The sequence below is a fragment of the Streptomyces sp. NPDC001480 genome, assembly GCF_042894725.1.
Taxonomy (GTDB): Bacteria; Actinomycetota; Actinomycetes; order Streptomycetales; family Streptomycetaceae; genus Streptomyces.
The window spans coordinates 317,519-373,207 of record NZ_JBIAVX010000009.1 but is presented as its reverse complement, the minus strand read 5'-3'; the positions used below and the strand labels follow the sequence as shown (position 1 = coordinate 373,207).

The 55,689-nt window shown below is 69.8% G+C and carries 55 protein-coding genes and 2 pseudogenes (1 of these 57 running past the window's edge); 27 read left to right on the top strand and 30 right to left on the bottom strand.

Annotation, left to right across the window (positions count from 1 at the left end; genetic code table 11):
• Positions 1 to 599: the 5' portion of a LysR family transcriptional regulator gene (locus ACFY01_RS24490; RefSeq protein WP_390737850.1), read on the bottom strand. The gene continues 325 nt to the left of window position 1, outside the view; the window shows 599 of its 924 coding nt (coding positions 1–599); it begins with the start codon at positions 597 to 599; its stop codon lies off the left edge, out of view.
• Positions 600 to 716: 117 nt separating this feature from the next.
• On the opposite strand from ACFY01_RS24490, the gene ACFY01_RS24485 reads away from it, so the two are divergent.
• The 5 genes from ACFY01_RS24485 to ACFY01_RS24465 all read left to right on the top strand — a co-directional run bounded on the left by ACFY01_RS24485 (position 717) and on the right by ACFY01_RS24465 (position 4,367).
• Complete coding sequence (locus ACFY01_RS24485; protein WP_390737849.1) at positions 717 to 1,157, top strand: YybH family protein; 441 nt, start codon at positions 717 to 719, stop codon at positions 1,155 to 1,157.
• Between the two features lie 54 nt (positions 1,158 to 1,211).
• Positions 1,212 to 1,775 (top strand): YceI family protein, encoded by a 564-nt coding sequence (locus tag ACFY01_RS24480; protein WP_390737848.1) that lies wholly within the window; start codon positions 1,212 to 1,214, stop codon positions 1,773 to 1,775.
• An 80-nt stretch (positions 1,776 to 1,855) separates the two neighbouring features.
• On the top strand, positions 1,856 to 2,260 hold the full coding sequence (locus ACFY01_RS24475; protein WP_390737847.1) for a hypothetical protein: 405 nt from the start codon (positions 1,856 to 1,858) through the stop codon (positions 2,258 to 2,260).
• Positions 2,244 to 3,881 carry a multicopper oxidase family protein gene (locus ACFY01_RS24470; protein ID WP_390737846.1) on the top strand — a complete coding sequence of 546 codons (1,638 nt, stop codon included), beginning with the start codon at positions 2,244 to 2,246 and terminating at the stop codon, positions 3,879 to 3,881. Before ACFY01_RS24475 ends, ACFY01_RS24470 begins: the two co-directional genes overlap by 17 nt.
• Before the next feature lie 177 nt (positions 3,882 to 4,058).
• The gene (locus ACFY01_RS24465; protein WP_390737845.1) at positions 4,059 to 4,367 is read left to right on the top strand and encodes a hypothetical protein; all 309 of its coding nucleotides are present in this window, start codon (positions 4,059 to 4,061) and stop codon (positions 4,365 to 4,367) included.
• Positions 4,368 to 4,386: 19 nt separating this feature from the next.
• On the opposite strand, the gene ACFY01_RS24460 is transcribed toward ACFY01_RS24465, so the two are convergent.
• A complete protein-coding gene (locus ACFY01_RS24460) occupies positions 4,387 to 4,971 on the bottom strand; it encodes a two-component system response regulator (RefSeq protein ID WP_390737844.1) in 585 nt (194 codons plus the stop codon).
• Positions 4,968 to 9,155 carry a HAMP domain-containing protein gene (locus ACFY01_RS24455; RefSeq protein WP_390737843.1) on the bottom strand — a complete coding sequence of 1,396 codons (4,188 nt, stop codon included), beginning with the start codon at positions 9,153 to 9,155 and terminating at the stop codon, positions 4,968 to 4,970. The genes ACFY01_RS24460 and ACFY01_RS24455 overlap by 4 nt, the downstream gene beginning before the upstream one ends.
• A 282-nt stretch (positions 9,156 to 9,437) precedes the next feature.
• Between ACFY01_RS24455 and ACFY01_RS24450 the strand changes: the two genes are divergently transcribed.
• On the top strand, positions 9,438 to 11,294 hold the full coding sequence (locus ACFY01_RS24450; protein ID WP_390737842.1) for a SpoIIE family protein phosphatase: 1,857 nt from the start codon (positions 9,438 to 9,440) through the stop codon (positions 11,292 to 11,294).
• Between the two features lie 96 nt (positions 11,295 to 11,390).
• Here the strand turns inward: ACFY01_RS24450 and ACFY01_RS24445 are convergent, their stop codons facing one another.
• Together ACFY01_RS24445 and ACFY01_RS24440 are read right to left on the bottom strand one after the other, a co-directional pair.
• Positions 11,391 to 12,302 (bottom strand): NAD-dependent protein deacetylase, encoded by a 912-nt coding sequence (locus ACFY01_RS24445; RefSeq protein ID WP_390737841.1) that lies wholly within the window; start codon positions 12,300 to 12,302, stop codon positions 11,391 to 11,393.
• A gap of 18 nt (positions 12,303 to 12,320) precedes the next feature.
• Complete coding sequence (locus ACFY01_RS24440; RefSeq protein WP_390737840.1) at positions 12,321 to 13,310, bottom strand: magnesium and cobalt transport protein CorA; 990 nt, start codon at positions 13,308 to 13,310, stop codon at positions 12,321 to 12,323.
• Here ACFY01_RS24440 and ACFY01_RS24435 point away from each other — a divergent pair.
• From ACFY01_RS24435 to ACFY01_RS24410, 6 genes and pseudogenes are all read left to right on the top strand, one after another.
• Positions 13,309 to 14,258 (top strand): annotated as a pseudogene (locus ACFY01_RS24435) (NAD(P)/FAD-dependent oxidoreductase). The gene ACFY01_RS24440 and the pseudogene ACFY01_RS24435 overlap by 2 nt on opposite strands.
• A gap of 111 nt (positions 14,259 to 14,369) precedes the next feature.
• Entirely contained in the window at positions 14,370 to 15,002 is a 633-nt protein-coding gene (locus tag ACFY01_RS24430) for a glyoxalase (RefSeq protein WP_390737839.1), read from the top strand.
• A gap of 183 nt (positions 15,003 to 15,185) precedes the next feature.
• A complete protein-coding gene (locus tag ACFY01_RS24425) occupies positions 15,186 to 16,862 on the top strand; it encodes an alkaline phosphatase family protein (protein WP_390737838.1) in 1,677 nt (558 codons plus the stop codon).
• A 72-nt stretch (positions 16,863 to 16,934) separates the two neighbouring features.
• On the top strand, positions 16,935 to 17,315 hold the full coding sequence (locus ACFY01_RS24420; RefSeq protein WP_390737837.1) for a hypothetical protein: 381 nt from the start codon (positions 16,935 to 16,937) through the stop codon (positions 17,313 to 17,315).
• Positions 17,316 to 17,426: 111 nt separating this feature from the next.
• Positions 17,427 to 17,576: a hypothetical protein gene (locus ACFY01_RS24415; RefSeq protein ID WP_390737836.1), complete on the top strand. Its 150-nt coding sequence runs from the start codon at positions 17,427 to 17,429 to the stop codon at positions 17,574 to 17,576.
• Between the two features lie 30 nt (positions 17,577 to 17,606).
• Positions 17,607 to 18,305: an aminoglycoside phosphotransferase family protein gene (locus ACFY01_RS24410; RefSeq protein ID WP_390737835.1), complete on the top strand. Its 699-nt coding sequence runs from the start codon at positions 17,607 to 17,609 to the stop codon at positions 18,303 to 18,305.
• Between the two features lie 17 nt (positions 18,306 to 18,322).
• On the opposite strand, the gene ACFY01_RS24405 is transcribed toward ACFY01_RS24410, so the two are convergent.
• Together ACFY01_RS24405 and ACFY01_RS24400 are read right to left on the bottom strand one after the other, a co-directional pair.
• Complete coding sequence (locus ACFY01_RS24405) at positions 18,323 to 18,730, bottom strand: hypothetical protein (RefSeq protein ID WP_390737834.1); 408 nt, start codon at positions 18,728 to 18,730, stop codon at positions 18,323 to 18,325.
• A 66-nt stretch (positions 18,731 to 18,796) separates the two neighbouring features.
• The gene (locus ACFY01_RS24400) at positions 18,797 to 19,483 is read right to left on the bottom strand and encodes a DUF2848 domain-containing protein (protein ID WP_390737833.1); all 687 of its coding nucleotides are present in this window, start codon (positions 19,481 to 19,483) and stop codon (positions 18,797 to 18,799) included.
• Between the two features lie 148 nt (positions 19,484 to 19,631).
• On the opposite strand from ACFY01_RS24400, the gene ACFY01_RS24395 reads away from it, so the two are divergent.
• From ACFY01_RS24395 to ACFY01_RS24385, 3 genes are read left to right on the top strand one after another with little or no spacing between them, the layout of a single operon-like run.
• The gene (locus ACFY01_RS24395; protein WP_390737832.1) at positions 19,632 to 20,996 is read left to right on the top strand and encodes an MFS transporter; all 1,365 of its coding nucleotides are present in this window, start codon (positions 19,632 to 19,634) and stop codon (positions 20,994 to 20,996) included.
• A gap of 41 nt (positions 20,997 to 21,037) precedes the next feature.
• On the top strand, positions 21,038 to 21,829 hold the full coding sequence (locus ACFY01_RS24390; protein ID WP_390737831.1) for a carbon-nitrogen hydrolase family protein: 792 nt from the start codon (positions 21,038 to 21,040) through the stop codon (positions 21,827 to 21,829).
• On the top strand, positions 21,826 to 22,179 hold the full coding sequence (locus ACFY01_RS24385; RefSeq protein WP_390737830.1) for a cupin domain-containing protein: 354 nt from the start codon (positions 21,826 to 21,828) through the stop codon (positions 22,177 to 22,179). The genes ACFY01_RS24390 and ACFY01_RS24385 overlap by 4 nt, the downstream gene beginning before the upstream one ends.
• Before the next feature lie 90 nt (positions 22,180 to 22,269).
• On the opposite strand, the gene ACFY01_RS24380 is transcribed toward ACFY01_RS24385, so the two are convergent.
• From ACFY01_RS24380 to ACFY01_RS24355, 6 genes are all read right to left on the bottom strand, one after another.
• Complete coding sequence (locus tag ACFY01_RS24380) at positions 22,270 to 22,896, bottom strand: GntR family transcriptional regulator (RefSeq protein ID WP_390737829.1); 627 nt, start codon at positions 22,894 to 22,896, stop codon at positions 22,270 to 22,272.
• Between the two features lie 319 nt (positions 22,897 to 23,215).
• Complete coding sequence (locus tag ACFY01_RS24375; RefSeq protein WP_390737828.1) at positions 23,216 to 24,049, bottom strand: carbohydrate ABC transporter permease; 834 nt, start codon at positions 24,047 to 24,049, stop codon at positions 23,216 to 23,218.
• Positions 24,050 to 24,051: 2 nt separating this feature from the next.
• The gene (locus ACFY01_RS24370) at positions 24,052 to 24,963 is read right to left on the bottom strand and encodes a carbohydrate ABC transporter permease (RefSeq protein WP_390737827.1); all 912 of its coding nucleotides are present in this window, start codon (positions 24,961 to 24,963) and stop codon (positions 24,052 to 24,054) included.
• The gene (locus ACFY01_RS24365; RefSeq protein ID WP_390737826.1) at positions 24,960 to 26,204 is read right to left on the bottom strand and encodes an ABC transporter substrate-binding protein; all 1,245 of its coding nucleotides are present in this window, start codon (positions 26,202 to 26,204) and stop codon (positions 24,960 to 24,962) included. Before ACFY01_RS24365 ends, ACFY01_RS24370 begins: the two co-directional genes overlap by 4 nt.
• A gap of 152 nt (positions 26,205 to 26,356) precedes the next feature.
• The gene (locus tag ACFY01_RS24360; RefSeq protein ID WP_390737825.1) at positions 26,357 to 27,115 is read right to left on the bottom strand and encodes a DUF6250 domain-containing protein; all 759 of its coding nucleotides are present in this window, start codon (positions 27,113 to 27,115) and stop codon (positions 26,357 to 26,359) included.
• Positions 27,116 to 27,273: 158 nt separating this feature from the next.
• The gene (locus tag ACFY01_RS24355) at positions 27,274 to 27,900 is read right to left on the bottom strand and encodes a GyrI-like domain-containing protein (RefSeq protein WP_390737824.1); all 627 of its coding nucleotides are present in this window, start codon (positions 27,898 to 27,900) and stop codon (positions 27,274 to 27,276) included.
• Between the two features lie 50 nt (positions 27,901 to 27,950).
• Here ACFY01_RS24355 and ACFY01_RS24350 point away from each other — a divergent pair, with 50 nt between their 5' ends.
• Positions 27,951 to 28,718 (top strand): class I SAM-dependent methyltransferase, encoded by a 768-nt coding sequence (locus tag ACFY01_RS24350; RefSeq protein WP_390737823.1) that lies wholly within the window; start codon positions 27,951 to 27,953, stop codon positions 28,716 to 28,718.
• 229 nt (positions 28,719 to 28,947) lie between these two features.
• On the opposite strand, the gene ACFY01_RS24345 is transcribed toward ACFY01_RS24350, so the two are convergent.
• From ACFY01_RS24345 to ACFY01_RS24335, 3 genes are all read right to left on the bottom strand, one after another.
• Entirely contained in the window at positions 28,948 to 29,841 is an 894-nt protein-coding gene (locus tag ACFY01_RS24345) for an oxygenase MpaB family protein (RefSeq protein WP_390737822.1), read from the bottom strand.
• A gap of 24 nt (positions 29,842 to 29,865) precedes the next feature.
• Positions 29,866 to 30,372: a hypothetical protein gene (locus ACFY01_RS24340; RefSeq protein ID WP_390737821.1), complete on the bottom strand. Its 507-nt coding sequence runs from the start codon at positions 30,370 to 30,372 to the stop codon at positions 29,866 to 29,868.
• Positions 30,373 to 30,450: 78 nt separating this feature from the next.
• Positions 30,451 to 31,194: an alpha/beta fold hydrolase gene (locus tag ACFY01_RS24335; protein ID WP_390737820.1), complete on the bottom strand. Its 744-nt coding sequence runs from the start codon at positions 31,192 to 31,194 to the stop codon at positions 30,451 to 30,453.
• Between the two features lie 250 nt (positions 31,195 to 31,444).
• On the opposite strand from ACFY01_RS24335, the gene ACFY01_RS24330 reads away from it, so the two are divergent.
• Both ACFY01_RS24330 and ACFY01_RS24325 read left to right on the top strand, forming a co-directional pair.
• Positions 31,445 to 32,191, top strand: a complete 747-nt coding sequence (locus ACFY01_RS24330) for an AraC family transcriptional regulator (protein ID WP_390737819.1) — start codon at positions 31,445 to 31,447, stop codon at positions 32,189 to 32,191.
• Positions 32,192 to 32,240: 49 nt separating this feature from the next.
• Positions 32,241 to 32,915 (top strand): annotated as a pseudogene (locus ACFY01_RS24325) (glycoside hydrolase family 64 protein); the annotation flags it as partial.
• 123 nt (positions 32,916 to 33,038) lie between these two features.
• On the opposite strand, the gene ACFY01_RS24320 reads toward ACFY01_RS24325, so the two are convergent.
• Complete coding sequence (locus tag ACFY01_RS24320) at positions 33,039 to 33,923, bottom strand: winged helix-turn-helix transcriptional regulator (RefSeq protein WP_390737818.1); 885 nt, start codon at positions 33,921 to 33,923, stop codon at positions 33,039 to 33,041.
• A 59-nt stretch (positions 33,924 to 33,982) separates the two neighbouring features.
• Here ACFY01_RS24320 and ACFY01_RS24315 point away from each other — a divergent pair, with 59 nt between their 5' ends.
• Positions 33,983 to 35,242, top strand: a complete 1,260-nt coding sequence (locus ACFY01_RS24315) for an MFS transporter (protein WP_390737817.1) — start codon at positions 33,983 to 33,985, stop codon at positions 35,240 to 35,242.
• Positions 35,243 to 35,661: 419 nt separating this feature from the next.
• Positions 35,662 to 36,243 (top strand): glycoside hydrolase family 25 protein, encoded by a 582-nt coding sequence (locus tag ACFY01_RS24310; protein WP_390737816.1) that lies wholly within the window; start codon positions 35,662 to 35,664, stop codon positions 36,241 to 36,243.
• Positions 36,244 to 36,289: 46 nt separating this feature from the next.
• Here ACFY01_RS24310 and ACFY01_RS24305 read toward each other — a convergent pair whose 3' ends face one another.
• A complete protein-coding gene (locus ACFY01_RS24305) occupies positions 36,290 to 37,219 on the bottom strand; it encodes a GNAT family N-acetyltransferase (protein ID WP_390737815.1) in 930 nt (309 codons plus the stop codon).
• Between the two features lie 124 nt (positions 37,220 to 37,343).
• Positions 37,344 to 37,970, bottom strand: coding sequence for a TetR/AcrR family transcriptional regulator (locus tag ACFY01_RS24300; protein WP_390737814.1), 627 nt, complete (start codon positions 37,968 to 37,970; stop codon positions 37,344 to 37,346).
• 109 nt (positions 37,971 to 38,079) lie between these two features.
• Here ACFY01_RS24300 and ACFY01_RS24295 point away from each other — a divergent pair, with 109 nt between their 5' ends.
• Positions 38,080 to 39,153: an aldo/keto reductase gene (locus ACFY01_RS24295; RefSeq protein WP_390737813.1), complete on the top strand. Its 1,074-nt coding sequence runs from the start codon at positions 38,080 to 38,082 to the stop codon at positions 39,151 to 39,153.
• Here ACFY01_RS24295 and ACFY01_RS24290 read toward each other — a convergent pair.
• Positions 39,116 to 39,469 (bottom strand): hypothetical protein, encoded by a 354-nt coding sequence (locus ACFY01_RS24290; RefSeq protein ID WP_390737812.1) that lies wholly within the window; start codon positions 39,467 to 39,469, stop codon positions 39,116 to 39,118. The genes ACFY01_RS24295 and ACFY01_RS24290 overlap by 38 nt on opposite strands.
• Positions 39,470 to 39,701: 232 nt before the next feature.
• On the opposite strand from ACFY01_RS24290, the gene ACFY01_RS24285 reads away from it, so the two are divergent.
• On the top strand, positions 39,702 to 39,875 hold the full coding sequence (locus ACFY01_RS24285) for a hypothetical protein (RefSeq protein WP_390737948.1): 174 nt from the start codon (positions 39,702 to 39,704) through the stop codon (positions 39,873 to 39,875).
• A complete protein-coding gene (locus ACFY01_RS24280; protein WP_390737811.1) occupies positions 39,872 to 42,277 on the top strand; it encodes a glycoside hydrolase family 65 protein in 2,406 nt (801 codons plus the stop codon). Before ACFY01_RS24285 ends, ACFY01_RS24280 begins: the two co-directional genes overlap by 4 nt.
• A gap of 56 nt (positions 42,278 to 42,333) precedes the next feature.
• Here ACFY01_RS24280 and ACFY01_RS24275 read toward each other — a convergent pair whose 3' ends face one another.
• The 5 genes from ACFY01_RS24275 to ACFY01_RS24255 all read right to left on the bottom strand — a co-directional run bounded on the left by ACFY01_RS24275 (position 42,334) and on the right by ACFY01_RS24255 (position 45,680).
• Entirely contained in the window at positions 42,334 to 43,395 is a 1,062-nt protein-coding gene (locus ACFY01_RS24275) for an LLM class flavin-dependent oxidoreductase (protein ID WP_390737810.1), read from the bottom strand.
• Positions 43,396 to 43,583: 188 nt separating this feature from the next.
• Complete coding sequence (locus ACFY01_RS24270; protein WP_390737809.1) at positions 43,584 to 44,033, bottom strand: DUF3618 domain-containing protein; 450 nt, start codon at positions 44,031 to 44,033, stop codon at positions 43,584 to 43,586.
• Complete coding sequence (locus ACFY01_RS24265; protein ID WP_390737808.1) at positions 44,030 to 44,467, bottom strand: phage holin family protein; 438 nt, start codon at positions 44,465 to 44,467, stop codon at positions 44,030 to 44,032. Before ACFY01_RS24265 ends, ACFY01_RS24270 begins: the two co-directional genes overlap by 4 nt.
• Positions 44,468 to 44,642: 175 nt before the next feature.
• A complete protein-coding gene (locus ACFY01_RS24260) occupies positions 44,643 to 45,200 on the bottom strand; it encodes a phosphatase PAP2 family protein (RefSeq protein ID WP_390737807.1) in 558 nt (185 codons plus the stop codon).
• A 90-nt stretch (positions 45,201 to 45,290) separates the two neighbouring features.
• Positions 45,291 to 45,680, bottom strand: a complete 390-nt coding sequence (locus tag ACFY01_RS24255; protein WP_390737806.1) for an ArsR/SmtB family transcription factor — start codon at positions 45,678 to 45,680, stop codon at positions 45,291 to 45,293.
• 137 nt (positions 45,681 to 45,817) lie between these two features.
• On the opposite strand from ACFY01_RS24255, the gene ACFY01_RS24250 reads away from it, so the two are divergent.
• Positions 45,818 to 47,806, top strand: coding sequence for a heavy metal translocating P-type ATPase (locus tag ACFY01_RS24250; protein ID WP_390737805.1), 1,989 nt, complete (start codon positions 45,818 to 45,820; stop codon positions 47,804 to 47,806).
• A complete protein-coding gene (locus tag ACFY01_RS24245; protein ID WP_390737804.1) occupies positions 47,803 to 48,201 on the top strand; it encodes a (2Fe-2S) ferredoxin domain-containing protein in 399 nt (132 codons plus the stop codon). Before ACFY01_RS24250 ends, ACFY01_RS24245 begins: the two co-directional genes overlap by 4 nt.
• Positions 48,202 to 48,507: 306 nt before the next feature.
• Here the strand turns inward: ACFY01_RS24245 and ACFY01_RS24240 are convergent, their stop codons facing one another.
• Positions 48,508 to 49,254, bottom strand: coding sequence for an endonuclease/exonuclease/phosphatase family protein (locus ACFY01_RS24240; RefSeq protein WP_390737803.1), 747 nt, complete (start codon positions 49,252 to 49,254; stop codon positions 48,508 to 48,510).
• Between the two features lie 491 nt (positions 49,255 to 49,745).
• Positions 49,746 to 50,111 carry a YybH family protein gene (locus ACFY01_RS24235; protein WP_390737802.1) on the bottom strand — a complete coding sequence of 122 codons (366 nt, stop codon included), beginning with the start codon at positions 50,109 to 50,111 and terminating at the stop codon, positions 49,746 to 49,748.
• Positions 50,112 to 50,210: 99 nt separating this feature from the next.
• On the opposite strand from ACFY01_RS24235, the gene ACFY01_RS24230 reads away from it, so the two are divergent.
• The gene (locus ACFY01_RS24230) at positions 50,211 to 51,107 is read left to right on the top strand and encodes a LysR family transcriptional regulator (protein ID WP_390737801.1); all 897 of its coding nucleotides are present in this window, start codon (positions 50,211 to 50,213) and stop codon (positions 51,105 to 51,107) included.
• A 93-nt stretch (positions 51,108 to 51,200) separates the two neighbouring features.
• Here the strand turns inward: ACFY01_RS24230 and ACFY01_RS24225 are convergent, their stop codons facing one another.
• The 3 genes from ACFY01_RS24225 to ACFY01_RS24215 all read right to left on the bottom strand — a co-directional run bounded on the left by ACFY01_RS24225 (position 51,201) and on the right by ACFY01_RS24215 (position 54,073).
• Positions 51,201 to 52,037, bottom strand: coding sequence for a hypothetical protein (locus ACFY01_RS24225; RefSeq protein ID WP_390737800.1), 837 nt, complete (start codon positions 52,035 to 52,037; stop codon positions 51,201 to 51,203).
• A 225-nt stretch (positions 52,038 to 52,262) separates the two neighbouring features.
• Positions 52,263 to 52,532 (bottom strand): hypothetical protein, encoded by a 270-nt coding sequence (locus tag ACFY01_RS24220; RefSeq protein ID WP_390737799.1) that lies wholly within the window; start codon positions 52,530 to 52,532, stop codon positions 52,263 to 52,265.
• 476 nt (positions 52,533 to 53,008) lie between these two features.
• A complete protein-coding gene (locus ACFY01_RS24215) occupies positions 53,009 to 54,073 on the bottom strand; it encodes a sugar ABC transporter substrate-binding protein (protein WP_390737798.1) in 1,065 nt (354 codons plus the stop codon).
• Between the two features lie 507 nt (positions 54,074 to 54,580).
• Here ACFY01_RS24215 and ACFY01_RS24210 point away from each other — a divergent pair.
• Entirely contained in the window at positions 54,581 to 55,501 is a 921-nt protein-coding gene (locus tag ACFY01_RS24210) for an ADP-ribosylglycohydrolase family protein (RefSeq protein ID WP_390737797.1), read from the top strand.
• Positions 55,502 to 55,689 lie beyond the last annotated feature (188 nt).

Sequence of the window (55,689 nt, the reverse complement as noted above, 5' to 3'; positions counted from 1 at the left end):
AGCCGGCGCAGCCAGTGTCCCTGGCGGGCGGTGACGAAGGGCTGGTCGGCGAGTTCGTCGACGGTCACCGACGTACGGCCCGCCAGCGGGTGATCGAGGGGCGTGCCCACCCCCACCGCCTCGTCGAACAGCCGCAACGACTCCAGGCCTTCGGCATGGATCGGCTGCGAGGCGACACAGAAATCGACTTCCTGGGCGCGCAGGCGGCGGGCCATGTCCTCAGGCGGCGACCAGTGGAGCTCGATCTCGACGGCGGGATGCGCGCGTTTGTAGGCCGCCAGCGGCCCGCTGAGGGTGAGGAAGGTCTCCGACGCCAGCCTCACGGCGCCCGGGCCTTCGCGGGCGGCCTCGGCGGCGGCGCGCCGTCCCGCGTCGAGCTCACCCAGGGCACGTTCGACGTGGTCGCGGAAGAGCTTGCCGCTGTCGTTCAGCCGGAGGCGGCCGCCTCGATCGAACAGCGGCACGCCCAGTTCGCTCTCCAGCCGCGCGATGGTCCGGCTCAGCGACGGCTGGGCGATGTGAAGCTCGTCGGCGGCCCGGCTGAGGTGCTCCAGGCGCGCCACCACCAGGAACTGCTTGAGGGCGTTCAGCTCCATCATGCCTCCGGATACATAACGCCATAGCAATATCTATCTTGGACAAGATAACAGCCAAGTCATAGCTTCGAGTTCGTGAGGAGCCAGGACTCCACCGCGAAGGGACGGGCTGGGACAGTGATGACTACGCAGCACGAGGCAGACGAAGCCAAGATCCGCCGGCACATCGACAAGATCGTCGAAGGGCTCCAGAACAAGGATCCCGAGGGCCTGAAGCGGCTTTACGCAACGGACATCGTGTCCTTCGACGTACAGCCGCCGCTGCAACACGTGGGGGTGGAGGCGAAGCTCAAGAACTGGGCGCCCGTGTTCACCTCCTTCGAGAGCGTGACCTATGAGGTTCGCGACCTGACGCTCACCGTGGGCGAAGAAGTGGCCTTCGGGCACGCGTTCGCCCGTCTCAGCGGCACGCTCAAGAACGGGACGGCGGCGAAGGGGATGTGGGTCAGGGTCACGTACTGCCTCCGGAAGATCGACGGCACGTGGCTGATCGTGCACGACCAGGTCTCGGTGCCGCTCGACGTCCTGAGCGGCACAGGAGTGGTCGACCTCGAACCCTGATCCCACCACCCACCCCCGCCGCGTCGCCGCGACACCACGTCCACGGAGGAAGACATGAACCCCGTCCCCGCGACGATCGAGATCCCCGGCTACCTGGCCGGCACTTGGAAGGCAGACCCGGTGCACTCCGAGGTCGCCTTCGCCGTCCGGCACCTCATGATCAGCAAGACGCGTGGCCGGTTCACCACCTACGACGTCACGATCACCACGACCGAGGACCTGCTGGGCTCGTCGGTCGCCGTGACGATCGACCTCGCGTCCATCGACACCGGCAACGAGATGCGCGACAACCACCTTCGCACCGCCGACTACCTCGAGGTCGAGAAGTACCCGACGATGAGCTACCGCTCGACCGGCATCCGCCGGACCGGCGACGGGTGGGCCGTCGACGGTGAGCTCACCTTGCACGGCGTCACACGGCAGGTACCGCTGGCCGTCGAGGTGAACGGGTTCGGCTCGGACCAGTGGGGCGGGCAGCGGGCCGGCTTCTCCGCGACCGCGGAGATCGACCGGCGCGACTTCGGCATCGACCTCAGCACCCCGCTGGACGCCGGTGGCGTCGCGGTCGGCGACAAGGTGTCGATCAGCCTCGAGATCCAGGCCGCTCTCCAGAAGTGACACCACCCGAGAGGCCCCATGAGATGGCGATATCCGCGGACCGATCCGATGCTGCACCTCGGCAGCGGTCCTCTGGGTGGGTGTTGAGGACGGTCGTCAGCGCGCACACCGTCGCGGTCTTCGGTCAGCCCGTGTTCGCCGGCGTCTACCTGAGCGGTGACTACGACGCCCTGCGCCGGCACGCGGTCGGCGCCAACGTCGTCACCTCCATCGGCTACGTGCAGTTGATCGTGGCGATCGTGATCTGGGCCCGGCTGCGCCGGGCTTGGCCGTTCGCCGCCACGCTGGCGTTGGTGGCGGCGGAGACGGTGCAGTACTTCGCCGGTATGGACGGAGCGCTGTGGCTGCACCTTCCCCTGGGCGTGCTGACCATCGTCGCGCTCACCGTGCTGTTCATCGCCGTATGGCGGCAGCCCGACCTGCCGCCGGCCCGGCACACGGCGTCGGCGCCGCGCAAGGAGGACGTCAATGTCCGAAACTCGTGAAATCGGCAGGCGCCGGGTCCTCGGCATCGGCGGAGCGCTCGGGCTGACGGCGGTCACCGCGCTCACGACCGCGGCGCGCCTGGCGCGCCACCCGGCGTCCACCGGTGGCCAGTTGCGCAGCGGTGTGCCGTTGCCGCCCGCGTTCCAGGCGCCGTTGCCGCTGCCGTCCGTCCTGAAGCCGGTCAGCGCCTCGGGCGGCGTCGACCGCTACGAGATCACCCAGCGCGAGGCGCCCCTGGAGATCCTGCCCGGGGTCAAGACGCCGATGTGGACCTACGGCGGAACGTTCCCAGGCCCGACGATCGAGGCGCGCCGCGGCCGCCCGGTCACCGTGACGCATCACAACGAGCTGCCCGTGCCGTCCGTCGTGCACCTGCACGGCGGACGGGCCCCGGCCACCTCCGACGGCTACCCGACCGACCTCGTCCTGCCGAGGAACTGGCAGGACCCCTCCAGCCACATGACGCACGGCGCGCATGACATGGGAGGCATGGGCGGCACGCAGGGGATGCAGGGCGCACTCGGGATGCGCGATCCGAGAGCCGTAGTGACCAGGCTGACGCGGGACTACTCGTTCCCGATGGACCAGCGGCCCACGCTGCTCTGGTACCACGACCACCGGATGGACTTCACCGCCCCCGCGATCTGGCGCGGCCTCGCCGGGCTGCACATCGTCCGCGACGACGCCGAGGACTCGCTCGGGCTTCCCTCCGGGCCGTGTGAACTGCCGCTGATGATCGCCGACCGCGCGTTCGACGACCACGGCAACCTGCACTACCCCTCCCTCGACCCGACCCTGCGCGAACAGCCAGGTGTCGAGGAGGCATACCTCGCCGGAGTCCTCGGCGACGTGATCCTGGTCAACGGTGCCCCGTGGCCCGTGCACGAGGTCACCGCCGTCCGCCACCGCCTGCGCGTGCTGAACGCCTCCAACGCCCGCCACTACGACCTCGAAGCGGTCACCGACGACGGACGCCGCCTCGACCTCGTCCAGGTCGGCGCCGACCAGGGCCTGCTCGCCACGCCGGTCACCCACCGCTCGCTGCCGATCGCCCCGGCCGAACGGTACGACGTGGTCGTCGACTTCGGGGTCGTCCCGGTCGGTGGCCGCGTCAGGATCGTCAACCGGCTGGGTTCCGGGCGCACCCGCGATGTCATGGCCTTCAAGGTCGCACGCAAGGCCACCGACCACAGCCGCGTACCCCGCGACCTCTCCTACGACCTGCCGACCTGGCGCCGGTCCGACGCCACGCGCATACGCGACTTCTCCTTCCGCGCCGGACGCATGCACGGCGGCCACGGATGGCTGATCGGCGGGCTCCCGTTCGACCCCGCCCGTTCCGACGTCACCACCCGGCTCGGCGACGTCGAGGTGTGGCGGCTGATCGCGGACGTCCACCACCCCGTCCACCTTCACCTGGTCGGGTTCCGGGTGCTGTCGCGCAGCGGAAGGAAGCCGCTCCCGCACGACGCGGGCCTCAAGGACACCGTCTCGCTCCGGCCGGGAGAATCGGCGGAGATCATCACCCGCTTCGACGGCTACCGCGGCCGCTATCTCTTCCATTGCCACAACGCCGAACACGAGGACATGGGAATGATGGCCAACCTCGAGATCATCTGACCCTCCCCAGCGCTTGCTCGCCGCGATCGATGTCGTTCCAGAACAGTGAACGACGATCTGTTCAGTGCCTTGAGCAGGGCGGTGAGGTTGGCACGTATCTGAGTGAGGTCGCTCGGTGCGTCGAGGAGACCGTCAGAAGTTGCCGGGCTGTGGCCCGGCCGGCGGAGGGAGATGCCCATGGCCCCGGACGAGGTCGCGAAGAGCGCGTTCGCCCACTGGCTGCTGGACCAGGCCCGCCTGGTCGGCTACGACACCGAGGCCGGTGAGACGCACGCGTCGCTCCTGGTGATCACCGCGGTGGCCTTGTCCAACGGCCTCGGCGCGAAGGTGACGGCGGGTCTCGCCGACATGCTCGGTGTGACGCGGGAGGAGGTCACCGCCGCGTTCGTCGACGAGATGCGGCAGACCGCCCTGGCCGGCCTTCTGGACCATCCCGACCTGGCCGGACTTGACGCGCGGCTCGATGAGATCGCACGCACGGGCTGAGACCGCCGACCTGAGCCGATCAGGTGCTGCTGATGCGTGGCAGGAGGGCCCCCACCGCGCGCTCCACCTCCGAGATGCGGTCGGCGAGGCCGGCCGTGTCGGTCGCGGGCCGGCTGCGCAGCAGCAGCTTGATCTGGGCCAGCCGCTCGGTGATCTCCGTGAGCCGGTCGGCGTCTCCTACTCCGTCGTGCATCGCCAACTGGCGGTTCTTGCGGTGCAGATCGAGAAAGACGTTGACTTTGGTGCGCAGCACCCACGGATCGATGGGCTTGGTGATGAAGTCGGCGGCGCCGATCGCGTATCCCCGGTAGGCGTAGTCCGTGCCGGCGTCGGTTCCGGAGACGAGAATGATGGGCACGTCCTTGGTCTGGTCGAGGCGTTTGATGTTGGCGGCGGTCTCGAAGCCGTCCATGCCGGGCATCCGAACGTCCAGGAGGATGACGGCGAACTCCTGGCGCAGTATCGCCTTCAGCGCTTGTTCCCCTGAACGCGCGCGGACCACGTGTTGGTGCAGCGGGCCGAGTACGGCCTCGAACGCGATGAGGTTCTCCTCCATGTCGTCGACGACGAGGATGCTGCACTGGTCGGACGGATTGGTGTTCATGGCGCGTTCCCCGGCGGATCGTCGGCACTGTTGTGGTCCACGCCCGAGGGGTCATCGGTGGCGTCGTGGCCCTGCGCCGGGGCCGGGGAGTCATTCTGCGGGTCGAGCAGGTCGCAGATGACCGACAGCAGGCGGTCGACGTTCATGGGCTTGGGCACGTACTCGTTGGCGCCGCTGTCGATCGCCTTGTCGCGGTCTCCCGGCATCGCCTTGGCGGTGAGCGCGATGATCGGCAGGTGAGCGAGACGAGAGGCGCCCCGTATGGCGCGGATGGTCTCGTATCCGTCCATCTCGGGCATCATGATGTCCATGAGGATCAGGGACACATCAGGGCACCGCTCCAGGACCTCGAGGCCCTCCCGGCCGTTCTCCGCGTACTTCACCTTGATGCCGACTCGCCCCAGTACATGAGTGAGGGCGAAGACGTTGCGGATGTCGTCGTCGACGATGAGGATGCGGCGGCCTGCCAGGACACGACCGGGGCGTCCGCTGAGCCATTCCTTGAGCCGCGTGGTCTCCGGCCAGGTGTCCTCGCGCCCGTCCGCGCTCCCCGCGGTCGCCCTGTCGCCCGTGTCGTCCGTGAGGCGGGCCGGAACCAGGACGTCCGCGCCGAGGTGCCCGGCATTGTCGAGCGTGTGTCCAGGGGATGCATCCTCGGCGGCCGCCGTCGGTGCCCGGGTCTCGGCGGGCAGCGCGGGCGGGAGGCCGACGGTGCGCACGTCCGCCGGGCACAGCTCCTCCGGGCCCTTCGCAGCGGCGGCTCCGGGGTGGTGCGAGGGAATGTAGAGGGTGAACCGGGATCCGACGCCCGGCTCGCTCTCGGCGACGATCTTCCCGCCCAGCATCCCGGCGAGCTCCCGGCTGATGGACAGGCCGAGACCGGTGCCGCCGTACTTGCGGTTGGTGGTGCCTTCGGACTGCTGGAACGCCTCGAAGATGATCGGGAGCTTCTCGGAGGCTATTCCGATCCCGGTGTCCTTCACGGAGAACGCGATGACGGCTTCCGCGTTCTTGAGCGTCTCCTCGGCGAACTGTTCCCCCGGCGCCCGGTTGACGTGCAACTCCACGCTGCCGGAGTGGGTGAACTTCACCGCGTTGGACAGCAGGTTGCGCAGTACCTGCTGGATTCGCTGCTCGTCGGAGTACAGCTCGCACGGCACGTCCTTGTCGACCGCGATCTCGAAGCCCAGACCGCGGTCGATGGTGAGCGGCCGGAACGTGGCGTGGACGTAGTCGAGCAGCTTGATCAGCGGGAGCGTCTTCGGATGCACGTCCATCCGCCCGGCCTCGATCTTCGACAGGTCGAGGATGTCGCTGATCAACTGCAGCAGATCCGAACCCGAGCGGTAGATGGTGGTCGCGAACTGCACCTCCTGTTCGGCCAGGTGCCCGTCGGGGTTGTCGGCGAGCAACCGGGCGAGGATCAGCAGCGAGTTGAGCGGCGTGCGCAGCTCGTGCGACATGTTCGCGAGGAACTCCGACTTGTACTGCGAGGCGGTCGCGAGCAGGGCTGCCTTGTCCTCCAGCTCGGCGTTGGAACGCTGGAGCTCGTCCGACCGCTCGCGCAACTCGGAGGTGAGCCGCTGGGACTGCGACAGCAGGGACTCCGTGCGCGAGTTGGCGATGATCGTGTTGATCGAGACGCCGATCGTGTTGGCGAACTGGTCGATGAAGGCCAGGTGCACATCGCTGAACCTGCTGAGCGAGGCCAGCTCGATCACTCCGAGCACCTGGTCCTCGAAGAGGATGGGCAGGATGACGATGCTGGCCGGATAGGCCGTGCCGAGCCCGGAGTTGATGGTGATGTAGTTGGGCGGCACATCCATGATGAGGATGCGCTGCTTCTCCTGCGCGGCCTGTGCGATCAGTCCGCGGCCCGGAGTGCCGGTGCCGGGGAGCGGGCTGCCCCCGCCGGCCTGGTCCGCGCCGTACCCGGCGATGAACTGGAGGCCCTCGCCGGGAGGCGCCCCTCCTTCGGCCAGGAAGAACGCACCGAACTGCGCGTTCACCAGTGGAGTCAGTTCGCGCAGGATCAGGTCGGCGACCTCCACCAGGTCACGGTGGCCCTGCATGAGGGCGGCCATGCGGGTGAGGTTGGACTCCAGCCAGTCCTTGGCACGGGTGGTCTCGCGGAGGTTGGAGACCATGAGGTTGATGTTGTTCTTCAGTTCGGCAACCTCACCCTGTGCCTCGACCGTGATGGCGCGGGACATGTCGCCCTGGGTGACCGCGCTGGCCACCTCCGCGATCGCACGGACCTGGGTGGTGAGGTTCAGGGCCAGCTCGTTGACGTTGGTGGTCAGCCGCTTCCACGTCCCGTAGACGCCCTCCACCCGGGCCTGACCACCCAGCTGCCCCTCGCTGCCGACCTCCCGGGCGACACGGGTGACCTCGGACGAGAACGAGGAGAGCGTGTCGACCATCGTGTTGATGGTGGTCTTCAGCTCCAGGATCTCGCCGCGCGCGTCCACGTCGATCTTCTTCGACAGGTCGCCCTGGGCGACGGCCGTGGCGATCTGGGCGATGTTGCGCACCTGCGAGGTGAGGTTGTCCGCCATGAAGTTGACGTTGTCCGTGAGGTCCTTCCACACCCCCGACACTCCGCGGACCCGCGCCCGGCCGCCCAGCCGCCCCTCCGTGCCGACCTCGCGGGACACCCGGGTGACCTCGTCGGCGAACGCGCGCAGCTGCTCGACCATCGTGTTCACGGTCTCCTTCAGCTGAAGGATCTCGCCGCGCGCATCGACCGTGATCTTCTTCGAGAGGTCGCCGTTGGCGACCGACGTGGTCACCTGGGCGATGTTGCGGACCTGTGAGGTCAGGTTCGACGCCATGAAGTTGACGTTGTCCGTCAGCTCCTTCCACACCCCCGAGACGCCGCGGACCTGCGCCTGTCCGCCCAGGTTGCCTTCGGTCCCGACCTCGCGGGCGACCCGGGTGACCTCGTCCGCGAACGCCGACAGCTGGTCGACCATCGTGTTGATCGTGGACTTCAGTTCCAGGATCTCGCCCTTCGCCTCCACCGTGATCGTCTTGCCCAGGTCGCCCTGGGCGACCGCGGTGGCGACCTGCGCGATGTTGCGCACCTGCGAGGTGAGGTTGTCCGCCATGAAGTTGACGTTCTCCGTGAGGTCCTTCCACACCCCGGACACCCCGCGGACCTGCGCCCGGCCGCCCAGCTGCCCTTCCGTGCCGACCTCGCGGGCGACCCGGGTGACCTCGTCCGCGAACGCCGACAACTGGTCGACCATCGTGTTCACGGTGTTCTTGAGCTGGAGGATCTCACCCCGGGCGTCCACCGTGATCTTCTGGCTCAGGTCGCCGGTGGCGACCGCCGTGGTCACCTGGGCGATGTTGCGGACCTGCGAGGTCAGGTTCGACGCCATGAAGTTGACGTTGTCGGTGAGGTCCTTCCACACCCCGGAGACGCCCGGCACCTGTGCCCGGCCGCCCAGCTGCCCTTCCGTGCCGACCTCGCGGGAGACCCGGGTGACCTCGTCGGCGAACGCGCGCAGCTGGTCCACCATGGTGTTCACGGTGAGCTTCAGCTCCAGCAGCTCGCCGGTCGCCTCGACCGTCACCGTGCGGGTGAGATCGCCGCGCGCGACCGCCGTGGTCACCACCGCGATGTCGCGTACCTGCGCGGTCAGCCGGGAGGCCATCGTGTTGACGGCCTCGGTCACGTAGCGCCAGTCGCCGGCCAGGCCCTGCACCGTGGCACGCCCGCCGAGACGACCGTCGGTACCGACCTCCCGGGCGACCCGGGTCAGCTCGCCGGTGAAGAGCGACAGCTGCTCCACCATGCGATTCACCCCGCGCCCCAGTCGCCGTAGATCGCCGCGGAGCTGGCGCTTGCCGTCGTGCAACTCGGCGCGCTGCGTCAGATCACCGTCAGCGACGGCATCCAGCACGCGCGTGGCGTTCACGACCGGGACGGCCAGCGCTTCCAGGAGCGTGTTGGCCGCTTCCACGCTCGTCGCCCATTCCCCCTGGCCGGGACTGGCCGCGAGTCGCTCGTCCAGCCGCCCCTGCCGGACCACCTCCCGGCGCACTCGCTCGAGCTCGGCGGCCAGATGCGCGTTCCGCGTGATGATCTGGTTGAACACCCCCGCGATCTCGGCGGGGAGCCCTTCGGGCAGATTACCTATGCGTACGGTGAAGTCCCCGTCGCAAAGGGAAGTCATGGCCGCGAACAGCGGGCGCAATTCCGCCACCCTCACCCACTCGCCGTCGGGGCCGGGGGATAGCCGGCCTGTTGGTCCAGGCGTGGCGTCAGGGGGCCCCTGCCCGGGGAGCTCGGGCTGAAGAGAGGTGAGTTCAGGCTGGGTGGCAGATCCCATGGCGCCCCATTCCCTGACAGGAAAAAGTGCGATTGCTCCGCTTAGAGTACATTTCGTCCTGTGCGTGTCGACAGCGAGTTTGGCCGGGAGCCACCAGTGGGGCGGTCCCTTGATCCGCGCGCAGCCGTGGCGCGGACGCGTATCCCCGCCGACGCGCTCGCAGCCTCGGCCGCGCGCAGGTTTGTGCGTGCCGTGCTCGCCGAGCGGACCGCCCCGCTCTTCCCCGGGACACCGGTGATCAACGACCGGCTCGTCGACGACGCCGTGCTCCTCGTCAGTGAGCTGGTCACCAGCGCGGCCTCTCACGCAGGATCCGAGGTCGAGGTGGCCTGCCGCCTCGACGCCGGCCATGGCTCCCCGGCGGATCACACGCAGGGTGAGGCCGGGTGCGCGGGTCTCGTGGTCGAGGTGTCGGAGGGCGATCCCACCGGCTCCCGTGGCAGCGGGACAGGTGTGGAGAGCCAAGTGCGCGGTTATGGGCGGCAGTTGATGCGCGCACTCGCCGAGTCCTGGGGCGCGACCTACCGGCGCACCGGGAAGACGGCCTGGTTCCGTCTGGAATGCGCGATGGTGCCCCCGCTCGCCATCAAAGAGCAAGGCGTCGCCGACTCCCTCGCCGAGACCGTCCGCCGCCTGCCGGTCCCCGAGCCCCTCCTGCCACGCGACCGCCGGGGCCGCAGCGTCGAGTGGGCCGAGCGCGAAGGGCAGTCGTTCCTCGCCGAGGCCGGAGAGCTCCTCGCCGGACAGACGGACGACGACATGGTCGCGTCGCTCGCCGGACAGCTCCTTGTCCCCAGGCTCGCCGACTGGTGCGGCGTGTGGCTGACCACGGACGACGCCGAGATGCGGCTCTCCCATGTCTGGCACAAGGACGAGCGGCAGATCCGCACACTCCGCCTGGCACTGGAGAAGGACCGTCCGTCAGTCAGGCTGAGCACGACCGGTGTCCCATGGCCCTGGCCCGAGTGCGAAGGTGCCGAGAACACGGGTGGTTCGGCGCTGGCGTTCACACTCGTCTCGGGAGGCCGGTGCCAGGGCACGCTCCTGATCGGCCAGGCAGGATTGCCCCAACTCACCGACGCCGTCGTACGGCTCGCGGAGAACGTGGCCCGACGCGTGGCCCAGGCGGTGGTCATCGCCCGGCACTACACGCGGCAGGCGAGCATCAGCCGGATGCTCCAGCGCCGGCAACTCCCCCCGTCCCTCGCCATCATTCCCGGCATCGACACGGCGATCGTCTACGAGCCCTGCGGTGAGGACCAGACCGTCGGCGGGGACTTCTACGACCTGTTCCCGATGGGGGACCGCCGGTGGTGCTTCCTGCTCGGCGACGTGTGCGGCCACGATCTGGAGGCGATGTCCGTCACCGGCCTGGCCCGGCACCTCGTACGGCTGCTGGCACGTGAAGGCCACGGGATCGCGTCCCTGCTCAACCGGCTGAATGTCGCCATGGCGGAGGAGGCCGCCGAAGCCGTGGCGTTCCACGGCGAGCGGGAAGGCTCCCGCTTCCTGAGCCTGCTGTACGGGGAGTTGGAGCCCGACCTGGTCACCGGCGGCGCACGTTGCATAATAGCCAGCGCCGGGCACCCGCCGCCGTTGCGACTGTCGACGGACGGGGAGGTGACCCCGGCCGCGGACTCGCAGATACTGCTCGGCATCGATGAGCATGCGCAGTTCCACGCCAACTCCTTCACCCTCGCGCCCGGTGAGACGCTGCTGTGCGTGACCGACGGTGTGACCGAACGCCGCAGAGGCACAAGGCAGTTGGACGACGACGACGGCCTGGCGAAGGTGCTTCGGGGATGCCTGGGACTCGGCGCGAAGGCCGTGGCCGAACGAGTTCGGCAAGCCGCCCACGACTTCAGCACCGAGCCGATCGACGACGACCTCGCCGTACTGGTGCTGGAGGCAGCGCCGGCACAGGCGAGCACGGCGGATGCGGAAACGGCGGCGACCGCGCTCCGGGACGGCCGGACCACCTGACACCGCCGATCCGCCTTGCGGGCCCCCGCGCGCGCGACGACGGGCGCCCGTGCCGTGACGGAGCAAGTCACCTCGAGGTCGGACGTCCCGTCACCGTCACCCGCTTGCCCGGCCAGCCGTCCGGCCGTCGACGGGGACACCCAGCCGGTCGGCCACGGCGGTGAGGGCCGTTCCCAGCGGGAGCGCGGCCCGGGCGAGGGCGTACCGGTCGCCCCGGGTGGCGTCCCGGTTGACGATCAGTACCGGCTTCCCCGCCTCGGCCGCCTGGCGGACGAACCGGAGCCCGGACATCACCGTCAGCGAGGATCCCAGGACCAACAGCGAGGTCGCCTCACGGACCAGCCGGCGGCAGTGCTCGACCCGCTGCGGCGGCACGGCTTCACCGAAGAACACCACGTCCGGTTTGAGGATGCCGCCACAGACCGTGCAGGGCACCACGTGAAAGTCCCCGACCTGCTCGTCGGTGAGATCGGCGTCACCGTCCGGGTTGATGCCGGCGGCCACCGGCTCGAAGCCCGCATTGGCCTCCTCCAGCCGTCGGGCGAGTTCCCGGCGCGGGCTGAGGGCGCCGCAGGAAAGGCACACGACCCGGGCCAGGCTTCCGTGGAGTTCCACGGCCCCCTCGCTGCCGGCGGCCTGGTGCAGGCCGTCGACGTTCTGGGTGATCACACCCGAGAGCAGGCCGTGCCGCCCGAACGCGGCCACGGCCCGGTGCCCGGCATTGGGGCGGGCGCGGCCGAAGGTGCGCCAGCCGAGGTGGCTGCGCGCCCAGTACCGGCGCCGGGCCTGGGCGCCGGCGGTGAAGTCCTGGTAGGTCATCGGAGTGTGCCGGCTCAGGCTCCCGCCCTCACCCCGGTAGTCGGGAATGCCCGACTCCGTGGAGATGCCGGCCCCACTGAGCACCAGCACACCGCCGCCGCTGAGCGCATCGGCGACCGGCCGCAGATCCGTGGTGGCCGGAGGCAGGTCCTCGGTGGGGGTCCAGCTCAAAGTGGGGCGCATGCGCATGCCGCCAGGGTACGGAACTCACAGCCAGCCGTTGCGGCGGAACGCCCGGTACAACAGGCCTGACCCGAGGGCCATCAGGGCGAGCGCGCACGGGTAGCCGTAGCGCCAGTCCAGCTCGGGCATGTGGGCGAAGTTCATGCCGTAGATCCCGGCGACCATGGTGGGGATCGCGAAGATGGCCGCCCAGGCGCTGATGCGGCGCATGTCGTCGTTCTGCCAGGTACCCACTTTGGCGAGATGAGCGTCGAGCACGGAGGCGAGCAGGTCGTCCAGGGCGCGGACCTCGGTGTCGGTGCGGTTGAGGTGGTCGGTGACGTCACGGAAGTACGGCACGAGCTGCTGCGGCCAGTCGTCCCGCGCCGTGGTGAAGGGCTGCATGACCGGGACCAGCGGCTGGATGGCGTCGCGGAACTCCACCACCTCTCGTTTGAGCGAGTAGATCTGCTCGGTCAGGTCATCGCGAGCGGGTGAGAACACGCACCGCTCCAGGTCCGTCAGGTCCGTCCGCACTTCGGCGGCGGCCTCGGCGTAGGCGTCGACGATCACATCGGTCACCGCGTGCAGGACGCTGACCGGCCCCAGGCGTGCGATGTCCGGCTGCCGCGCGAGCCGGCGCGCCGCCTCCACCGTGGGATCGTTCGCCCCGTGCCGCACGGTGAGCGCGAAGGAGGGACCGAGGAAGATCATCACTTCGCCGGTTTCCACATCCGCTGTCTTCTCGACGAACCACAGGGTCTTCACCGCTACCGCGAGCACGTAGCCGTAGCGTTCCTGTTTGGGCCGCTGGTGGGCCTGTACCGCGTCCTCGACGGCAAGAGGATGCAGCTTCAGGTACTCGGCCAGCCGCCGCAACTCCTCCTCACGGGGTTCGTCCATGCGGATCCAGACGAACTCGTCCGGCTTCAGCACCGCGAGGCGGTCCAGGGCCGCCTGACATCCCGCGTCCGCCTGCCGGCAGTCGATCTGTTCCCACTCGTCCGTCTGTTCCCGGTAGATCGCACACTCCATGCCCTTTCGGATGCTTCCGTCACCGCATTCCATGCCTCCGGGAGTGCAAAGCCCGCCGCCCAGTCCGGCATGCACCTGCTGGCACCGTGGGTGCAGCGGCGCATGGGCGGTGTGCGGTGTGCTGTGTGCGGTGCGAAGAAGTCGGTCGGACCAGGAGGAGCAGGTCATGCGAGTGGTGGTCGTCGGCGGCGGCATCGCCGGTGCTTCAGTACCGGCTCGCTGCGCCTTGTCGATGAGGCCGAGGCCACCGAGGCGCTCCGGCGCGTGGCCGAGCGCGCCGCCAAGTCTCCGATGGCCGGCGAGGTGGAGCTGGCCAGCGCTCGCCGGGCCCGCGAACTCTTCCCCCTCCTTGCACACGACGGACCGGCGATCCACATCCCCGGAACGGTGCGCCTGGACGGACGCTCCGTCCGCGACGCGACGCGACGCGACGCGCCGTGCCGCGGTCCGGCGCCGCGCCCGGATCACCGAGGGCACGGCCGCGATCGTCGCCGACGGCGCGGTCCGCGGAGTACGGGTCGACGACGTGTTCGTCGGCGCGAACGCTGTGATCGCGGCGGCCGGTGCCTGGTCGCCGCAACTCCTCGAACCGATCGGCGTCCGGGTCCGCGTCGCGCCGCAGCGCGGCCAGATCATGCACTTGCGGTGATCGGCGCGACCCGCGAGGACGACGTCGGGTTTGACCACCGGGTGACCGTGGGCGGGATGGCGGAGGTGCTCGGCGAAGCGCTGTCCGTGGCCCCCGGGCTGGCCGGCGCGACGCACGTGGAGACCCGCGTCGGGTTCCGCCCGGTGGGACCCGACGCCCGGCCGCTGCTCGGCACGGTTCCGCAGGTCGCCGGGTTGATCGTGGTCAACGGCCTCGGGGCGTCCGGTCTGACGGTCGGCCCTTACGCGGGCGCGGTCGCGGCGCGGTTGGCCCGGCAGGCCGATCCGGGCACAGTGTGAGCATCAAGGCCGCTGCGCAGCCTGACCAACCAAGGCGGCGGTGTCATGCGGCGACGAACCGGTCAGTTTTCGAGAAGCGCCGAGCACCCGGCCGTCACTACCGTCGAAGGCATGAACTCCATCGATGCCGTCACCTTGGAAGTGGCCGACCTCACGGCTGCCACCCGCTTCTACTCCACCGTCCTCGGGCCGGACTCCTCGCACGTGCGGCTGCGCGCATCCGACGAACGCACGGCCGGATTCCGCGGGTTCACGCTGTCGCTGGTGGTGTCCCAGCCGGGCAATGTCGATGCCCTCGTCGAGGCTGCCCTCCAAGCCGGCGCCACCAGCCTCAAGACCGCCGCGAAGTCGCTGTGGGGCTACGGCGGGGTCGTCCAGGCCCCGGACGGCACGATTGTGAAGATCGCGACATCGGCGAAGAAGGACACCGGCCCGGTCACCCGGGACTTCGAGGAGCTCGTGCTCCTGCTGGGCGTCGAGGACGTCAAGGCCAGCAAGCAGTTCTACGCCGATCGGGGCCTGAGGGTGGGCAAGAGCTTCGGCGGCAAGTACGTGGAGTTCGCCACGGACTCCGGCCAGGTCAAGCTCGCTCTGTACAAGCGCCGCGCGCTCGCCAAGGACGCGGGCGTCCCCGCCGAGGGCAGCGGATCCCACCGCCTCGTGCTCACCGGCGCCGCCGCCCCGTGCAGCGACCCGGACGACTTCCTCTGGGAGGCCAATGTCCCGGTGACCGCCACGGCTTGACGTCGACTCCTCGGGTGGCGGCACACCGCCGCCCGCACGCATCTCGGGGTTTTTGCGTGCACCCGTGCGTTTCTTTGGCAGGACGCGGTACGGAAGTCCGCTTCCGTACACGTTCCGACCCTCGGATGTGGGTGAACGGCTCACCGGCTTCTTCAAGCCCCCAGCACAGCCCGAGGAGAACGCATGCCCCCCCGTCCCCTGCCTTCCGCCCGTGCCGTCACGGCAGTGGCCGCCGCGCTCGCAGCCGTGGGTGCTCTCACCGCGACGGCCACCGCGCCCGCATCGGCGCGCGCCCGCACCGACGCCCGGCACGTGCTGCTGCTGTCCGTCGACGGCCTGCACCAGTCCGACCTGGCCTGGTACATCGCCCGACACCCCCAGTCAGCGCTCGCGCGGCTCACCACCGGCGGCGTGGAGTACACCCACGCCAGAACCACCGTCCCCTCCGACTCGTTTCCCGGCATGGTCGGCCAGGTGACGGGGGGAAACCCGGGCACCACGGGCGTCTACTACGACGACACCTACGACTCCGCCCTCCTCCCGGCCGGTACGACCGCCTGCGCCGGCGCCGAGCGGGGCGCCGGCGCCGAGCGGGGCGCCGAGGTCGACCTCACCGAGGACCTCGACAAGAACAAGGACTCCCTCGACGCGGGCCAGAATCTGAGCGGCCTGCCCGGCAGCATCCTCGACATGACCGGCGACGCCCGCAGCCTCATCGACCCGTCGAAGCTGCCGGTCGACCCGAAGACCTGCAAGCCGGTGTTCCCGCACTCGTACCTGAAGGTGAACACGGTCTTCGACGTGGCCCGGAGGGCCGGGCTGCGGACCGCGTGGTCCGACAAGCACGTCGCGTACGAGATCCTGAACGGCCCGTCCGGCACCGGCATCCAGGACCTGTTCGCCCCCGAGATCAACAGCCGGGCGATCGGTTACGCGTCGGGCGCGGACTGGACGAAGGACAACGCCGCGACCGAGCAGTACGACGGCTACAAGGCGCAGGCCGTCCTCAACGAGATCGACGGCTTCGACCACAGCCGCACCCACGGGGTCGGCACCCCGGCGGTCTTCGGTATGAACTTCCAGTCCGTCTCGACCGCCCAGAAGCTGCCCACCTCTGACGGACTGACGGGCGGTTACCAGGCGAAGGGCGTGCCCGGTCCGCTGCTGGCGAAGAACCTCGCCTTCGTCGACAAGGAGGTCGGTGAGTTCCTCGCCGAACTGCGCAAGCGTCACCTGGACGACAGTACGACGGTCGTCCTGTCGGCCAAGCACGGCCAGTCGCCGACCGACCCCAAGGCACTGACCCGCATCGACGACGGCCCTCTGCTGGACGGCCTCGACGCCGCCTGGAAGGCCGCTCACCCGGGCGCCGGTGACCTGGTCGCGCACGCCGTGGACGACGACGCCATGCTCATCTGGCTCACCGACCGTTCCAAGGCCGCCACCGACTTCGCCAAGGCCTACCTGCTCGCCCGGTCCGGCAAGGGCAACGGCATCGACGGCCAGGCCAAGCCTTTCACCGCGAGCGGTCTCGACAAGCTGTACGCCGGTGCCGGCGCCGCCCGCTACTTCCACGTCCGCCCGGGCGACTCACGCGTGCCCGACCTGTTCGGCATCGCCCAGTACGGTGTCGTCTACACCGGCGGCAAGGGCAAGATCGCCGAACACGGCGGCGCCCACGCCGACGACCTGGACGTCCCGCTCGTCGTCTCCGGCGCCGCCACCCCGCACGGCGCACGCGTCGACGACACCGTGGAGACCACGCAGATCGCCCCGACGATCCTGCGGCTGCTCGGCCTCGACCCCGAGGCCCTGGACGCCGTACGCATCGAGCACACCCGGACACTGCCCACTCGCTGACAGCATCGCGAACGAATCTGCTTCCGCCTGCGTCGGCCTACTGTGAAGACTTACATGCTGGATCGTCGCCCTGTGTCAGTGACCGTCGCGGCCCTGGTCGCCCTGACGGGATGTTCGGTGTCGACAGCCTCGGGGGCGAAAACCGTCACGAGGAACGAGGCGATCACCGAAACGGTCACGGTGAGCGGCGACGACCGCACTCTCACCGTCATCGCGCAGTCGGGTGGCTGCGACGGCCCCGCTCACCTGCGGGCATCGGAGACCCTCACACGGGTCCACCTCACACTTCAGGTCACCACACGGACGGGCCCGGACGTCGTCTGCCCGGCTGACGCCCGCAGCGGGCCGGCCCGCGCGACCCTGCACGCGGCCCTCGGATCGAGGACCGTGACCGACGCGACGACCGGCCGCCGGTTGGCGGTGCGGAGCCACACCGCCAGAGGCGGAAACTGACGGAACCGGACCGGCCGGGCTTGTCGTTCGCCGTGCCCGAAGGATCCGGGCCCGTGGAAACCCGCACGAGCCCCAGGGCGGGCGCCGGGCCGCGGCCGTAGAGTTCTCGCTGTGACGGATCACCGAATGCCCGCCGCGGAGGTTTCGGTTTCTGTCGGCATGGTGCGGCGTCTACTCGACGAGCAGCACCGCGACTTGGCGGACCTGCCGATCGAGGTACTGGCCAACGGCTGGGACAACCTCGTGTGCCGGCTTGGCTAGGAGCTCCTCGTCCGGTTGCCGCGGCGCGCCATGGCTGCCGAGCTCCTCGCGCACGAGCAGCGGTGGTTGCCGGAGTTGTCCGGCCGCCTGCCGTTGCCCGTGCCGGCGCCGGTGCGTGTCGGGCGGCCGACGGCTCAGTACCGGTGGCCCTGGAGCGTCGTGCCGTTCTTCCCGGGCCGGATCGCGGCGCGGTCGGATCCCGACGACGCCTGGTCGGCCGCGGCGGCGCTCGGCGGTTTTCTGGACGCCCTGCACGTCCCGGCCCCTTCGGAGGCGCCCGCCAACCCGTTTCGCGGGATTCCGCTGGCCGGACGCGCCGAGGGCGTCCTGACCGGGCTGGCGCACGTCGAGCGGGCCGACCGTGCCACCGCACTGCGGGTCTGGGAATCGGCTGTCGCCACGCCCGCCTGGAGCGGGCCGCCGGTGTGGCTGCACGGGGACCTGCACCCGGCCAACCTCGTGATCGACCGCGGCCGAATCAGCGCAGTGATCGACTTCGGTGACATCACCTCCGGCGATCCCGCCACCGACCTGTCCGTGGCCTGGATGCTCTTCACGGCCGAGCAGCGGGCTGCCCTACGCCAGGCGTATGGCCGTGCGGACGACGCGACCTGGGAGCGGGCCCGTGGATGGGCGCTTGCCCTGTCCTTGGCCTTCCTGTCGCACTCGGCGGACGACCCACTGATGCGCGGCATCGGCGAGCGCGCCTTCCGCGCGGTGCTGGAGTAACGGTCGGCCTCCAGGTCCTACCGGGCGGACGTGCGGTGCAAGGGGACGGCGAACGCAACGACGAACAGGCCGAAGAGCGTGAGGGGCAACAGCCCGAGCAGTTGCGGAGGATCATCCCGCAGCCAGTGCCGGTTGCCCCACCAGTTCGCGCTGACGTCCATCACCATCACCGCACCTGCCAGCCAGAGCCCTTCCCGCCGCACCAACCCCACCAGCACCGCGGCCAGCGGATCGAGGACCACCAAGCTGACGAGGAACACCTGCACAGGGACCTGATGGAACGACGCATAGGCGTGGACGCCGCCACGGACCAGGTCTGCGATGTGGGAGACCGTGCCCTCGGTGAAACCGATCAGGTACACCGCGAGCACCCATCTCGCCCACGACGGCTGCGCACCCCACCGTTCCCGCACCTCGAACCCCACCGCGCCACCCTAGACGAGCGCGGGGCTGGCCGAAGGCACGGGCGGATACGGCTGTCTGCCCTCGTGTCAGCCGATGGGGGCCGGCATGGGCTGGACGTCGTAGTGGAGGCGGATGGCGTCCCCGGTGGCGGGGTCGTTCAGTTCCACGCTCCAGCCGTCGGCGAACTGATCGACGTCGGGGGCCATGGGGATGGTGCCGGAGATCAGGACCGTGCCTGGGGTGAGTGCGCCGCGTGAGCGCAGGACCTCCACCCAGTAGGCGGGGGTGAGGAGTTCGGCGAGGGTGCCGTGCTGAATCTCGGTCCGGGTCTCACCGTGGGTGACCCAGGCACGCAGGGTGAGTTCGTCGATTCGGGACTCCACGTCGGCCAGGCGCCAGGCGCGGCGGGCGAGGACGTCGGGGCCGGCGTTCTTGCTCCAGGCCACGCCGTGCACCTCCAGGTCACGGTCGGTGTGGTCGCAGGCTGCCGTCAGCAGCAGCTCCCCGCCGTCCGCCACCACCAGCGCCCACTCCGCCTCGCCGGAGGTGCGCCCGTGCTGCGCCTGGACCCGGTCGGTCTGCTGTGCGAGATAGGGAGAGACGGGGTAGAGGGCCGGTGTCACGGACGGGCCGGGAACGCCCAGCTCGGCAAGCTCCGCGACGTGCGCGGCGACGTCCTTCTGGCTGCGCCCGGCGTACCCGGCATTGAGGACCTGGACGACGTCGACCTCGCGCGTCGATCCGTCGGGCAGTTCGAAGGTCAGCACGGCCATGAGGGCACTCCCAGTGATCGGGGGACGGACCGCGGGTCGGGATTTCTCCACGGTCTCCACGGTCGAGTTCTCGCGCAGGGCTTGCGCATACGACCTGTATACAAGAAGTATGCCAGAAGGTCGATGTCCCCGAGCAAGGATGGGAACCATGCACGACACCTCGAAGGACGACGCGAAGGCGTCCGACAGGCACTCCGGCGTCGGCCGGGCCTTCGCCGCGAGCCTGACCGGCACGGCCCTGGAGTGGTACGACTTCGCCGTCTACTCCGCCGCGGCCGCCCTGGTCTTCGGCGACCTGTTCTTCCCGTCGGAAAACCCGCTCACCGGCACGCTCCTGGCGTTCTCCACCTACGCGGTCGGCTATGTGTCGCGTCCGCTCGGCGGGATCGTCTTCGGCCGCCTCGGCGATGTGATCGGCCGCAAGAAGGTGCTGATGGCCACGCTGGTCCTCATCGGCGCGGCCACATTTCTGATCGGCGTCCTGCCCGCGTACTCGACGGTCGGCGTGGCCGCTCCGATCGCCCTGGTCGTGCTGCGCTTCGCCCAGGGCGTCGGCGTCGGTGGCGAATGGGGCGGCGCCGTGCTGCTGTCCAGCGAGTTCGGGGACCCGCGCCGCCGCGGCTTCTACGCCTCGGCCGCGCAGGTCGGCCCACCCGCCGGCAACCTGCTGGCCAACGGCGTCCTGGCCGCCCTCGGCGCGCTGCTGACCGATGCGCAGTTCGAGTCGTGGGGCTGGCGCGTCGCCTTCCTGCTCTCCGGGGTGCTCGTCGGGTTCGGGCTGTGGGTCCGGGCGAAGCTGGAGGAGACCCCGGTCTTCAAGGCGATGCAGGCCGGGCACCAACGCCCCGAAGCGCCGATCCGGGAGGTCCTGACCACGCAGCCGCGAGCCCTGCTCGCCGCGGTCCTCTGCCGCGTCGGCCCCGACGTGCTCTACGCCATGTTCACCGTGTTCGTCCTGACGTACGCCACCCAGGAACTCGGCATGTCGCGCGGCTCCGCCCTCGCGGCCGTCCTCATCGGCTCCTCGCTCCAGGTCTTCCTCATGCCGCTGGCCGGCGCCCTCTCCGACCGGGTCGACCGCCGCCTGCTGTCCGGCTGCGCCGCCGTGGCCGCCGGCATATGGCCCTTCGTGTTCTTCCCGCTGGCCGGCGGTGGCACCTGGCTGCCGCTCGCCACCGGTGTCGTCGTGGGCCTCGTGATCCACTGCTGTCTGTACGGACCGCAGGCCGCATTCATCGCCGAACAGTTCTCGCCCCGGCTGCGCTACACCGGGTCCTCACTGGCCTACACACTGGCCGGGATCATCGGCGGCGCCGTCGCACCACTGCTGTTCACCAGTCTGCTGAGCGCCTACGACAGCTGGGTGCCGCTGGCCGCGTACACCGCCCTCGCCTCGGCCGTCTCCCTCGTCGGGGTCTGCCTGGGCCGCGGCCCCGAAGCCGCCGTCGACGAGGACACCCACCTGGCCGCGCCGAAGGCCCGTACCACGGCGGACGCCACCCGGGCCCGCTGACCCTTGCAGACCCCCCGAACCTCCCGAGGAGGAACCGCACCGTGCGGATCGCCCTGAGCCAGCTCACCACCGGCCCCGACCCCGACAAGAACCTCCAGCTCATCAAGGAGTGGACGCGGCGAGCCGCGGACGCCGGAGCCCGCGTCGTCGTCTTCCCGGAGGCGTCGATGGCCTGCTTCGGCACCCCACTGGCACCGCTCGCCGAGCCCTTGGACGGTCCGTGGGCCGACGGGGTGCGGCAGATCGCCCGGGCCACCGGCACGGTCGTCGTGGCCGGCATGTTCACCCCGGCTCCCGAGGGCCGGGTGGCCAACACCCTGCTGGCCACGGGGCCCGGGGTCGAGGCGTCCTACGACAAGATCCACCTCTACGACGCCTTCGGTTACCGCGAGTCCGACACCGTCGCCGCCGGCTCCGCCTCGACGGTGATCGATGTGGACGGGGTGCGGCTGGGCCTGGCCACCTGCTACGACGTCCGCTTCCCGGAGCTGTTCCGGGCCCACGCCGACGCCGGGGCCGTGGCCACACTGCTGGCCGCCTCCTGGGGCGCCGGACCCGGCAAGCTCCAGCAGTGGGATCTGCTGGTCCAGGCCCGCGCTCTGGACGCCACCCTATGGCTCGCCGCCGTCGGCCAGGCCGACCCCGGCACCGAGCCGGGCCCCGCGCCGACGGGCATCGGGCACAGCCGCGTCGTCGGACCCGACGGCACGGTCCGGTACGCCCTGGGCGCCGAGCCCGACCTGCTGCTGGCCGACCTCGACGTCGACGAGGTCGCCACGGTCCGGCAGAAGATCTCCGTACTGGCCAACCGGCGACCGGAGGTGTGGCGATGAGCAAACCGGAGCTGGAGTTCCACCTCCCCGACGGACCGTGGAGCACCCCGGCGGGCGCCGGTCCCGGCGTCGAGGAGCGGGTCCTTGCCGACGACCCCGAGGGCGGATGCCGCACGGCGCTCGTCCGCTGGGCGCCGGGCACCGACACCTCGGCGCAGGGCGTGGCACGCCACGACTTCTGGGAAGAGGTCTATCTCGTCGACGGAGCGCTGCACGACCTGACGCTCGGCCGGACCTTCACCGCCGGCATGTACGCGTGCCGCCCGCCCGGGATGCCGCACGGCCCGTGGACCTCGCAGGACGGTGTCACCATGCTGGTGATCACCTATCCGGGGACGGGCCGGCAGTGACCGACGGGGGCCGGGAGGAGACACCGGCCCCCGGATACTGCGGCAGGGCAGGATCCGGTGCGGAGGTCGAGCAGCCGGACGCGGGCTCGCCTAGCCCGCGAGCAGTACCTTGAGCGTCGACTCCAGGTGGTAGTCGATGGCGGCGCACGCGGCCTGCGCGTCACCGGCGGCGAGGGCGTCCAGGATCGCCTCGTGTTCGTCCAGCACGGCCTCCTGCCGTCCCTGCCGGCTGAACAGGGCCACCACTCCGGTGCGGACCTGGCGGCTTCGCAGGCCGTCGTAGTGCCGGTCCAGGAGGGAGTTGCCCACGGCGGACACCAGTGCCGAGTGGAACCGGTGATCCACGGCGATGAACTCCCGGGCCTGGTCGGCGCCGGTGAGTTCGCGCTGTCGTTCGAGCAGGGACCGCAGCTCCGCCACTGGTGCTCCGCCACCGGCGACGAGCTGCTGGGCGGCGTACCGCTCGACGATGCCCCGCAGCTCCATCAGCTCGCGGATCTCCCGTCCCGTCAGCGGTGCCACCCGGGCTCCCCGCTTGGGCACGAGCTCGACCAGGCCCTCGGCCGCGAGCTGGAGCAGCGCCTCCCGGATCGGTGTGCGCGAGACGCCGATCCGGTCGGCGAGCTCCTGCTCAGACAGGAAGGCCCCCTGCATCTCGGGATCCGTCAGCACCGTGTCCTTGAGATGCGCGTACGCCTTCTCCCGACCGGACGTCACGGCAACCCCCAGACTTCGCATACAGTTTGTATACAAACGCTACCACGCAGCTTCCACGGGGAGCGTCTCATGCGCGGTCTGCGGGAGCGGGCCGCTCCTGGGCGGCACGCCTGCTGTCGGCGCTTTGGGCCGGCGCCCATGGCTTCCTGCGCGGCGATGGCGGACGGCCTGAGCAACGCCCGGAAACCGCACTGCGAGAGCCGGGAACAGGCCGGGCTGCTCGCCATGCGCGCGGGGCTGAGCGGAGAGGCGAGCCGCACGGACGAGGGGTGGCCCCGCGGCCCGGGCCCGGCCGTCGCTCAGGCCTCGTCGGCGGGCCTCAATCGATCCCGGACCGTTCCACCCCTGCCACGATCCACCGCTGGAAGCACAGGAACACGACCAGCAATGGCAGGATCGATACGGCTGCCGCGACGAACAGCTCGTGCAGCCTGACGACCTGCGACGTGGTGAAGGACGACAGCGCCACCTGCACGGTCCATGCGTTCTGGTCCTGCCCGATCACCAGCGGCCACAGGAAGGAGTTCCACGCGCCGATGAACACGATGGTCCCGACGGCGGCGAAGACGGGCCGGGCGTTCGGTACGACGATGAGCCAGTACGTCCGCCAGTAGCCGAGCCCGTCCACCTGTGCCGCGTCCTCCAACTCCGCTGGGAATCCCAGGAAGTACTGCCGGAAGACGAAACAGGCGAAGGCCGAGAACAGCGTCGGGACGATCAGGCCCCGGAAGGTCGAGACCCAGCCCAGCGACGACACGAGTACGAAGCTCGGGACGAAGGTGACGGCGGCCGGAACCATCAGGGTGCCGAGGACCGAGTAGAAGACCTTGTTCGCGTGCCGGTAGGGGATGCGAGCGAGACCGTACCCCGCGAGCGAGGCGAGCAGCAGCGTGCCGAGTGTCGTCGCGACCGCGATCAGCGCGGAGTTGAGCAGGGAGCGGGCGAAGGGGACGGAGGTGTCGTCGAAGAGCTCCCGTACGTTCCCCCACCTCAACTCCGAGGGGAAAAGCGTCCATTCCGGTGAGGTGATGTCCTGCTCGCTCGACAGCGCGTTGCGGACGAGGAGATAGAAAGGGATGAGGAAGAGCAGAGCCAGTGCGACCAGCAGGACGAGCCGCAGGGCCCGCCCGACACGTACCACGGCGTCCTCCACCGTCACTCCTCCTTCTTGCCCAGTCCGAACCAGCGTGCCTGACCCACCGTCACGACCACGATGACCAGCGCGAGGATCACCGCGCCGGCGCTGCCGAGCCCCAGGTTCTGCCCCTGGCCGAGGGCCACGTAGTAGAGGTAGACGAGCGGCGGACGGGCGTACGGCGGGTATCCGCGGGCGTCCGAGAGGAGGTTGTAGAACTCGTCGAAGGCCTGGAAGGCGTTGATGACGAGGAGCAGGACGACCGCGATCGACGTGGCGCCCAGCTGCGGCAGCGTGATGTGCCGCAGTACCTGCCAGCCGGGCCGGGCCCCGTCGACCTCGGCAGCCTCGTACAGCCCGCGATCGATCCGCTGAAGCCCGGCCAGGAAGAGGATCATGTAGAAGCCCGTCTGGAGCCACAATCGCACCGTGACGATCACCAGCCAGTACCAGGGCGGGTCGGTGGTCGAGAGCCAGGCGACCGGGTCGCCGCCGAACCAACCGAGCACGGCATTGGCGAGCCCGAACCGTACGCCGTTGAACACGGACATCTTCCAGATGAGGGCGGCGACGACGTAACTGCACGCTGCCGGAAGGAAGAACACGGACCGGAAGAACGCCTGCGCCCGGCGCACCCGGTTCACCATCAGTGCGAGGGCGAGCGAGAGGACATACGTCGCGGGCACGATGAACGCCGTGAAGACCAGGAAGGTGCGCAGGCTGTCGACGAAGGCGTCGTCCGACAGCATGGCCGTGTAGTTGTCGAAGCCGACGAAGTGAGTGGGCGTGACGGTGTTGCGGGCGTCGAACAGGCTGAGACCGACGCTCCACAGCAGAGGGACGTACGTGAACAGGGCGAGCCCGAGAACGAACGGGCCGACGAAGATCCAGAACCAGAGAGTGCGGTTGCGTACTCTGCGTCCGGCCCTCACGACTTCTTCTTCACCCGGTCGAGTTCGGCCGACACCTTCCGGACGACCGTCCTCAGTTCGCTCTCCGGATCGGCTCCGCTCTTGATGATCCGGCTCAGCGCGTCCTGGTAGGCGGTCTGGCTGGCAGGGGTCCACAACAGTGGCTGGGCGTAGCCGTGTTCGGTGGTGAAGCGGACGGCGTCGGCGGCCGCACCCGTCTTCAGCTTGCCGGCCTTCTTGGCCAGAGAGACCCGCGCGGGGATGTGGAAGCCGTAGGAAAGAGCGAAGTCCGCCTGATAGTCGGTGCGTTCGACCCACAGCCACTTCACGAAGTCCTTGGCGGTCTCCTTGTGCCTGCTGCGGGCGCTGACAGCGGCCCCGAACGCACCGACGGGGACGGAGGGACTGCCCGATCCGTCCTTGGGGAACGGCAGCACTCCGAAGTCGTCGCCGAGTTCCTTCTGCACCTGGGGGAGCGCCCACAGGCCGGACCACTGCATGGCGGTCAGGCCCTGGAGGAGGGCGGACGGGTCCGACCAGTCGGCGGGTGCGCCGAGGAGCAGGGACTTGTCGGCGTACAACTGGTGAACCTTCGCAAGGGCACGTGCGGCGGCCGGGTCGTCGAAACCGACCATGCCGTCGTCCGTGACCAGTTGAAGTCCGGCCGCGTACAGCGGTGTTCCGCCCAGGACACCGGCACCACCGTCGTTGCCGAGGAAGAGCCCCTTGATCTTCTTCGTGGTCAGTTTCCGGGCGGCTTCGACCAGTGCGTCCAGGGTGGCCGGTGGCTCCACACCCGCGTCCTTCAGCAGGCTCTTGCGGTAGTAGAGCAGTTGCATGTCGATGACCTGCGGGATGCCCCAGATCTTCCCGTCGTACGTCTTCGGGGTGAGTACGGCCGGGTTGAAGTCGTCCTTGACGCCTTCGAGCAGGTCGGTGAGATCGACGACCTGGCCCCCCTGGATCTGGTCGAGGGTGGGGCTGCCCTCGAAGACATCCGGACCGGAGTCGGTGAGCAGCGCGGCGGCGGTCTGCTGGTCGTAGTTGCCGGGCCGCCACTGCACGCTGACATCGGCCTTCTTGTAGGCCGCGGCGTACCGCTTCACCGCCTGCTCGGTGCCCGCCTCACCGTACTGGTGGTACCACTGCGACAGCGTCGGCCCCGCACCGCTGCCCCCGCCGCGTCCTGTATTGGACCCGCAGGCGGTGAGCAGCCCGGCGCCCACCCCCGCGGCGAGCAGTGCCCTGCGACTGATGGTCATGGTGCGCGCCCCCTGACGGTTCGTCGATTCACGGCCAGAAGGTAAATCATGCCCCGCGTTTGCGGCAGGAGTGTTGCAACGGTTTGTACGTGTCAAGGGGCGCTGTTGCGCCGAAGGAGTCCCTCACCCGGGCACGGCCTCGGCTCAGTGCGTCACCGACCGGGGGAGGACCCGGGGGTGGCCGGACCGCCTTCGCCCTTGAGCCGCCAGACGCGGAAGTCGGTGATGTGGAAGTGGCTCCAGGTGGTGCGGAACGCGAACCAGCCGCTGGTGTACGGGTCCTCGTCGGTGTAGTCGAAGACCAGCTCACCGTTGTCCCAGTACTGTATGTGTTTGCCGTCGGAGACCAGCCGGATCCGGTTGGGCTCGTTCGCGGTGAGCAGCGGCGAGGTGTAGTCGTAGATCAGCGGCCGGGATCCTGCCACGCCGACGTAACGCCGCAGCCGGGTGGTGGTGTTGTAGTTCGCGCCGAGGCCCGCATAGTACGTGGTGAGGTAGTCGTAGTCGGCCAGGGCGCCGCTGCGGGGCGTGCCGAACAGGTTGTCGGGGGAGCGTGGATCCCTGGCGTTCCAGAAGGAGTTCAGGTCGCTGACCCGATCGTTGGGACCGCCCTGGGAGACCGGCGTCGCGGTGAAGTCGATCTCGTACCGGCCCGAGAAGGGCCGCTTGAACCACACGGACGCCCCGGCGGGCACGTCGACGTCCAGCACGCCGTCGTTCGCCGTGACACTGCCGCCGTTCTCCAGCTCGGTCGACCATTGGCCAATGCCGTGCCGGAAGTTGTCTCTGGCCAGCAACTGGCGGTGGTGGTGCGGGCTTTGGCGGGCCGGGGTGGCAGCGGCACCGGTGGTGAGTGCGGTGGTGGCCGCAACGGCGAGGCTCACCAGAGCGGCGGACCAGGTGATGCGCATCGGAGGATCCCTTCCTGTGGACGGCCAGGAGCGTACGGAAACCAACACATCCGAGCAATGGAAGTCATGGAAGCGAAAAGAATCCTTCATGGGCAGCCGGATTCGCCGCCGGTCGTGGATGCGTGCGCCCAGCGGATCGGTTGACGCGCCGACCTCCCTCAATCGGACCGCGCCTGTACGGGTTGCCGCAGAATCGTCCTGAGCTTGGCGGGGTCAGTCCTGCGTGGGTCGCTGAGGTAGACCTCGTGGTGCAACCCCGCCTCCCGCAAGTTCTTGGCGGGGAGGTAATCGTGGTGGAGCCTGGTCAGGATCGGTGTCTCGTCGTCGTAAGAGCCGATGTGGAGGACCTGGGCGCTGGTGCCCTCGTGCAGCGTCTCCGACCGAACGTCCGGAATGGCCGGAAGCCCCTTCTTGGTCAGGGCGGTGTGCTTGGCGTCTTCGATCATGCCGCCAGTGATCCAGTCGGGGACGTTGATGAGAAGTCTCCATCGCCAGTTGTCCTTGAGCCTGGCCAGGAAGTCGTCCATGTCGTCCGCCCACCACAGTCCCTCGAGCGGGCCCACGACGAAGTCCTTGCCGAGGTCGCCTTTGCTCGCGAACTTGGTGGTGTAGGCGACCGCGTAGAGCGCCTGGACCGCATGGCGGTACGCGGGGCTGGTGTTCGGGTCGCCGTGCCCGTCGATGGCGAGGAAACGAAGCTCGGGGACATCGACGACTTCCCAGTCGGTGTTCTTGGGGGAGTAGCACTTCCGGAGCCGGCGCTTGACGTCGTACTTGGCGGTCACACGGAGGAACCTCTCTGTGATGGGCTTCGCACGAACAGTAGCCTCGGGCCATGACCGAGAACTCGGTGGCACATTTCTACGACGAACCGGCCGACGACTACCACCTGATCTATACGGACTGGGACGCCAGCGTCCGCCGGCAGGGGGACGCTTTGGACGCCCTGCTAAGCCAAGACCGCGCGGCGGTGCTCGACTGCTCCTGCGGCATCGGCACGCAGGCCATCGGCCTGGCGTTGCGCGGCCACCGCGTCACCGGTACAGACCTCAGCCCCCGCGCTGTCGCCCGTGCTGCCCGCGAGGCCGGCCACCGGAATGTGGCGTTGGGCACGGCAGTCGCGGACATGCGGCGACTGCCGTTTCCCGACGTCCGATTCGACGCCGTCGTCTGCGCCGACAACGCCCTGCCCCACCTTCTGACGGAGCAGGACGTCCACGCCGCCCTGACGGAGATGCGCCGCGTGCTCCGTCCCGGCGGCCTGCTGCTGCTCAGTACGCGCGCTTACGACGACCTGCTGCGCCAGCGCCCCGAATCGGCGCTCCCACAGGTCCACCGGCCCGCGGACGGGGGAGAGCGGACCGTCACCTTCCAGCTCTGGCACTGGCACGAGGACGGCGAGCACTACGAGCTGGAACACTTCCAGCTCCTGCCCACGGGCGGAGAATGGCGTGTCAGGGTCCGCCGGACCGCCTACTGGGCGCTCGCCCTGGACCGGCTGACCGGTCTCGTGACCGACGCGGGGTTCGTGGACCCCGAGTGGCGTATGCCGCAGGAGACAGGTTTCTTCCAGCCGCTGCTCATGGCACGTGCCGGCGAGTAGAGGGTCCGATCGGGAGCCGGCTTGGGGATCACCCCCAGGGATGCCCCTTCAACGTCCAGATCAGCACCCCGGGAGCGGTGGCCAGGGCGAGCGGCCCCGCCCAGGGCAAGGGGCAGAGCGGGGATCACGACCAGTGGAGAAGCTCCGTAGCGCGGGAGGCTGCCCGCGAGTACCGGCGGCCCGACCCGCAGCGCGCACGCCGACCTGACCCTCTACCAGGTCCTCGACGTCAACTCTGCCGCACCCCCGCCAGCCGCCCCCGTGCGGCGGCCTGGATCCGGGAGGGCCCGAGCCCCCATTCGAGGGTGCGTCCGACGGCCGTCGCCAGGGGCCGGTCCCAGCCGGTGCGGACGGGGGCGGGGCGGTGGATGCCGAGTTCGGTGCGGGCCCAGTCGGGGAGGAGTCCGATCGAGGCGTTCATGAGCAGGCCTACGACCAGCCGTTCCCGTCGTGTGCGTCCGAAGCGGCGGAGGAACAGTACCGAGTCCAACGCGGCCTGGGTGGCGTGGAGTTCGGGGCGGAGGCGGGCCAGGTAGCGCTCGGCTTCGAGGTTGGTGCGCGGCACGTTCCGCGCACCCAACGCCTCTGCCACGGGGGCGACTTGGCGGTAGTAGGCGTCGCACTCGGCGGGGGTCAGCCGGAGCGGCCGGGATGCGTAGGTCTGGTGGCCGGCGAGGAAGCTGCGTACCTCGGCGGTGTGCACCCAGGTGAGCAGGTCGGGGTCGTCCGCGCGGTACGGCCGGCCGTCGGGGGCGGTGCCGTGCACCCGGGTGTGGATCCGCCGGACGAGGTCGATCACCTCGCGGGCGGCGGCCGAGGAGCCGAAAGTGGTCGTGGTGATGAACCGTACGGTGCCGTTCAGCCGCCCGACCGGATCGGCGCGGAAGTCGGAGTGCTGGTCGACCCCCGCCATGGCCAGCGGATGCAGCGACTGGAGCATGAGCGCGGCGAACCCACCGGTGAGCATCCCGGTGGCCTGCCCGTGCACCCGCCACACGGGGTCCCCCGGCGCGATCCCGAACAGCCCGGGATCGCCGAGCGGCCCCGCATACCGCTCCAGCTTGAGATCCCCGCCGTGCATGGTCGCCGTGAGCTCCGCCGCGATCCGTTCCCGCAGTCCCACCAGCACCTCCAGGGTCCGCCTCCCTCAGCCGAGGGTACCGATCCGCCCGGCGAGCACGGCCACGAGGATGAGCAGTCCGCACAGGGGGTTGGTGCCGAACGCCCGCCCGCAGGCTCCGACGTCCGCAGGGTCGGCCCGCCACACCTGCCATCCCAACTGCCCCGCGACCACGCACAGTCCGGGCCAGTACAGCGGCCCGAGCCCGGCCACGACCCCGAACCAGGCGAGCAGCACCACACACCCCGCGTACACGCCGCCCACCAGCGTCGGGCCGTGGCGCCCCAGCAGCACGACGGCCGACCGCACCCCGACCCGCACATCGGCCTCCCGGTCATCGTTGAGCCCGCAGGCGGCCCTTCTCGACAGTACCCCGTACACCAGGAGCAGCAGCCCGAGCAGCCCCCCGTCCCGGGGCCCGGCGATCGCTCCCAGGGCGATCCATCCGGGCACCACCAGGAGCCAGGCCCCCACCGGCCGGTCGAGCCGCAGCAACTCCCGATACGGCCGCACCCCGCCGGGGGCCCGCCCCACCAACCGGGCGGCACACCCTTGGGCCGGGACTTGAGTCGAGACTTGGGCCGGGGCTTGCGAGGCGACGGTCATCCCGAGTCATGGTCCCTTCCCAGGGGGATCGCATGCCGATCGCTCGGAAGCCAGTCGTCCGAGCGTCGACGGTCCCGCGGCGCATTCGCCTAGCAGTAGTGCAGCGACCGCCTCCGGAGCCTCATGCATCGCGTCGTGGCCGGTTGGGAGGTCGTGGACCTGCCATTCGGGATCGGCTGCGAGTCGGGTGCGGAGGTCGGCGAACGGCGTCCGGTCCTCCCATCCCGAGCAGTAGATGAACTCCCGACGGGGGACCCGGGCGAGCGTGCCTGTGAGCCGGATCGTCTGCAGGAACGAGGCGAGGGGATGGGGACGGCGGCGGGGGTCGCCTCCGTCCGGCGGCCGGACGGCATAACCGGTGGTCGCAGCGCCGGCAGCGAACGCCTGCCGGTAGCGCTCGGTCGTTGAGGACCAGCACGACTCGCCATCGCGTGGTACGTAGGCGTCGAGATGCACCAGCCGCGAGATCCGGCCGTCAGCGCGATCGGCGGCCGCGGCGATCACCATCCCGCCGTAGCTGTGGCCGACCAGCGTCGCGCTGGTGACGTGGGCGCGATCGAGGAGCCGCAATACGTCGTCGGCGTGCGTGTCGAGGTTGGCGGTCGCGACCGTCGCGTTGTCGTCGTCCGGCCGCAGACCGGTCAGGGTCAGGGCGTGAACGGCATGGCCGGCACGCTCCAACAGCGGAACCACCGCCTCGAACGACCAGGAGCCGTGCCACCCGCCGGGCACGAGGACGAACGTCGCCATGCGCTTCTCCTTCTCTCAAGCCGCGGGTATCGAGGCACGCTGCCTCGATGACATGTGGTTGGTCGGGCGCTTTGCGCGAGGAAAGACCAGTCCGCGTGGAGACAGTGTCACCAGATCAAGGTGTGGCCTGTTAACGATAGGATGCCAACCAATGCCTGTTCGCCGCCAACCTTCTCCGCACACCGGTATGACGTCACATGTGTGGCCGTCCGGCGGCCGTCACTTCTGGCCGTCCGGCGAGACAAGCGCAGTGCAGTCGCACGCACGGGGACACCTGGTGTACGCGGCCAGCGGCGTGTTGACAGTTCACACCGAGCGCGGCACGTCGATCGTTCCCGCCAACCGGGTCGCCTGGACCCCCGCGGGGTTCACGCACTGTCACCGCGCCCACGGCGACACCGACATGCGGATCGTCTTTCTCGCGCCGTCCCTCGCCCGGCTCGTACCGGACCATCCGGCCGTGTTCCTGGCCTCCGGGCTCGCCCGCGAGGTCCTGCTCGCCCTGACCGGCCCCCGCAACTACGACGACGCCGCGCCTGACTACAGCCCCTCCGCACGCTCCCGCCTCCTTCGAGTCCTCGTGGACGAACTCCGCGAAGCACACGAACAGCCACTGCACCTGCCGGAACCACGGGACGACCGACTGCAAGCCATCGCCCGGGTGCTGTACGAAACGCCGGCGGACAACGCCACGCTGGCCGAACTCGGGAAGACGATCGGAGCCAGCACCCGCACTCTCAGCCGACTGTTCCGCACCGAACTCGGCATGACCTTCTATGAGTGGCGCACACAGCTGCGCATCCACCACGCCCTCGTGCTTCTTGCCGACGGCCACGACACCACCCAAACCGCCTACGCCTGCGGATGGGCCAACCCCAGCAGTTTCATCGCGGCGTTCACCGACATCATCGGAACGACCCCGGGCCGTTACCGAACCAGCCGCCAGGGAACGGTCAGGCCCGTACCGGGATCGTCAAGTGATGTACGGACAGGCTGACCTGAGGACGCTTGAGCGGTCGTGAACCGAACGATCCGGACGTACCGTGCCCGACACCGACATGCCGGCCAACTCCGCGGGCCGCATGTACTTCTACCTGGGCTCGCCCAACAGCCTGTACTACGACTTCATCGAGTTCACCGTCGGCAACAACGTCTTCAACGGCAACACCACTCGGGTCGACGCCTTCGGCCTGAAGCTCGCCATGCGCCTGCACACCAGGGACGGTTACGACGTCGAGGTCGGCGAGAACCGGCAGACCTTCGCCGAGGACCGCGCCACCACCTTCCAGCGCTTCACCGACGCCGTTCCGGACCAGTTCAAGGTGCTTGCCCGGACGCAGTCTCCGTACCGGATCATCGCGCCCGGCAGCGACCCGAGCTTCCGCGCGGGCGGCGCCAACGCGAACTACTTTATCGCCTACGCCCAGTCCGTGGGTGTCAACGCGGCCACCTCCGACATCTTCGGCTGCGCCGCCTCCCTGGCGGGCAACCCCGACATGTGCGCCGCCCTCAACCGCCACGTCGCCACCCTGCCGGCCTCCCAGCAGTCCGACCCGGCCCAGTTCTACAAGGCGGCACCGGCGAACCACTACGCCGAGTTCTGGCACGACAACGCCATCAACCACCTCGCCTACGGCTTCCCCTACGACGACGTGGCGGGCCAGTCCTCCTTCATCTCCCACGCCAACCCGCAGTGGCTCCTGGTCGCCGTCGGCTGGTAGCCGATCCAGTGGCGACCACACCCGCCGCGACGGACGGCAGTACGGCCCGACCGGTGCCCAGGTCGCGCTGCGCTCGTCGTCCCGGTGGCCACGGCGCTGACCGAGTCGACGGCGGCTGAGTCGTCACGCCCCGGCCAGCGAGTCGACGAGCGCCAGGGCGTCGTCGACGGAACCCGCCGGGTCGTTGAGCGGGTACAGCACCCCGCGCACCGTGCGGGAGGAGTCGAGGACGAGAGTAAGGCGCTTGAGCCGGTCCACACCCGCTGCGCGGAAGGTGGGCAGCCGCAGCGCCGCGGCCAGTTGGAGGTCGGCGTCGGACAGGAGCGGGAACGCGATCCGCTCGTGCTCGGCGAAGGCGGCGAGTTGGTCGGGGCGCTGCGTGCTGACTCCGTGCACCTTGGCGTCGCGCTCCGCGAAGGCCGCCATCCGGTCGCGATAGGTGCACGACTCGAGCGTGCAGCCGCGCGCGCCCGGGATCTGGCCCCAGCCCGGCGGGTAGTCGTGCCCGCCGGGCGCGTAGGCCCCGGGGAAGCAGTACAGGACCGTCCACGCCCGGTCCGTGGAGACCGGGTCGATCGGCACACCCTCCGCGCCGACGAGTTCGAGCTCGGGCAGCCGACGCCCCACCAGGGCGTGTACGCGTCGGGTCTCGGCAGAGTCGGTCGCGCCGGTGGCCGACAGGACGCCGTCGCCCATGACATGGCGGGCGCCCCAGTCCTGGAGGGTGACGAGGACCGGTAGCAGGCCGCGTCCGGCCGGCGTCAGGTGGTACTCGTACCGGGGAGGGTGCGAGCTGTAGAGGCGCTTCTCCAGTACACCGTCCGCGACAAGGGCCTTCAGACGCTCGGTCAGTACTTTGCGGCTGATACCGAGTCCGTCCCGGAGCGCGTCGAACTGGTGCGTCCCACCCGCGACGTCCCGGATGAGCAGCAGCGTCCATGGATCACCGACCACCGCGAGCGCCTGCGCGATCGCGCAGTCCGGGTCGCCGAGCTCTGTGTACCGCATGATCCATGAGTATAGTCAGTTCCCTAAAGGAACTCACTCGACGGTCGCAGGGGGCAGGTATGACGACGGCGGTGCAGGGGCGGGGAGAGAGGGACAACCAGCCGGACGGCGCGTCGCGTGTGGCGGCGTTCTGGCGGTACTGGGGTGCGTCCACGGTGAGCGGGCTCGGCGACGCCGTGACGGCGGTCGCCCTGCCGTTGCTCGCGGTACTGGTGCTGCACGCCTCCGCATTCGAGGTCAGCCTGATCACGGCCGCCTCCTTCGCTTCGTGGCTCCTGATCGGCCTCCCGGCCGGAGTCCTCGTGCATCGTCTGCCGTTGCGCGGGACGCAGGTGGCGATGGATCTGCTCCGGGCCGCCGCGGTGGCCTCGGTGCCGGTGGCTGCGGCGTTCGGCGTCCTGAGCCTGCCGCAGCTGATAGTCGTGGCCTTGGTGGTCGGGCTGGCGTCCGTCGTCTTCGACGTCGGCAACTCGACCTTCCTGCCCTCCATCGTCAGCAAGGAGGAGCTCACCGCCCGGAACAGCCTCACCTCGGGGACCAGGGCGGCGACCCAGCTCGGTGGCCCTTCCCTGGGCGGCGTGCTGGTCCAGCTGTTCGGCGCGGCGACGTCGATCGTGGTCGACGCGGTGAGCTACCTCGTCTCGGCCGCGCTCATGGGCAGCCTGCCGCCGGTTGCGCACCCCGCGCAGGAGGGCCCGCGCCGCGGTATGCGCGAGATGATTCGCGAGGGCTGGCGGTACGTCACCCGCCACCCGGTCATCGGCCCCTGCACGGCGGACGCGACCGCCGTCAACTTCGTCTGCGGTGGCCTCATGGCGCTCACCCCGGTCTTTCTGGTCCGCACCCTCGACGCGTCGCCCGCCCTGGTGGGGATACTCATCGCGACCGATGGCCTCGGCACCCTGGTCGGTGCGGCGCTGACGCCCCGGATCGTCGCCCGCCTGGGCAGCGGCCGGGCGCTGCGCTGGGCCGCGGTGCTCTCCCCGTGTTTCGCGGTGCTGATGCCACTGGCCGGACATTCCCTGGCACTCGGTCTGTTCGCCCTGGGGAACGGCGGTTTCGCCGGGGCCGTGGTGGTGACGAGCATCGTGACCCGCACCTACCGGCAGACCGCCACACCCCCGGAACTGCTGCCGCGCGTGATGGCGACGGTCCGTTTCATCTCCTGGGGCGCGGTCCCGTTCGGCGCGCTGGCCGCGGGAGGTGCCGCCGCCCTGTGGGGGCCCCGCGCCTCTTTCGCACTCATGGCCGTACTCTCCACGGTCAGCCCAGCGATCCTCCTGGCGAGCCCGATCCGCCGGATGCGCGACCTCGCGTGAACGGGGCACCGCGGAGGTGACTCCACCGGCTCACAGGGGGCTCGAAACCGTCAGCCGTGCGGTCCGCCGCCCGCGCGTCCGGCATACCTGGAGAAAGGGAAGAGCTCGCGCCCCCGCTCCCGGCCAAGGTCATCACCGCAAGTTGCGCGGTCCGGCCACCTGACGGATCGTGGAAGAGACCGTGGAGGACCGCACCGTGCCGGACTGGCGCGCGGACGCCGGCATCCGGAGCGGCAGTACCCCGAGCACTATGGCGTGACGGTCGTGGAGACAACCGGTCGAGAACCCGCCTGATCTCGGGCCACGGCGGTGTCGTGGACGCCGAAGTCGTCGACGGCTGCCCCGTCGGGCTGGGCGCGGCGCCGTGCGCGTGGCTGCCTCACGGTGCTCCCTCCGGATCGACGGATCGGAGGACCACCATGACGATCAAGGGTTACGACGTATCCGCCTTCCAGAGCGCGGACTTCCCCACCGCCGGCACCAGCTTCGCGTTCATCAAGGCCACCGAGGGCCGTTCCTACGTCAACCCCAAGCAGAAGGAGCAGACCGCACACGCCCGCGCCGCCGGCCTGGTCGTCGGCTTCTACCACTTCCTGCATCCGGGCCACATCAAGGAGCAGGCGGCCCACTTCGTGGAGGCCTGCGCTAGCATCGAGCACGACCTGCTGGTCGTCGACTGGGAGACCAACCCGAACGGCACCGCGGCGACCTGCGCGGAGAAGGACTCCTTCATCGCCGAGGTCAAGCGGCTCCGCGGCTCCGACCACAAGGTCGGGCTGTACTGCAACCGGGACTTCTGGACTCACCGGGACACCACCAACAACGCGGGTGATTTCCTCTGGATCGCCGAGTACGGCGTTCACGCGGGCAAGCCCCACATCCAGGCCGACTGGACGTTCCACCAGTACACCGACGAGCCGCTGGACACCAACGTGGGCAAGTTCGCCTCCAAGGCCGAGCTGGTCGCGTTCGCGGGCAGCACCAACGGCGGGAGGAACTAGCGTCCGATACGCCGACGGGCGGGGCCTGGTGCTTCGCCCGCCGACCTCAGAACTGAGAACTGGTGAGCGCCTTGCAGTAGACCGTGGAACTACGCCGGACCGTCATACCGATGCGCTCGTACAGGGACAGCGCGCCGGTGTCCGAGTGTGTCCACAGCGTGCAGTCCCGCTTGCCCTGCCGGTAGAAGGCGCGGAAGGTCTCCCGCAGGAGCATGCGGGCGATCCCCCGGTGGCGCTGGTCTCGTCGGACCGCGACCCGTTCGACGTACCCTTCGTCGTTGCCGGGGACATCCAGGGACAGCACCGCGCCGACCATCTGATCGCCGGCGAAGGCGACCGGTGACGCCACGGGTGTGAACGTTTCGCGCTCAACCGTGTGCTGGGCCCATTCCGTATAGGTTTTTCGCCGTTGCTGCCACTCGTCGAAGGCGTCTTCGGTGAGCTGGTACGCCCTCTGTTCGTCGCCCGCGCGAAACGCTCGGACCGTAATGCCCACCGGTGGCTCGGGCACCTCCGGTTCGACCGGCATCGCGATCTCCAGCAGCCACTCGGTGACGAGCCGGGAGTACCCCCTGGATCCCAGGAGCGCGATCGCCGCTTGATCGCTGTCGGAGACCGTCTGGGCAAGCCGATCGCTACCCGACTGCCGGGCCCGTGCCTCGGCCCAGGCAAGCAGCAGACTGCCAAGACCTCGCTCCGTGTGACGGGGATGCACGTGGACCGTGGAGCGCCGCCCCTTCACCCAGCCCCAGCCGGCCAGCTCGCCCGCGCAGTCGTGAACGAGCACCGTGTCGGACTCCAGGCTCACCCCAGGCGAACCGAGATCGGCGGCTATGGCGTCGGGGCCGGTCGCAGCACGACCATGGAGCTCGACCTCACATGCAGTGACCAAGCGGTGAAGTGCGGTGACGTCAGCGGTGGTTGCCGACCGGCTTCGGTAGCCGGTCGGCAGGCAGATCAAGGAAGGAGCAGACATGGGGTGAACCCTGCGCCATCCGCACTCCAATGTCGACCTGAATACCTGGGTCGTCACCAGGCGGCGGAGCGCAGCCTCGGCGAGCCACTCGTCGGCCAGAAGCGGGAAGAACCCGCCACACAAGTCATCTGCTCCGCACGTACGCTCCTGCACGCGCGGCAGCCGCCGCGGCCTCGGCGGCCCGGTCCGCGGCGGCTTCGTCGAGGCGATCACAGCTGGTCAGGAGGCGGTAGTAGAGGGGGGCGGAGACAGCACGGATCACCTCATGGGTGTCGGTGCCCTCGGGTACCTCGCCCCGGTCGATGGCCTGCTGGACGCAGGGGGCCCACTCCTTGACGCGGATGTCGTAGAAGTGATGCAGGGCCTCGGCCGTCTTCGCCTCGCAGGTGGCGGCCGCGATCACGGCCTTGAACAGCGCTCCCTGCCGCGGGTCGGCCAAGGTGCGCTGCACAAGCCGGGCATTGGCCGTGAGATCGCCGAGCAACGAGCCGGTTTCCGTACGCGACAGTGACTGCTCGGCCATGTCCGCCAGCAGGTCGGCCACCAGGCCGGTCACCGTTCCCCAGCGCCGGTAGACGGTCGTCTTGCCCACCTCGGCACGGCGCGCGATGTCGGCGAGTTCCAATTGGGCGAAGCCCCTCTCAGCCAGGGTGTCCCCGGCCGCCTGGAGCACGGCCGCCCGGACCCGCGCCGTGCGCCCTCCCGGCCGGACACTCCCCGGCTCCGCGCCCTCAGCACCCTCCGCGCTCATAACGGGACCCCAGTTTCGTTAACTGCTTGTACCTGATACCTTGAGTCGCCATGCTAACGGAACTCTGAAACCGTTAGCCAGTGCCAGCTGAGACGATCGAGGAGCGGCCATGGAATACAGGCGGTTGGGTGCATCCGGACTCAAGGTCTCCGCGCTGAGTTTCGGTGCCGGCACCTTTGGCGGCCAAGGGCCGCTGTTCGGGGCCTGGGGCAACACCGATGTGCGAGAAGCGCGCCGCCTCGTGGACGTCTGCCTGGATGCCGGGATCACGATGTTCGACACCGCGGACGTCTACTCCGGCGGCGCGTCCGAGCAAGTGCTGGGCGAAGCGATCAAAGGCCGCAGGGACCAGGTGATCGTGTCCACCAAGACCGGTCTGCCGATGGGCGACGGCCCGGGCGATGCGGGCTCTTCCCGTTCCCGCCTGATCACCGCATGCGAGGACGCGCTGCGCCGGCTCGGCACCGACTACATCGACCTGTTCCAGCTACATGCCTTCGACGCCGGCACGCCGATCGAGGAAGTGCTGTCCACGCTCGACGATCTCGTCCGAGCGGGAAAGGTCCGTTACCTCGGAGTCTCCAACTTCTCCGGTTGGCAGACGATGAAGTCCCTCGCGATCGCAGAAAGGTACGGCCACCCGCGCTACGTCGCACATCAGGTCTACTACTCCCTCATCGGCCGTGACTACGAGTGGGAACTGATGCCCCTCGGACTCGACCAGGGCCTCGGCGCACTCGTCTGGAGCCCGCTCGGCTGGGGACGGCTCACCGGCAAGGTCCGCCGCGATCAACCGCTACCCGCCGGCAGCCGGCTGCACCAAACCGCCGACTACGGCCCGCCGGTCGATGACGCCCACCTCTACCGCGTGGTCGACGCCCTCGACGAGATCGCGCAGGAGACCGGCAGAGCCATTCCGCAGATCGCCATCAACTGGCTGCTCCAGAGACCTACCGTCTCCTCCGTCATCATCGGCGCCCGCAACGAGGAGCAGCTCCGTCAGAATCTCGGTGCCGTCGGCTGGGCGCTCACGCCCGACCAGATGGCGAAACTCGACGCGGCGAGCGGCAAGGCGGCGCCCTACCCGTACTTCCCTTACCAACGCCAGGAAGGCTTCGCCCGTCTCAACCCGCCAGCGGTTGACTTCACACCTCCGACGTCGCGCCGTCGTGCCGCACGGTGATCGTGCCGGTGCCGATGGGCACGTCCGCCACTTGGAGCCACTTCATCCCGGAGGGCAGCCGTGACTGTGTGGTCACCTGGTGCGCCGCCGCGTTCGGTGTGATTCCCATCAGGCCTTCGACGGTCTGGCTGACCAGGGTGAACGACACCTCGGGATAGTCGCCGTCAGGGCCCTGACCGGAGTTGACGTGCTGGAGCTCCCGCTCGCCGTAGATCTTCCGCATCCACCACCAGGCGGTGTCATCGCGGTTGTTCCTGAAGAACATGTCGGGCAGGTACGTGGTCGCCTCGATGTTGGGCGGTCCCTGCGGCCCCACCTCCTGAGCCTGGATGTAGTCGAGCTAGGCGTCGTTGCGCGGACCGGGGTCGATGATCTGCTTCATCGGCATGAACACGCTGTTCTCCTTGCCCCAGCCGGTGACCGGGACGTCGGATCGCTTCCGGCACGGCATGCCTGCCGCGCTCGGCCCTCGACCGAGCGGGTGCCTTCCGGCGCGCCGGAAGGTCGCTTCGCGCGAGCGGCCGCGGGTGCCTCCTAGCCTCGGTGACATGCTGGGGCTTCCTGCTCATGTCCGTGCCTGCCTGTTCGACCTCGACGGTGTCCTCACCCGGACCACGAAGGTGCCCGCGGCCGCCTGGAAGCAGATGTTCGATGGCTGTCTCCGCGAGGACGGGGTGGATGTGGTCGTCCGTGACCTGGCGGAATTCCTGGAGCCGCAGTGATCACACATCCCAGCTTCACGGTCGAGCCGTGGTGCCTGCGCGAGACCCAGCTGAACCTGGACGTGCTCGCCCAGAGCGAATCGGTGTTCGCGTTGTCCAACGGGCACATCGGGTGGCGCGGCAACCTGGACGAGGGTGAGCCCCACGGGCTGCCCGGCGCCTACCTCAACGGCGTCCACGAGCGGCACCCGCTGCCGTACGCGGAAGCCGGCTACGGATATCCCGAGTCCGGCCAGACGATGATCAATATCACCGACGGCAAGATCATCCGGCTGCTGGTCGACGACCACCCCTACGATCTCCGCTACGGTCAACTGCTGGCACACGAGCGGGCTCTGGACTTCCAGAGCGGTGTACTCAGCCGCACGGCGCGGTGGACGTCGCCCGGCGGCCGGACGGTCCGGATCACCTCACAGCGGCTCGTGTCCTTCACCCAGCGCGCGGTGGCCGCGGTGGTGTACGAGGTGGAACCGATCGACGGGCCGACCACGGTGGCCGTACAGTCCGAGTTGGTCGCCAATGAACAACTGCCCCGCCTCCAGAGCGACCCACGCGTGGCCGCGGCGATCGAGTCACCCCTGAGGGCCGAGGAGCACTTCGCACAGGACACCCGCCTGCGGCTGGTGCATTGCACCGGCCGCAGCGCACTGCGGGTCGGTGCGGCGGCCGACCACGTCATCGAGGGGCCCGGGAGCACCCGGTGGACGGCGCAGAGCGAGGCCGATGTCAGCCGTCTGACCGTGACCGCGGACCTGGTGCCCGGGCAGCCGCTGCGGCTGACCAAGTTCGTGGCGTACGGCTGGTCGGGGGAGCGTTCGCTGCCGGCCGTGCACGATCAGGTGGACGGAGCGGTGGCAGTCGCGGCCGGCACGGGCTGGGACGGTCTGCTCGCCGCACAACGGGCGTACCTGGACAACTTCTGGGCCGGCGCGGACGTCGAGGTCGAGGGCGACGCGCAGATCCAGCAGGCGGTGCGGTTCGCTCTCTTCCACGTGCTCCAGGCGGCGGCCCGCGGTGAGAACCGGGCCATTCCCGCGAAGGGCCTGACGGGAACCGGGTACGACGGGCACTCCTTCTGGGACACCGAGTCCTACGTCCTGCCCGTCCTGACGTTCACCGCGCCGGAGGCCGTCGCGTCGGCACTGAGATGGCGGCACCGGATGCTGCCGGCGGCGCGGGAACGTGCGGGACAGCTGGGCCTGTCAGGAGCGGCGTTTCCCTGGCGGACGATCGACGGCGCCGAGAGTTCCGCCTACTGGCCGGCCGGCACGGCCGCCTTCCACGTCAACGCCGACATCGCCATGGCCGCCGCCCGGTACGTCATGGCCACCGGGGACGAGGACTTCGAGCGCCACGAGGGGCTGGACATCCTCGTGGACACCGCTCGGCTGTGGCGCTCCCTCGGACACCACGACGCGGAAGGCGTCTTCCACATCGATGGTGTCACCGGACCCGACGAGTACAGCGCCATCGCCCGCGACAACCTGTACACCAACCTGATGGCCCGGCAGAACCTGCTGGCCACCGCCGACGCGGTCGCACGTCATCCGGAGCGGGCCGCGGAACTCGGTGTCGACGACGAGGAGACCGCAGCCTGGCGGGACGCTGCGGCTCGCATGGCGGTGCCGTACAACGAATCTCTCGGCGTGCACGAACAGTCTGCCGGGTTCACGAGTTTGCGGCGCTGGGACTTCCAGGCGACCCCGCCCGAGAACTATCCGCTGCTGCTGCACTACCCCTACTTCGACCTGTACCGCAAGCAGGTGGTGAAGCAGGCGGATCTGGTGCTGGCGATGATGGTGTGCCCGCACCTCTTCTCGGACGACCAGAAGGCGCGCAATTTCGCCTACTACGAGGCGCTCACCGTCCGCGACTCCTCCCTGTCGGCGTGCTGCCAGGCGGTGCTCGCCGCCGAGACCGGGCACCTGCGGCTGGCCTACGCCTATCTCGGGGAGGCCGCGCTGATGGACCTGGACGATCTGGAGCACAACACCCGCGACGGGCTGCACATCGCCTCCCTCGCCGGGACGTGGATGGCCCTGGTCGGGGGTTTCGGGGGCTTGCGCCGTTACATCGGCGAGGACGGAAGGCCTGACCTGCTGGCATTCGCACCGCGCCTGCCGGAAGCGCTGTCCCGGGTGGCCTTCACGGTGCTGGTACGCGGAAGCAGGCTGAAGGTGGACATCGGCCCGTCCCGTGCGCGTTACCGGTTGGTGGAAGGGGGACCGCTGGTCGTGATGCATCACGGGGAACGGATGACCGTGACCGTCGGCGCTCCGGTGGACCGGCCTGTGCCTCCCGCGCCCGTGCGCCCCGAGCCACAGCAGCCGCCGGGCCGCCGTCCGATGGGCTTGTCGGGCGGGGAGGAGCAGCAAACGGAGACACAGGTGGCCCCGCCCTAGATCGTGATCTTGTTGCCCTCGGCGAGCGGCGGCGCGTGGACGGGCCAGGACCCGGGTCACTCGGACCCGGGGCGCAGGACGGGGGCCGAGGTACCGCCAGGCCGCGGCACCGGGACCTGCCCCAGCCCGGCGATGCGGGCGAGTCGCCGGTACGAGTCCACCAGCGCTGTTCGGTCGTACGTGCTGGTCGTGACGAGCACCTCCTGTGCCCCGGTGTCCTTGAGCAGCCCCTCCAACTCGTGCGTCACCCGGTCCTCGGTGCCGGCTATGTGACCGACGAGCCCATCCTCGTAGAAGCCGCGTTCCCTGGCGGTCATGGTCAGGGACTCGATGCGCTCGGCCGACGGCAGGGGCGGGAAGGTGCCGTGGGTCCGCGCGTGCGCCATCGACCAAGCCTCGGGAAGCAGGATCCGGCGGGCGTCCTGCGGCGTGTCCGCCACCGCGACCGTGCCGGAGACGACGACATATGGCTCGCTCGCCCACTCGGAGGGCTGAAAGTTCTGCCGGTAGCGCTCGATGCCACGCAGCATCCTCTCCCGGTTTCTCAAGTCCCCGATGACCATGGGCAGCCCGGCACGGGCGGCGATCGTGGCGCCCTGGCCCATGGCCAGTACGAAGGGCGGCACGGTCAGGCCCTCCGAGGGCCGTGCGTGGACGCCGGTGGCGGAGGTGCCCCGGAACCATCCCAGAAGCTCGGCGAGTTGGCCGGCGAAGTCGTCGGCGTCGTCCTTGTCGCGGCCGAGCGCCTTGCGTACCCCGTCGGTGAAGCCGACGGAACGGCCGAGCCCCATGTCGATCCGGCCGGGGAAGAGCGCCTCCAGCACGCCGAACTGCTCGGCCACGATGAGCGGCCGGTGATTGGGCAGCATCACGCCACCGGTCCCCACCCGGATGCTCCGGGCGGCGGCTGCGACGGCCGCGGCCAGCACCGTGGGCGCGGAGCCGGCGACGCCGGGCACTCCGTGGTGCTCGGAGACCCAGAACCGGTGGTACCCGAGCCGCTCCGCCTCCTGGGCAAGTCCTACGGTGTCCCGCAGGGCGTCGGTGCCGTCGTGTCCCTCGCGCGTGCGGGAGCGGTCGAGCACGGAGAAGCGGGTCTCTGCGAATGGTGAGCTCACAACGGGTTTCAACACCCGGGAGAGCGTGGGATTCCCTGGTGCCCCGGCCACGGCGCTCTTCGCACGCAGCCCCGACCGGACACCTGTCGGGGCTGCGTGCGATCCGGTGATGAGTCAAAGGTCCGCCGACATCAGCTGTCCGTGCACGGCGGTCACCAGACCTTCACAGGGGCCGGTACCAGTCGATCTCAGCCGTCCCGGCGGCGGCAGGCCAGCCACACCGCGGCGGCCACGCCTGCGACCGCCAGCAGCAGGTTGCGGTTGCCCCGAATCAGTTGTGCCCCCTGGGCGGTGGTGTGCCGCACGGGTTCGGGGGCCTTCTCCTCCCAGAGCCGGCTGGCTTGCGCCGCCTTGGCGCCGGCCTGCTCGCGCGCTTGGACGGCCTTGTCCTTCACCGGGTCGGGCAGTTTGTCCTGTATCTGGTGAGCGATGCCGGAGGCTTTGCTCTTCAGTTCACCCGCCTTGGCAGCGGCCTGTTCTTTGACCTCGATGGCTTTCTCCCGGGCGTGGGCCTTGACGTCGGTCTTGGCCGCGAGGGCCTCGACCGTCTCGCCGAGCTCGGCACGAGTCTGCTCGACCTGCTCGCGCAGTTCCTCGGGGCTGGAGGCGGTGGGCTCGTCGTGCGGCGGTTGGGTCATCGGTGTGCACTCCCTTTGATCTCGGCCACGTCGGCCTTCACGTTCTCGATCGTCTGCTCGGGCGCGGGCGGCGCGGCCTGGTCGACCTGCTTCTTACCGGTCAGGGCCATCACCGCGGTGATCACGCCCAGGGCCGCGGTCACGATCAGCGCTGCGGCCCACACCGGCAGCGGCACCGCCAGCGCGGCGATCACGGTGGCGACCAGGGCCTGGAGCGTCAGGAAGCCCACGATGCCGGCGCCGCCGAACAGGCCGCCGCCCTTGCCGTAGCGCTTGCCCTTCTCCTTCATTTCCGCCTGGGCCAGCCTGAGCTCGCCCCGCACCAGCTCGGTCAGCTGCTCCGAGGCTCGCTGCACCAGCTCGCCGACCGGCTCGGAGCCACTGCTGTAGGTGCTGTGGCCGGGGTCGGCGGACGGCGGCTGAGTATTCGACACGGCGGTCACCTCCCGTCGATTGCGTTCCTGTGGGCCGGACACGGGGTTGCCCGGCCTCCGTCGGGCACGCGGGTACCCCGAACGTCCCAGTTCAGGGCAGGCGTTCTGCCTGCTGGTCAGCACCGGTGACCGTCGGGTGCGTGAGCCGGCACGAGGTGGGCTCGTTCGCAGGCCGCTACGGCCGCGCCGGCCAGTTCCGCAGCAGCAGGCGTGGGGCGTGCCGAGTGAGCCAGGCGCTGATCAGGCCGATGGCGCCGCCTGCGACGACGTCGCTGGGGTAGTGGGCACCCGACTGCACCCGCTCGACCGCCACCATCGCGGTCGGTATCGCGCACAGAGTCCCGGCCAGTGGCCACGCGGGAGCGACGGCTGTGGTGAAGGCGACCGCGGCCGCGGTGTGCCCGGAGGGGAACGATGACGAGTCGGGACGGTCGTCGACCTCATCGTGCGGGATCCACTCCCTGGGCGGCCTGGGGCGATCGGCGAGCTGCTTGCACAGTCCGTTGGAGACCAACTGCGCCACGGCCAGGGCCGCCAGGCCGGCGACCGCGGCCTTGCGGCCACGCCACCCGCCGAGCGCCGCCATCGACACCGCGGCACCGCACCACAGCTTCGTGCTCTCCGCGCTCTCCTCCACCGCCGACAACACTGTCGCGACGCGGGACGGAGTACGGGAAGCCGCCCGCCGCGTCAGAACCTGGTCAGCGTCACGCCACATCGTCAGCAACCTCATGAAGTGCACATGTCCCGCCGAGGCACACCCCATACCGACGATCTGCCGACCGCCCAGGCGGCCCGAGTGTCAGGCTCGCCAGTGCGAGGCTCAGCGTGGCCCGGCCACTGGGGCCGGGACCTGTGCCGGCGCGTCGCGCAGGCCGAGGCGCAGGTGCTCCACGTGGTAGAGGGCCTGCCCCAGCAGTTCGGCGACGTGGCTGTCGTAGAGGGCGTAGATGACCGAGCGGCCCCGGCGCTCGCCGGTGACCAGGCCGAGGTTGCGCAACAGGCGCAGTTGGTGGGAGCAGGCCGATTGCTCCATGCCCACGGCATCGGCGAGTTCGGTCGCCGCGCACGGGCCTTCCTGGAGGCGGGCCAGGATCCACAGCCGGGAGGGCGTGGCGAGGGCCTGGAGGGTGGCGGCCACGTCGGCCGCGCCGACCGCCTCGAGGCGCTGGCGCGCGGTGGCGGTGGTCTTGGCGTCAGCTCCGTGGCCCATGGGCTACATCTTACGGAGACGAACCCATGAACACATGAATGCCTCTTCATGTGATCCTGTACGGTGGGAGAGCGGCTCGCCGGGCTTCCGGCTGCCCAGCGTTTCTCGCCATGCCGTTGTGAAGGACTCCCGCTCCCATGACCTCCACACTCGCCCCGGCCCCGGCCCCGGCCCCAGTCGCCCGCGCCGCGCATTCGCGCGACGGGGACGCGACCCGGCGCCGTACTCGTGTCCTCGCCTTGCCCGAGGCGCGCTGGGCGGCCGGGGCCACCGCCCTGTTCCTGCTCGCCCTGCCCCTGCAACTGGTCGGTGCCCCGGCCTGGGTCTGGGGGCCGCTGTACGCGGTCGCCTACGGGGCCGGCGGCTGGGAGCCGGGCTGGGCAGGTCTGCGGGCCCTGCGCGAGGGGACCCTCGACGTCGACCTGCTGATGGTCGTGGCCGCGCTCGGGGCGGCGGCGATCGGGCAGGTGATGGACGGTGCGCTGCTGATCGTCATCTTCGCCACCTCCGGCGCGCTGGAGGCGCTGGCGACGGCCCGCACCGCCGACTCCGTACGGGGTCTGCTCGACCTGGCGCCCGCCACCGCAACCCGAGTCGACGCGGACGGCGCCGAAGAGCCGGTCGCCGTCGAACACCTCTCGGTCGGCGACACGATCCTCGTACGGCCCGGCGAGCGCGTCGGCGCGGACGGCAGGGTGCTCGACGGGACCAGCGACGTCGACCAGGCGACCATCACCGGCGAGCCACTGCCCGTCGTCAAGGCGAAGGACGACGAGGTTTTCGCCGGCACCCTCAACGGCACCGGTGCGCTGAGGGTCCGCGTCGAGCGTGACGCCTCCGACACGGTGATCGCCCGGATCGTGCGCATGGTGGAGGAGGCGTCCGAGACCAAGGCCCCGACGCAGTTGTTCATCGAGAAGGTCGAACAGCGCTACGCGCTGGGCATGGTGGCGGCGACCCTCGCCGTGTTCCTCGTGCCCCTCGCCTCCGGCGTGAACCTCACCGACGCACTCTTGCGGGCCATGACCTTCATGATCGTGGCCTCACCGTGCGCGGTGGTGCTGGCCACCATGCCGCCCCTGCTGTCGGCCATCGCGAACGCCGGACGGCACGGCGTCCTGGTCAAGTCGGCCGTGGTGATGGAACGGCTGGGGCAGGTCGACGCGGTGGCGCTCGACAAGACCGGTACCCTCACCGAGGGCGCCCCGCGCGTCACCGAACTGCGACCGCTGACCGGATCTGTTGATGAGGGGGAGTTGTTGGTCCTCGCGGCTGCCGCGGAGCACCCGAGTGAGCACCCGTTGGCGAGGGCCGTCGTGGACGCGGGGCGTGAACGGGGGTTGACCTTGCCGGTGGCGGACGAGTTCGACTCCACCCCCGGTGTCGGCGTGACCGCGACCGTCGACGGCCGCGTGGTCTCGGTGGGGGCGCCGGCTCGGCTGCTGAACGGGGCGACGGACGCCGAATCCGCCCAGGCGACGGCGCTCGCCGGTGAGTTGGAGGATGGGGGACTGACCGCAGTGCTGATCACGGTGGACGGTACCCCTGTGGGCGTGTTGGGCATCGCCGACCGGCTGCGCCCCGACGCCACCGCTACCGTCGGCGAGCTGACCTGCCTCACCGGTAACGCGCCCCTGCTGCTGACCGGTGACAATCCGCGAGCCGCCGCCCGCCTCGCCGCCGAGGCCGGCATCGAGCACGTGCGGGCCGGGCTGCTGCCCGAGCAGAAGGTGAGCGCGGTCAGGGAGCTCGAGCGGGCCGGTCGCAAGGTGATGGTGATCGGCGACGGCGTCAACGACGCCCCCGCACTGGCGGCCGCGCACACCGGCGTCGCCATGGGCCGAGCGGGCTCCGACCTGGCGTTGGAGACCGCCGACGCGGTCATTGTCCGTGACGAACTCACCACGGTGCCCGCCGTGATCTCCCTGTCCCGGCGGGCCCGCGCCCTGGTCGTCCAGAACCTCGTCATCGCCGGTGTCTTCATCGCCGGCCTGGTGGTCTGGGACCTGGCCGGCGACCTGCCGCTGCCCCTCGGCGTCGCGGGCCACGAGGGCTCCACCGTGATCGTCGGCCTCAACGGACTACGGCTGCTGCGCGAGGCGGCATGGAAGCGGGCCGCCCGATGAGCCGCCGCAAGGCACCCACAGCACAGGCGGCACCCCGGTGCACGGTCACCGTCTGCCGAGGCTGCTGCTGCGGCACCGCCAAGATTCCCGGTGTCGACCACACGGCCCAACTCGCCACGCTCAAGGCCGACCTCGGCCCAGTGGCCCAGGTCCGTGCGGTCAACTGCCTCGACGCCTGCGAACAGGCCAACGTCATCGTCGTACAGCCCTCCCCGGCCGGGCGGGCCGAGGGCGGGCGGCCTGTATGGCTCGGACTGGTCAACGACCCCGATGCGACAGCCGACATCGTCGAGTGGGTGCGGGCCGGTGGCCCGGGGATCGCCGAGCCGCCGGACATCCTCGAGCTCTACGAGTTCTCGCCGTCCCGGCGCATACGGCGGGCCGTCGAGGACTGAAGAGTGCCGGACCGTAGCTGATCGGGCCCTGGTGACGGTGTCGGCGGGTGCCGATCCGGTCCGGCTGAGCGGACCTCCAATTGGGCGCAGCGAGGTGGGGGCCCCTGCGATGATCCGCAGCACCGGCAGGGCGTGGCCCGCGAGGACGGGGAGCCCCGCACGGCAGGCGCGGCAGCGCCACGGGCGCCGGCGGGTAGTCCACTGGGCCCGGGCGCACGCGGGCATTTCGCAAAGTACGTTGAAGGCCCGGCCAGGTGCCTCCGTGTTCGCGTATGTTCGCGTATCCGTAGCGGTCTGAGCCCCGTACTACGCGGCGGGTACCCGCAAAGCGGCCAGCACCGGCAGGTGATCCGTGGCTGCCCGGAGGTCTCGTTCCGAGACTCCGGGCAGCCCCATCGGCACCCCGCATCCCAGCACCTTCACCCCCTGTGTCGCGAAGACCGCGTCGATCCGCTGGAGGGGATCGCCCAGCCGGGTGGTGTGCTCCCGCCCCCACGGCTTCGTCGCCCAGCCGTCCTGAAGGGCGTCCGCGAGCAGGACGAAGGTGCGGCCGTCGGGCCGGTCGTTGAGGTCGCCCGCGGCGACGGCGTACGGCACGTCCAGGGTGGACAACCTCTCGAGGAGCAGCCGGCCCTGCTCGTAGCGCTCCTGGTCGTCGATACTCAGGTGACAGCTGAGCACACCGAGCCGGGCCCGGCCGAACCGCAGACACGCGGTCGCGAAGCCGCGCTGGTGCAGACCGGGGGTACGGGGCAGCAGGACGTCCTCGGTGCGCTCCACATGGGCGCGGAGCGAGGAGAGGATCATGGGGCCGGAGGCGGTGGCGCCACCCGACACGTACACGAGCCCGGAGGTCCGGGCGAGGCGGGCGGCGGCCTTGCGCCAGCGGAAGAACCGCGGCGCCTCCTGAACGCAGACGACGTCGGGCCGACAGGCCCGGATCACCCGGGCGAGGGCCACGGTGTCGTCGCGCATGGAGCGGATGTTGTAACTGAGCACGCGCACGACCACGGAGCCGTCGGGCTCCGTCGCCGACTTGGGCAGATCCTGCACGCTTCCCCTTCCCGCCGTGACGGCGCGATGCGAGACGGCGATGCCCGGCGGTGAGCCCGCCTGAGCAGGTTCGGCACCGCCGGAACGCGCCGTAGTGGTTCATGTCCGCTGCGGCGGAGAAAATGCCTGGCGGCCGACCTGCCGCACCCCACAGTGGGGCAGCGTCACGCTTCGGGGCGAACGTCTTGGCCGGCTCGGCCAGGCCTCGGATGCCTGGGTCTGGCTGGGCCAGGCTCGGCGGGCGTGCGACCGCTTCGCCGATCGAGACTGGTGGTCGGCCCCGCCGGGCCCTGTACGGCCTGTGGGCCTCGGGCCCTGCCGCCATCGGGTTCGCCGATCTCTACGCGGCCGCCGTGACGACATCCCCCGGAGCGGCGACTTCATCGAGCGGCTGGAGTCCGGCTGGAAGAAGCTGTCCGAGGGGCTCAGCGACAAGACCTCGCAGACGCAGGACGTGATTCCGCACGATCTTGAGGGGCCGCCCGAGGGCGTCAGCGGGTGGGTGGGGCGAACTCGGGCTGGTCGAGCAGGCGCAGCCAGCTTCCGTCGGGCTGGCGCCGTACGACCTGTGCCCGCGCGCCGGCCCCGTCCTTCGGCGGGGTCGAGGTGAGGGCGATGTCGCCGCTGATCAGCGTAGGCAGGGGCGGTTCCGGCTCGAAGCGGGGAGCGTTGGCCAGCACCTTCTCCCACACCGCACGGATGGCCTCCCGGCCCACTGTCAGTTCGCCGGGAGGGTAGGCCATCACCGCATCCACTTCGTACAGCGCGGCGACCCCGGCCGCGTCACCGGCATTGGATCGCTCGACGAACAAGCGAGTGATGTCTTCGGGCCGCATGGCCTGCTCGTACTCCGGCATGGGTTTCCTCCTGACGTGGGGCTCCGGCACCTCTCAGCCTGGTCGCCCGCCGGTCAGAAGTCCAACAGATGCATTTTCTACGAACTAGAATCTGTGATTATGGAGCTCAGGCAGCTGGAATACTTCGTCGCAGTCGCTGAAGAGCGGAACTTCACCCGTGCGGCCGAGCGAGTGCACATCAGCCAGTCCGGCGTCAGCGCCCAGATCCGCCAGCTCGAACGCGAAGTCGGTGCTGAGCTGTTCGACCGGTCCGCCCGCACCGTCACCCTCACCGCCGCGGGGAAGGCCGCCCTCGGACCCGCCCGTGCCGCACTCGCCGCAGTTGGGACGGTCGGCCAGGCGGTGGGCGAGGTGACCGGCCTGATCCGGGGGCGGATCACCGTCGGGATGGTCATCGGCTGCACCGTCACCCCGCTGTTCGACGCGCTCGCGGCATTCCACGCAGCGCATCCCGGTGTGGAGATCTCGCTGCTGGAGGACAGCTCCGACCGGCTCCTCGAGGGCGTGCGTACCGGCGCCGTCGACTTGGCACTCATCGGGGCTGCGACCGCCACCCCTGACGGACTGGACGCGCTGACAATCATCCGCGAACGGCTCGTCGCGGCAGTCCCGGCCGGGCACCCCTTGGCGAGACAGCGGGTGGTCACCCTGCGCGACTTGATGGCCTACCCAATCGTGTGCATGCCACCCGGCACCGGCCTGCGCGCGGCGTTCGACCAGGCCTGCGCGGCACAGGGCCTCCAACCCGCGATCGCGCTGCAAGCCAGTGCCGCGCATGCCATTGCCGACCTCGCCGCCCGCGGGCTCGGCGTCGCCGTCCTCAGCGACTCGATGACCGAGAGCTGCCGCGACCGGCTCACCGCTCGCACCATCGTTGATGTCGAAACGCCGGCATTGCTCGCCCTGATCTGGAAGAACGCGCACAATCCCTCGGTGCGCGAGTTGCTCGTGCACAGCCGACGAGCATTCGCGGACTTTCTGGGGCTGCGTCAGTAGAAGTCGTCCAGCGGCTTCACTGCGAACCCACGGGCGACGTGTACATAGGTGGAGCCGACCGCCCGCGCGAAGACGGGCGCGTCTCTGGCGTGGCTACCTGACGTCGACGTAGTCGCCGGCCGCCGTCGAGGCGGCGGTGGTCGTGTTGGTGGCGAAGGAGAAGCGGTAGTACCCGTCGGCCGTGGCGGTGGTGGTGGTCTTGAGCACGCCGCCGGTGCTGCTCGTGACCTTCTTGAGGGTCGTGTAGGTGTTGCCCCCCTTCTTGCGGTACTGGAGCAGCACCTCCTGCCCGGCGTAGCCGGCGTACTTGCCGTTGTTCCAGTCGGCACGCTTCAGGCTGCCTGTGACCGTGATGGTCTTTGCCTTCTTCACCGGCTCCGGGGCGGCGTTGGCGGTCAACCGGGACGCCTTCTTGATCCGGGTGGTGGCAACGTCGTCGTCGTAGCTGGCATTGGCGTAGAGGTCGTACCCACCGAGGAACACCTTCCAGGTCCCCGCGACACCGTTGTTCTTCAGGTCGGACGCGGCGTTGATGTGGAAGACGGCCTTGCAGGCGTAGACGCCGGTCCGGGTGGTCGACTCGGTGCAGGTGGGGTCGTCGTCGGTGCCCAGGGATCCGGTGATGGTGTCCGTGCTGGAGCTGTCCGTGCCCTGCCAGAGGAAGGCTTCCGTGAGGGCGACCCCGCTCGAACTGGTGGCGGTGTACGTCACGGTGACGGACTTCTTGGTGGTGGTGCCCAGGACGATGTCCTTGCCGCCGTTGATGGCCGCCTTGGAGAAACTGATGTTGCCCAGCGAGGTGTTGGGGTGGACATCGTGAGCGGCGAAGGAGCCGAGCCTCGCCGCCGAACCCGGACGCTCCGCCGCCTGAGCGGCTGCCGGAAGGCACAGCGCCGAGAGAGCGATGGCGCCGGAAAAGGCTACCGACATGGCACGTGTACGCATGTGAATCCCCGTGAGGTCGAAGTAACCCGCCGGAGGTCTCCGAGCAGGCATGCCGGGCGCTTGCGGCGCACAGGTCTCATGCGCACAGTACGTCGCGCGGCCCAAGGCTCCGCATCCGTGGAACTACGCAGTTCACCACGGGTGCCCACGGCCGCCTCCTGTGCCGGGGGTCTACAGCGGTGTTGTCGAAGCCACGGGGTGAGGCTGTGGTCAGTGTCCGCCGCTCGGAGGCTCGCAGCCGGTGCCGTCGGGATAGCCGCCGAAGGCATCCGCCTCGGTGGAGTCACGGCTCATCGCGCCTTCCACACACCAGGGAGCGACGCCGATGTCGATGAGGAAGCCGACCCCGGTGGGCCCGTCCTGGTACGCCTGGACCTTCCCTGCGGAGTAACCGAGGCCGGTCAGTGCTTCGCGGACGTTGTCCGGGGCGAAGTCGCCGCGCCGGCGCAGCGGTTCGAGGGCACTCTTGACGCGTCCCACGGCGGCGAGTCCTTTGCAGCGGTTCTGGCCGTGGAGCGGGATGGGAACTCTGAAGCCGTGGTTCTCGGCATAGTGATCGGTCGGCGGCACGGTTGAGCTGGGGGTAGTGGCGGCCGTGGGCGCCGTCGGCTTGGGGCTCTCGCCGGGGCAGGGGAAGTCCGCCGGTGTGCTCGGCGTCGATATGCCCGTCGGCGTTGGATGCGAACGCCGGTACGCGTCGGCGGTACCCCCTGCCCGCTGCGTTCCGCATCCCGCCGCCAGCAGGACCGTCACCGCCAACGGCAGCATCCCGAGCCGGGCTCTCGTCTTCCTTGGCATGGTCATCCCCCGATCCTTCCCCCGTAACTCAGCGGGCGTCATGAGTACTTCTACTCATTGGGCCACAACGCCCCGCCCGTTGACCTTCGGTGACACCATCGACGCTGCCCGTCCAGGCGATCGGCGGGCCCGCGTAGTGGGTCGTGGCCGGCGGGGTGTCAACCGAGGCTGTTGCCCCACAGGGAGGTGTCGGTGCTCTTGAGGCTGGGGACGCCGCCGTACGTGCCGCCGTCGGCGGTGACGAGCGGGGCGGAGAGCTGGTCCTCCAGAAGTCCGTCGCGGACCCGCACGATGGTGCTCTCGTGGTCGGTCCTGCCGGGCTTGAACGTCTTGCCGTCGATCGCGGCCTTCAGGTAGTACAGACCGTACTTGGCGTAAAGGTCGACCGGCTGGGACACGGTGGCGTCGATGTTGCCGTCGGAGATGTTCTCGAGCTCCCGGGGGATGCCGTCGTTGGAAACGACGAACACGTGCTTCTTGTCCTTCGGGCCGGCGAACATCCCCTGCTGCTTGAGCACGTGGAGCGTCCCGGACAGGGCGAAGCTGGCCTGCATGTAGATGCCCTTGATGTCCGGGTGGGCGGACAGGTCGGTCTGGAGTTTCTGCGCGGCGACTTCCCCGTCCCAGTTGGTGGCCTCCGCGAACACCTTGATGTCCGGGTAGTTCGCCTTCATGCATGCGTTGAACCCCTGCGTGCGGTCACGACCGTTGCTCGACGAGAGGTCGCCCTGGAGCATCACGACCTTGCCCTTGCCGCCCAGCTTGGCGCCGAGGTACTTGCAGGCCTTCTCGCCGTAGGCGCGATTGTCGGCGCGGACCACCATGTACACCTTGCCGATGTCGGGGCGGGTGTCGATGGTGACGACCGGGATCTTCGCCGCCTTCAGCTGAGCCAGGACCGGCGCGATGGCGAAGGTGCTCTGCGGGGCCATCGTGATGCCCTTGACGCCTTGGAGGATGAGTGTCTGTGCGTTGGCGGTGAGGTTGGCGATGTCGTTCTGCGAGTTGGTGGTCTTGAGCGTGAGGCCGAGCTGCTTGGCGTACTCCGGCGTGTACTTGATGTACGAGTTCCAGAAGTCGGTGTCGGAGCGCGGGTAGTCGACACCGACCACCGGCTTGCCGCTCGACGTGGCCGTGGTACCGGAGCCGCCGCTACAGGCGCTGACCAGCGCCAGTGCGACGAGGGCGGAAGCAGTGGAGCAGAGGACGGGATTGAGCCTCATCGGTACTTCCTCGCGCCGGGTCCTGAAGCGCCTGCCGTCTGCCCTTCGGAAGGGCTGGTTGCGAAAGCGGCGGGCTCGCTTGCCCAGCAGTGCGTCTCGTCAATCGTGTCGAGTTTGCGGTCTGACCTGCACAGAAACCGAAAATCACCTCTTTACCCAACCTACATGGACAAATATTCTAATCGCATCCAGTCGCTGCTATAAGTCTTGATCGTCGAGGTGTACGTGCAGGTCAGCGAGGTGGCTGGGGCGTGGGGGCGGCCATCGTGATCATGAGCGTCTATGGCGACGCTGGACGATCAGGTGACCCTGGAGGCGACGGCCGGACAGCGCACAGTCGCCCTGTGCCTGCTGTCGCTTTCAAGGCCCCTCACGTACAGCGAGCGGAGAGGCGTCCCGCAAGCGAAGGTACGGATCTCGGGCGGCGGCGTACGTCGCCGACGGCACACTGGTCGACCGGCTCGAAACCGGAGGGCAGGAGCGCCGTCGCGCTGCGATACTGCCCCGATGATCACCCTGCCTCCTGCTGTGCTCGATTCGTTGTACGGGCTGGCGTTCGGCGACGCCTTCGGTGACCGTTGGTTCGGCATCCTGCGCCGAGACGGTTCGGCAGCCCTGGAGGCGCGGACTCTGCCCCCGGAACCGCTGTGGCGGTGGAGTGACGACACCGCCCAAGCGCTCGTTCTCGTTCGGGAACTCGCCGAGGGCGGCGGCACAGTCGACCAGGACCGCCTCGCCCTGAGCTTCGCGGCGGCCTACGCCGACGACACGCACCGCGGCTACGGAGCCTCGATGCATGACGTGCTCCGCCGGATCGGCGCGGGCGAACCCTGGCAGCAGGTCGTCGCCGGACAGTTCGGCGGCCAGGGCTCCTGGGGCAACGGCGCGGCCATGCGCGCCGCCCCGCTCGGTGTCTGGCACGCCGCCGACCTCGATGCGGTCGCTGAGGAGGCCGCCCGCCAGGGCGCGGTTTCGCACCACCACCCGGAGGCGCTCGCCGGTGCGGTGGCGGTCGCCATTGCCGCGGCACTGGCAACCCGCAGCCGGGGCGGCCCCGCCCCGACCAGGCCGGAATTCCTCCAGGCCGTCGCCGAACGACTCCCCCACAGCGACGTCCGGTCGGGAGTGCGGATCGCGGCCCGGATGCCGGAGCACACCTCGGTCCGGCACGCCGCGCAGGTCCTGGGCTCCGGCTACCGGATGTCAGGGCCCGACACCGTCCCGTACGCCCTGTGGTGCGCGGCGGGGCACCTCGACGACTTGCAGGAGGGCCTGTGGTCCACGGTCGCCGGGCGCGGCGATATCGACACCACGTGCGCCATCGCGGGTGGGGTGATCGCCGCCCGCACGGGCGTCGCAGCCCTCCCCGCTGCCTGGCACGCAGCCTGTGAACCGCTGCCCCTGGTAGTGACGGAGCAACAGTCGTGATGGGTCGTGACGTCATACTCAACGAACTCGCCCAGGGAGTGCGCCCGATGCCGGAAGGCATCGAGTGGTTCGACGGTCTCGGCCCGGCGGAACAGTCCGAGGTGCTGCGTTTAAGTCTGTTCGGCCCGTCCGCGTCAGCTGACCGGCAGCCCGCCCGGTTTGGCGGTCGCCGGCTCACCGCTCAGCGG

Bases quoted from the DNA above. Each gene is read 5' to 3' on its own strand.
- ACFY01_RS24255 (WP_390737806.1), bottom strand. From the start codon at position 45,680: ATGGGCCACGGAGCTGACGCCAAGACCACCGCCACCGCGCGCCAGCGC.
- ACFY01_RS24360 (WP_390737825.1), bottom strand. From the start codon at position 27,115: ATGCGCATCACCTGGTCCGCCGCTCTGGTGAGCCTCGCCGTTGCGGCC.
- ACFY01_RS24245 (WP_390737804.1), top strand. From the start codon at position 47,803: ATGAGCCGCCGCAAGGCACCCACAGCACAGGCGGCACCCCGGTGCACG.
- ACFY01_RS24480 (WP_390737848.1), top strand. From the start codon at position 1,212: ATGAACCCCGTCCCCGCGACGATCGAGATCCCCGGCTACCTGGCCGGC.
- ACFY01_RS24320 (WP_390737818.1), bottom strand. From the start codon at position 33,923: ATGCGGTACACAGAGCTCGGCGACCCGGACTGCGCGATCGCGCAGGCG.
- ACFY01_RS24310 (WP_390737816.1), top strand. From the start codon at position 35,662: ATGACGATCAAGGGTTACGACGTATCCGCCTTCCAGAGCGCGGACTTC.
- ACFY01_RS24270 (WP_390737809.1), bottom strand. From the start codon at position 44,033: ATGACCCAACCGCCGCACGACGAGCCCACCGCCTCCAGCCCCGAGGAA.
- ACFY01_RS24440 (WP_390737840.1), bottom strand. From the start codon at position 13,310: ATGGAGTGTGCGATCTACCGGGAACAGACGGACGAGTGGGAACAGATC.
- ACFY01_RS24470 (WP_390737846.1), top strand. From the start codon at position 2,244: ATGTCCGAAACTCGTGAAATCGGCAGGCGCCGGGTCCTCGGCATCGGC.
- ACFY01_RS24210 (WP_390737797.1), top strand. From the start codon at position 54,581: ATGATCACCCTGCCTCCTGCTGTGCTCGATTCGTTGTACGGGCTGGCG.
- ACFY01_RS24485 (WP_390737849.1), top strand. From the start codon at position 717: ATGACTACGCAGCACGAGGCAGACGAAGCCAAGATCCGCCGGCACATC.
- ACFY01_RS24235 (WP_390737802.1), bottom strand. From the start codon at position 50,111: ATGCCGGAGTACGAGCAGGCCATGCGGCCCGAAGACATCACTCGCTTG.
- ACFY01_RS24455 (WP_390737843.1), bottom strand. From the start codon at position 9,155: ATGACTTCCCTTTGCGACGGGGACTTCACCGTACGCATAGGTAATCTG.
- ACFY01_RS24315 (WP_390737817.1), top strand. From the start codon at position 33,983: ATGACGACGGCGGTGCAGGGGCGGGGAGAGAGGGACAACCAGCCGGAC.
- ACFY01_RS24385 (WP_390737830.1), top strand. From the start codon at position 21,826: ATGAGCAAACCGGAGCTGGAGTTCCACCTCCCCGACGGACCGTGGAGC.
- ACFY01_RS24430 (WP_390737839.1), top strand. From the start codon at position 14,370: ATGAACTCCATCGATGCCGTCACCTTGGAAGTGGCCGACCTCACGGCT.
- ACFY01_RS24350 (WP_390737823.1), top strand. From the start codon at position 27,951: ATGACCGAGAACTCGGTGGCACATTTCTACGACGAACCGGCCGACGAC.
- ACFY01_RS24400 (WP_390737833.1), bottom strand. From the start codon at position 19,483: ATGGCCGTGCTGACCTTCGAACTGCCCGACGGATCGACGCGCGAGGTC.
- ACFY01_RS24425 (WP_390737838.1), top strand. From the start codon at position 15,186: ATGCCCCCCCGTCCCCTGCCTTCCGCCCGTGCCGTCACGGCAGTGGCC.
- ACFY01_RS24230 (WP_390737801.1), top strand. From the start codon at position 50,211: ATGGAGCTCAGGCAGCTGGAATACTTCGTCGCAGTCGCTGAAGAGCGG.
- ACFY01_RS24460 (WP_390737844.1), bottom strand. From the start codon at position 4,971: ATGAACACCAATCCGTCCGACCAGTGCAGCATCCTCGTCGTCGACGAC.
- ACFY01_RS24225 (WP_390737800.1), bottom strand. From the start codon at position 52,037: ATGTCGGTAGCCTTTTCCGGCGCCATCGCTCTCTCGGCGCTGTGCCTT.
- ACFY01_RS24250 (WP_390737805.1), top strand. From the start codon at position 45,818: ATGACCTCCACACTCGCCCCGGCCCCGGCCCCGGCCCCAGTCGCCCGC.
- ACFY01_RS24445 (WP_390737841.1), bottom strand. From the start codon at position 12,302: ATGCGCATGCGCCCCACTTTGAGCTGGACCCCCACCGAGGACCTGCCT.
- ACFY01_RS24215 (WP_390737798.1), bottom strand. From the start codon at position 54,073: ATGAGGCTCAATCCCGTCCTCTGCTCCACTGCTTCCGCCCTCGTCGCA.
- ACFY01_RS24395 (WP_390737832.1), top strand. From the start codon at position 19,632: ATGCACGACACCTCGAAGGACGACGCGAAGGCGTCCGACAGGCACTCC.
- ACFY01_RS24365 (WP_390737826.1), bottom strand. From the start codon at position 26,204: ATGACCATCAGTCGCAGGGCACTGCTCGCCGCGGGGGTGGGCGCCGGG.
- ACFY01_RS24260 (WP_390737807.1), bottom strand. From the start codon at position 45,200: ATGAGGTTGCTGACGATGTGGCGTGACGCTGACCAGGTTCTGACGCGG.
- ACFY01_RS24465 (WP_390737845.1), top strand. From the start codon at position 4,059: ATGGCCCCGGACGAGGTCGCGAAGAGCGCGTTCGCCCACTGGCTGCTG.
- ACFY01_RS24300 (WP_390737814.1), bottom strand. From the start codon at position 37,970: ATGAGCGCGGAGGGTGCTGAGGGCGCGGAGCCGGGGAGTGTCCGGCCG.
- ACFY01_RS24285 (WP_390737948.1), top strand. From the start codon at position 39,702: ATGCTGGGGCTTCCTGCTCATGTCCGTGCCTGCCTGTTCGACCTCGAC.
- ACFY01_RS24295 (WP_390737813.1), top strand. From the start codon at position 38,080: ATGGAATACAGGCGGTTGGGTGCATCCGGACTCAAGGTCTCCGCGCTG.
- ACFY01_RS24335 (WP_390737820.1), bottom strand. From the start codon at position 31,194: ATGGCGACGTTCGTCCTCGTGCCCGGCGGGTGGCACGGCTCCTGGTCG.
- ACFY01_RS24410 (WP_390737835.1), top strand. From the start codon at position 17,607: ATGGCTGCCGAGCTCCTCGCGCACGAGCAGCGGTGGTTGCCGGAGTTG.
- ACFY01_RS24305 (WP_390737815.1), bottom strand. From the start codon at position 37,219: ATGTCTGCTCCTTCCTTGATCTGCCTGCCGACCGGCTACCGAAGCCGG.